This window comes from Aeromonas sp. 602396 (genome assembly GCF_049173735.1).
Lineage (GTDB): Bacteria > Pseudomonadota > Gammaproteobacteria > Enterobacterales > Aeromonadaceae > Aeromonas > Aeromonas veronii_A.
Window position 1 is genome coordinate 403,701 of the sequence record NZ_JAAKSD010000001.1, and the last position, 55,935, is coordinate 459,635.

Sequence of the window (55,935 nt, forward strand, 5' to 3'; positions counted from 1 at the left end):
GCCAAAGCCGGTGATCCGGCTGAAGGAGTGGTTGACCTTGAGGATGATGCCGTTGTGATCCATCACGATCAGTCCATCGTGGGTATTGAAGGCCACTTCCGCCAGCCGCAGGGCGTCGTCGGCGGCGAGGCGTTGCAGCTCGATGGCGGCCCGCTCGTGCTGGCTGCTCAACAGATCCAGCAGGAGCTCGGGCTTTTTCAGCGGAGCGTCGAGCAGCAGGGTGATCTGCCCCATGACGGTACCGTGCTGGTCATGAAGCGGGATACCGATATAAATGTCGGCCTTGAGGGCCAGCAGCCGGGTTGCCTTGGGGTAACGCAGTGCCAGGTTTTCGACATAGATGGCCTGACCGTGCTGGAACAGCTCCAAAGCGGGACCTTGCTCTAGCTGGATGGGTTTGAGGGTGGAGAAGAGCTCCCCGTTAAATACGCAGCGGGGAATGATCCAGAGCTCCTGACCGCGGGGCTGGAACTCGCCGAGCCAGCCGGCGCGGGCACCACTAAGGCTCATGGCCCAGCGGATCAGCGTCTTGCAGTAACTCATACCGGTCAGTTGGCTTAGCTCGGCAGGCAAACTTGCTTCCCCCTCCTGCTCTTCGCACTGTGGTTGCCAGTGACCGAGCAGTTGGGCGCTGTTGCGCACCAGTTGCAACATCTCCTCGCTAAGGGGGGTGGGATCGAGATACTCCAGACTCAGCACCCCGAACAGCTTGTCCTGCTCCAGCAGGGCACCATCGAGGCGTGAGCGCACACCGGCACTGGTCAGATAGAGGTGATTGCTCAGCATTGGCTGATGGGCAGCCTCCGAGAAACTCAACGCTTTGCGGGTGCGCAGGGCGCGGATATAGCGGCTGTCGCCGCGGATCGGATAAATGCTCTCTATGCCCAGGGTAAATACGGGGGTGAGCTGCTCGCTGCCGAGATCACCGTTGGCCTGATAGTGCCAGAGAATGAGCCGATCGGCCCCGAGACACTCTTTGAGGGTCTCAAGCAGGAGCGCATACTGTTGCTGGCTTGCCATCTGGCTGAGGCGCGGCAGTTGCAATGCAAGATCGGCGATGGGCTCCTGACGAAGATTCTGCAGACAGATGAGCCAGAAGTCATCCTGCTCATGGGCGAGGGCGATATGCCACAACTGGCTGGCAAAGCGCACGGTGATCTTGCCGCCATGGCCGTTGGCCAGCAGTTGTTCGATGGGCAGGCGCAGGGCATCGGGCAGCTGGGCAGGCCAGGGGGCGCGCGGCTCATCGAGCCAGTAGAGCGGGGTTTGCATCACGTCGGTCAGGGCGACCAGCCGTTGACTGCGCAGATCCAAACGGAAAAAGAGCGGCGTCTGGAGGGCAGGAGGAAGATGACTGAGTGCGGTAGACGACATGAACAAACAACATCCTGTTAAGCAACCGTCGGGGTTGCAAGAATACTGCAAAATGGTGTGAAACAAAATTTCATTGAACTCTAAATTAGAAAAGTCTAATTTATTGCTCATTATCATGTATGAGGAGTCTTGCAGATGAAACGGATCCTGATTATCGGTGGTGTCGCGGGGGGCGCATCGGCGGCGGCTCGTGCTCGTCGTTTGAGTGAAGAGGCAGAGATCGTGATGTTCGAGCGGGGCGAGTTTGTCAGCTTCGCCAACTGCGGTCTGCCCTATCACATCGGGGGCGATATCCCCGACCGGGATGCCTTGCTGCTGCAGACTCCCCAGAGTTTCAAGCGCCGTTTCAACGTCGATGTGCGGGTCTTCCACGATGTGATTGAGATCGACAAGGCGGGCAAGACCTTGCTGGTGCGCAACCTGCAAACCGGTGAAGAGCAGCGCGAGCATTACGATGTGCTGCTGCTGAGCCCGGGGGCGGCGCCGATCCGTCCTCCTTTCCCCGGTATCGACAGCCCCCATGTTTATACCCTGCGCAACATCCCGGACATGGATCGCATTCTGGCGGCTCTGCATCACGATCAGCCGCGCCACGTCACTGTGGTGGGCGGCGGCTTTATCGGGCTGGAGATGATGGAGGCGCTGCATCAGCGCAAGCTGGATGTCACCCTGCTGGAGCTGGCCGATCAGGTGATGGCACCGGTGGACAAGGAGATGGCCAACATGCTCCATGCCCGCATCCGGGAAGAGGGGATTGACCTGCGCCTGCGCACCGGCCTCACCGCCATCGAGAGTCTGGATCTGCCTGCCGAGAAGACCTCCGCCGTGCCGACCGCCAAAAGCGGTGGCCTGCGCCTGACCCTCAATGATGGTTCCCATCTTGATACCGGTCTCTTGATCCTCGCCATCGGCGTCAAGCCGGAAACCCTGCTCGCCGCCAAGGCGGGGCTGGAGCTGGGCCCACGGGGCGGCATCAAGGTGGATGCCGGGATGCGTACCTCGGATCCCTTCATCTATGCGGTGGGGGATGCGGTGGAAGAGATTGACTTCGTCACCGGCGAATCTGTGCTGATCCCGCTGGCGGGCCCGGCCAACCGGCAGGGGCGCATCGCCGCCGACAATATGCTGGGCCGAAGCGAAACCTACAAGAAGACGCAAGGGACCGCCATCTGCAAGCTGTTCGATCTGGCGGTGGCCAGCACCGGCCTCAACGAGAAGCGACTGGTGCAACTGGGATTGCCGTTCGAGAAGGTCTATGTCCATCCGGGCAGCCACGCCGGTTACTACCCGGGTGCCCATCCGGTCAGCCTCAAGCTGCTGTTTGCCCCGGATGGCAAGATTTACGGTGCCCAGGCCATCGGCAAGGATGGCATCGACAAGCGCATCGACGTGCTGGCAGTGGCCCAGCGCGCCGGTCTCACCGTGTTTGATCTGCAGGATCTGGAGCTTACCTATGCGCCGCCGTTCGGCTCGGCCAAGGATGTGATCAACATGGCCGGCTTTGTGGCAAGCAATCACCTGAAGGGGGACACCCTGCTCTGCCACGTGGCCGAGGTGCAGGCTCGTAACCCCCATCAGCTGGTAGTGGATGTGCGCAATGGCCCGGAGCTCGACAAGCTGGGCCGCATTCCGGGGGCGCTGCATATCCCCCTCGACGAGTTGCGTGGTCGCCTCCATGAGTTGCCCAAAGAGAAAGAGCTGCTGATCAGCTGTCAGGTCGGGCTGCGCGGCCATGTCGCCTGCCGCTTGCTGAGCCAGCACGGCTTCAAGGTGAAAAACCTCTCCGGCGGCTTCAAAACCTGGCAGATGGCCACCGCCGAGTAACCGTTTTATTTCTGTGCCTGTTTGCCCCTCTCCCTTGTGCGTGCAAGATGAGGGGCTTTTTGTTTCTGCTTTTCGCCCTTCTTGCATTTCCCTCGTTGCTGCAATATTTCGACACACTTTATTTCCTGTGCCGGACGAAATTAACGTTTTGTTCAGGGGATGGGTGCTATAACCCCTGCCTCGTTCATGATGAACCGTGTAGTAGGGAGTGTGACATGCTGGATATGCTGATGGCCATTTGGCATCAGGATTTTGACGCCCTGGTTCAGATGCAGGCGGTCCCCCTGTTGATCAGTTGCCTGATGCTGGTACTGCTGCTGGAGTCCGCATTCGTCTTCCTGCCCCTGCCGGGGGACAGCCTGGTACTGCTGGCCGGTGGGTTGGTGGGCATGGGGGTATTTGGCCCCGAAGTGACTCTTGTCTATCTGCCGTTGGCTGCTGGCATAGGTTCTGTGCTCGCCTACTGGCAGGGACGGGCACTGCAGCGCACCCGCTTTATGGATCATATCGAACGGATGTTGCCTCCCGACAGCCTGCCCAAGGCGACCCGGTTGCTGAAAAAGTACGGTTTTCTGGCGATGTTCTCCTCCCGTTTTATACCGTTCGTGCGGGTGCTGACCCCCATGCTGATGGGGATTGGCCGCCTGAGCGTGCTGCGCATGTGCGTGGCCAGCTTTGCCAGTGCCTTTATGTGGGCGCTCTGCCTCAGTTTGGTGGGCAAGCTGGCGATGAATACCCCCTTCTTTCTCCACCACAGCGAACTGTTGACCCGGGCCCTGCTGATTACCTCGCTGGTGCTGTTTCTGGCGGCCGTCATGGCCATCCTGTTTCGCTGGTTCAAAGGCGGAGCGAAAAACGAGACCAGCCACGACTAAATGACAACCCTTGCTGCACTGGATCTGTGGGCATGGGGGTTATCGTGCTGCAGGGGTGCGGAATTGTGCCCATTCGGGTAATGAGCTTTGTGTCGGGTGAGCAGGATGCCTTATCCTGTTTCCAGCCACGCTGCGTTTGCAGCGCTCCAACTAGGGATGGAACCTATGCGCCTCTTCGACTCTCCCTCTGCTTCTCACCGATCTACCGCTGAAACCTGCGCTCTGCGCCGCCGCTGGTCGGCCCTGCTGCTATCCGGGTTGGCCGGTTTGCTGCTGGCCGGTTGTGGCCCCGACAAGCCTGTCGCCAATGGGCCGACTATAAAGCCTGCCGCGCAGCAGGAAACGGGCGCCCCAAGCGCCGTGGTGCAGGCCAATGCCCGCCAATATCGGGATGCCCCGGCGCTGGCGCTGGTCTTCTCCGGCCCATTGGCGCCCAAGGCAAACTGGCAGAGCTGGCTCGGGGTCAGTGAAGGGGGCAAGCAGGTGCAGGGGGAGTGGATCCTCGCCGACGATGGTCGCACCCTCTATTTCCCGAACGTTCAGCCCGATAAAAGCTATGAGGTGAGCCTCAAGGCGGGGCTGGGCCCATCCCCCCAGAGCTGGACTCTCAAGACCCGTCCGCTGGAGGCGGGAGCCTCTTTTACCGCCAGTGGCATGGTATTGCCGCTGCGCGACGAGCTGCGCCTGCCCATCAGTGCGGTCAATGTGGATGAGGTCAATATCGACTTCTTCCGGGTCGATGCCGAATACCTGCCCCGTTTCCTGGCCGAGTATCGCCCCGGTGCCGGCATGGGCAACTGGGAGCTCGAGCAGATCACCCAGCGGGCCAAGCGGGTGTTCAGCGGCCGCTATGCGCTGGAGCTTGATGCCAACCGGCGCGAGACCCGCCTCATCAATGTGAAGGAGCCGCAGCTGGCGGAGGCCGGCGTCTACTTTGCGGTGATGTCGCCCCTTGGCAACTACGACTGGCGCAAGGAGACCACCTACTTCGCGGTGAGCGACATGGGGCTCAGTGCCCGCCGTTACCGCGATCAGCTGGAGGTGTTCGTCAGCTCCTTGGCCAGCGCCGATCCGCTCAAGGATGTGCAACTCTCCCTGCTCGACGAGAAGGGCAACCGGCTACAGGTGCAAACCACTGATCCCCAGGGTCATCGCCGCTTCGATCAGGTGCAGGGGGCTCGCCTGCTGCTGGCCGAGCAGGGCAGCCATCTGGCGGTGCTGCGCCTCGACGGGGCGGCGCTCGATCTCTCCACCTTCGATCTCGGCACCCAGCCCTGGCAGGCCCAGCAGTTGTATCTGTTCAGTGGGCGCGATCTCTATCGCCCCGGCGAGCGGCTCGACAGCGAGATCCTGCTCAAGGGGCAGGATGGCCAGCTGTTGCCCGGCATGGCGGTGGAGCTGGAGGTGAAGCAGCCGGACGGTCAATTGCTCGAACAGAAACGGCTGCTACCCGATAGCCTTGGCGCCGCCCACTTCGGCCTGCGTCTGCCGGATGATGCGCCGCTCGGGCGCTGGACCATCAACCTCAAGACCGCTGCCGGTAGTCGCTTCGAGTGGCCCTTTTTGGTGGAGGAATTTCTGCCTGAACGGTTGAAACTGCAGCTTGGCAAGGGGCCGGATGGCGAAGTGACGAGTCTGGACGCTGCCCTCACTCTTCCACTGCAAGGGGACTATCTCTACGGCGCGCCGGCCAGTGCCACCAAGGCGAAGGCGGAGGTGAAGATCAGCCGCGCCACCATGCCTTTTACCCAGTGGCAGGAGTTCACTCTGGGTGACGTGCTGCTCGCCGAGCAGGCCAGGGATCTTGAGCCGCTGAATCTCACCCTCGATGCGCAGGGGCAGGGGACTTTTTCGCTTGCTGATGAACTCGATGGGGTGCGCGCCCTCGGGCCGCTGGAGGTGGCCTATCGGGTGTCGCTCGCTGAGCCCGGTGGTCGCGCCGTCAATCGCAGCCGCACCCAGTATGGCTGGCCAGCGGGCAGCCAGTGGCCGGCGCTCAAGGCCGATTTTGTGGCTGATCGGGTAGAGGGGGGCAAGCCGCTCCCCTTCCAGATCCTCAACCTCGATGAGCAAGGTCAGCCGGTGGCGGGGGCGGTGAAGGTGCGCCTTATCAACGAGTACCGCGACTACTACTGGCACTACGCCGATGGCGAGGGGTGGAAGTACGAGTTCAACAGCCAGCCCTATCTGGAGCAGGAGCAAACCCTGCAGCTGGATGGCAAGGGGCCGACCCCGCTCACGCTGCAACTGGCGGCGGGCTGGTACCGGTTGGAGGTTGAGAACAGTCAGGGCCATCAATCCAGCCTGCGGGTGGAGATAGGCAGTTACGCCTGGGGCGGTGGTGGCGAGCAGGCACGGCCCGACAAGATTGCCATCACCCTCGACAAGCGCGCCTATCAGGCGGGTGACAAGGCCCAAGTGACGCTGGTGGCGCCGCGCCCCGGCAAGGGGTTGCTGCTGGTGGAGGATGGCGACGGCCTGCGCTGGTGGCAGCGCATCGAGCTCAAGGGCGCAGGTGGCGATGCCAAGGATGCCCGCGGCGAGTTCGAGATCCCGGTCAGTCCCGAGTGGCTGCGTCATGACCTGCATATCTCGGCCCAGATCGCCGCGCCAGACAGCGCGTCCAAACCGTCCGGCAAGCAACAGGGGCAGAGCCTGCGCTCGGTCGGACTGGTGCCGCTCACCCTGGATCGGGAAACGCGTCGTCTGCCGCTTACCCTGAGCGCACCGGATAAAGCGGTGCCGCTTACCCGGCTGGAAGTGACCGCCACCTCCACCCCTAACAGTCAGGGGCGCGTGGTGCTGGCGGCGGTGGATCGGGGCGTGCTCAATATCAGCGACTACCAGCCGCTCGACCCGTTCGAGACCTTCTTTGGTCGCAAGCGCTTCGCTCAAGATTTGTTCGACAACTACGGCCAGGTGATCCCGCCGCAAGATGGCAAGCTGGCCCGCCTCAACTACGGGGGGGACCGGGCGCCGCTGAAAAAGGGCGGCGCGCTTGAGAGCCGGGTCGAGATCGCCGCGCTGTGGAGCGGCGAGGTCAGTTTTGATGAGAGCGGCAAGGCGGTGATCCCGCTCGATCTGCCCAACTTCAACGGCGAGCTGGCACTGATGGCGCTGGCCTGGAACGAACAGCAAGTCGGTGAGGCCGAGCGTGCCGTCAAGGTAGTGGCGCCGCTGGTGGCAGAGATCGGCTGGCCGCGCTTTGGCGCCAGAGGGGATGAGACCCGGGCGCTGGTGCAGCTGCGCAACATGAGCGGCGAGGAGCAGACCCTCTCCCTTGTCTGGACCCTCAACGGTGGGCTCAAAGCAAACGGCGAGCTGCCCGGCAACCTTTCCCTTAAAAATGGCGAGGAGCAGTGGTTGACCTTGCCGCTCACCGTGACCGGGGCGAGCGGTGTGGCGAGCCTGCAGTTGGCGGCCAGCGGCAAGGATTTTGCCATCAGCCGCGACTGGACTTTGCCGCTGCGCTCCCCCTGGCCGGCCGAGACTCGCCAGCGTTACCAGATGCTGGCCCCCGGCCAGCAGATGAGCTTTGCGCCAGCTGAGCTGGCCGGGCTGGATCGCGCCAATCTGCAGGTGCTGCTCAGCCTCTCCGGTACTCCGCCCTGGGATCCGGCAGCCCAGTGGCAGGCGCTGGCTGACTACCCCTACGCCTGTCTGGAGCAGACCCTGTCCCGTGCCTGGCCTTACTTGCTGACCACGGCGGATGAGCGGGCCGCCTGGAGCAAACCCGCAGAGGGCAAGAAAGCGGCGAGTGAGGCGGACGTGCAACGTGCCCTGTTGCAGCGGCTGCAGCGGTTGCAACTGCCCAGCGGCGGTTTTGGTCTGTGGGATGGTCGCTCCGACGAGGAGCAGTGGCTCACCGCCTATGCCGCCGACTACCTGCTGGCGCGCAAGGAGGCGGGCGACGCCGTACCGGAGGCAATGCTCAATCAGGCGCTGAACCGGCTGCAAAGCTATCTCACCGACAGTCAGTATGGTGAGCGCTGGAGCAGTGCCCCCGAGCACAGCCGGTTGGCCTATCAGGCCTACAGCGCCTATGTGCTGGCCCGGGTGGGCAAGGCACCGCTCGCTACCCTGCGACTTATCTGGGAGCAGCAGGCTGGTCACGTCCGCTCCGGTTTGCCGCTTTTGCACCTCTCGCTGGCGCTCTCGGCCATGGGGGATGAGCAGAATGCCGCCAAGGCCCTCAGCCGGGCATTGGCGACCGAGCGCGGGGACGACTATCTGGGGGATTACGGCTCGCCGCTGCGCGATGAAGCCCTTGAGCTCTCCTTGCTGCGCCAGCACAAGCTGGTTGCGGAGCGCTGGCCGGCCCTCAGTGCCAAGGTGGCCGATACCCTGGCTCATCGTCAGTGGCTCAGCACTCAGGAGCGGCTCGCCCTGTTGCGACTCGCCCGCTTCGATCCGGCCGTCGACTGGCAGGCCAGGGTAACTTCCTCTCTTGGCAGTGGATCCCTGAGCGGTTCGGCTCCGCTGCAGCAGAGTGCCCCCGAGGCACTGGCCGCGAGCACCGTCACCAACGAGGGCAAGGGATCCCTCTATGTGCAGCGCACTCTGGTCGGTTACCCCGAACAGGCACCGGCACGGATCAGCAAGGGGATGAGCGTGACCCGCAGCTGGTTCAACAGCGACGGTCAGCATTTTGACCCGGCCAAAGTGAAGGTGGGCGATCTGGTGGTGGTGCGACTCAACGTCAGCAGCGAATCTGCCGTGCCCGATGCCCTGCTGGTGGAGATGGTGCCCGCCGGCTTTGAGCTGGAGAACCCGGCCCTTGGCAACAGCATCAAGCTCGAAGAGCTCTCCATTGAGGGGAAACCGGCGTGGCAGAGCGAGTGGAACGACTATCTCAAGCATCAGGAGTTTCGCGATGACCGCTACACGGCGGCGCTGGATCTGAGCGAGGGGAGCAACCAGCAGCTGGTCTACCTGATGCGTGCGGTGACGCCGGGCCGCTATCAGGTGCCGCCGACCCAGGTGGAGGATATGTACCGCCCCGAGCTGCGTGCCGTGGGTGAGGATATCCATGAGGTGATCATCTCTGAGTAACATTCCCTCCCTTGAGCGGGTTCGCCCGCTCACTTTCTGGCAGCGTGGCGGGCTGAAATTAGTTCGCAGCGGCCGCGCTGGCTGGCGCTGGCTTGGTCGCCTGCCACGCTGGCTGCGCTTTTCGGTGCTGGGCGTTGTAGCACTGCTGCTGTCATTGCTGGCGCTGGATCGACTCTTCCCGCCGCCACCGCTTGACCCTGCCTACGCACGGGTGGTGCTCGACATGAAGGGGCGACCGCTGCGTGCCTTTGCCGATACCAGCGGCGTGTGGCGCTACCCCGTGACTCTGGAGCAGGTCTCCCCCCGCTATATTGAGGCGCTGCTGGGCTACGAGGATCGCTACTTCTGGCGTCATCCCGGGGTCAATCCGGTGGCCATGGTGCGCGGGGTCTGGCAGTGGCTGCGCTACGGGCGCGCCGTGTCGGGCGGCTCGACCCTTACCATGCAGGTGGCGCGTCTTATCGAGCCCTACCACAGGAGCGTGCCCGGCAAGCTGCGCCAGATGGCCCGCGCGCTACAGCTGGAGTGGCACTACGACAAGCGCACCCTGCTCACCGTCTACCTCAACCGGGCGCCGTTTGGCGGCAACCTGGAGGGGGTGCAGGCGGCAAGTTTTGCCTATCTCGGCAAGAGTGCGGCCAAGCTGACCTATGCCGAGGCGGCGCTGTTGGCGGTGCTGCCGCAGGCTCCCAGCCGCAATCGGCCGGACCGGCATCCCGAGCGGGCCCGCGCCGCCCGTGACAAGGTAATGCAGCGGCTGGTGGCTCAGGGTGTCTGGCCCGAGCCGGTGTGGTTGGAGGGACGTATCGAGCCGGTGCTGGCCCGCGGTCACTTCACGCCGATGGAGGCGCCGCTCTTTGCCCGTCTCGCCGCCGACCATCAGGCCGGGGCGCTGGTGCACACCACCATTGATGGCGATCTGCAGCGCTGGTTGGAGGGGCGGGTGGCGAGCTACATTCGCCGCTTCCCCGAGCAGACCTCAGCGGCGTTGCTCTTGGTAGATAACAAAACCATGGCGGTGCGCGCTTATGTGGGCAGCGCCGAGTATGGCAATTTGCGCCGCCACGGTTATCTGGACATGGTGCAGGCAATCCGCTCTCCCGGCTCCACCCTCAAGCCCTTCATCTACGGTCTGGCCATGGATGAAGGGTTGGTGCATTCGGCCTCCCTGCTCTCCGATGCGCCGAGACTGGGGTCTGATTATCGCCCCGCCAACTTTTCCGGCGCCTTTCAGGGGCCGGTGACCCTGGCCCAGGCGCTGCAGCAATCCCTCAACGTGCCGGCGGTGCAGGTGCTGGAGGCGCTCGGGCCCGACAAGCTGGTCAGCCGCCTCGACAACGCCGGGGTGCGGCTGGCGCTCTCCGACAAACCCAATCCGGCCATTGCGCTGGGGGCGGCGGGCATTCGGCTCGAGCAGCTGGTGGCGCTCTACAGTGCGCTGACCCGGCAGGGGCAGGTGGCGATGCCGGTCTGGCTGGCGGGGCAGCAGGCGGTGTCACGCCCCTTGCTGAGCCCGGGAGCGGCCTGGATCATCTGGCAGATATTGAGCGCGCAGGGACGGGCGGACCAACCCTTTGCCAGCGAGGCGACCGGCCGGGTTAACCGACTGGCTTGGAAGACCGGTACCAGCTACGGCTATCGCGACAGCTGGGCGATGGGGGTCTCCGGTCGCTGGACCATCGGCGTCTGGCTGGGGCGCCCCGACGGTACCCCTATGCCCGGTTTTTACGGCCAGAGCGCGGCGGTGCCGCTGCTGCTTTCGGTCTACTCGCGACTGGCTGACAACAGCCCTCTGCCGGCACAGCCCAACACGGTGAGCGAGGCCGAGATTTGCTGGCCGCTGGGGCGCAAGGCGAACGCGACCCTGCCTGAAGCCTGTTTGCAGCGCCAGAGCGCCTGGTTGCTGGAAGGGCGCGATCCTCCCACCTTGCCGGATCCCATGGACTGGCCCTCGCCGCTGCGGCAAGTTGCACTCACTGCCGAAGGCAAGCCGACGCTGACCCGTTGCCCCGATGCGGCACAATCCGGTTTTCGGGCACTCTGGCCGTTGTCGTTGGAGCCTTGGCGGTCCCCCGGCGAGCGGCGGCAGGCGCTGCTGGCCAGCAGTTGTGCAGGGGAGGGACAGAGCGCCGAGCTGCAGGCCCCCATTCGCATCGTGGCGCTGGGGGAGGGCAACCTTATCCGCAGCCAGCGCTATCGGTTGCAGCCCAAGGTGCTGGGCGGTGTCGGCAAGTCGGCCTGGTTTCTCAACGGCCAGCGACTGCGCTGGGACGGGGATCAGGTGCTGAGTGTGGCGGGTCGTTATCAGCTGGTGGTGGTGGATGAAGCGGGCAACAGCGATCGTATCGAGTTTCGCGTGGTGCATCCTGACGGTGATGCCGGCACCATCACCCGTTGATCGTTTTGCCGACAGCCATTGAGGTGAATGTAATTAACTATTTGAAATGCATCAATATTTGATTGGATGAATTAATTTATGAATAATTACGAGTTCATTCAAATCCAATCGGGAGTTCTCTTTTGCTGCGTGTTCTGTGTCCCTTGCTGGTGCTGATGAGTTCGGGTTGTGCCACAACCAATCATGGTGATCACCATGTTTCTCCTGAACGTACCGGGTTCTATTCACCTTTCGAACCAGCTTCCGAGAGTTTTGCGCGTTGCTATCAGAAACAGTTTGCCTGTACCCCTTCCAATATCCGCCGTGACAGGGCGATGGAGGCGCGCAGGAAGGCGCAAGAGCGGGCCAATCATCGTGGTGATGATTGGTAGGCCGCAGATAACGAGAGGGGTTGGCAAATGCCAACCCCTTTTTCATTCCGCCCATTCAGCCCGGTTGGCGCAGATGGCCGAGCCGGGTGAAGAAGTGCTGGCTCTTGCGCTGGTGAAAGTGGCTCTTCTTGATGGGATGGAAGATGAGGTTGCTTTCGGGGTGGCTCGCCTTTAACTGGTGGAGCATGGCTACGGCGGGCAGGCTGGTGCTGACCAGGGTGGTGAGTGGCATGCTGAGGGTCTCGGGCCCGAGCAGTTGATTGAGCCCTTGCTGAGCCTGCTCAAAGCGGGTCAGGGCCGCCGGGTCGGCATAGCCGCTACCCAGCATGGCGAGCAGGTTGTCGATGGCCAGATGAAATTCGGCCAGCTGTTGGCGAAAGCCGCTGCGCCCGCGCAGGGCAATCAGCTCTGCAAACGGAATGTCGGCCAGGTGAGTGGGCACTTGCAACGGGATCTCGAGGTGGAAGCAATCCTGACCACCGCGATTGTGGTAGCGGGATTCGAGCAGATGGAGCAGGCGGTCGAGATAGTCGTGATCGGTAATAAGCGCCCCGTCATTGGCGAGTGCCCACTCACGGGCGAGACGCATGGAGAGCAGGTTGGCAAAGCGCCGCGCCATTCTGATCCCCCCTTCATCCCGGGTCGCAAAGCCGTGAGTAAGGCAAAAGCCGTGCAGCCGCTCCAGCCCCGCCTGATCCGGGCAGAAGCAGTCGTGGTTGGCCTCCTGACGCCAGCGACCAATCAGCTCCTTGTTGCCAAACACCTTGTGGCGGACGAAATCGGGGGCCACCAGGCCGCTTATCTGGTTCTCCAGTTGCGGGGTAATGGCGGCAAAGAAGGCGGCATCGGGCCGCTCGGCCAGCAGATCGGTCTGCTGTTGAAGGGTATCGAGCAGGGCGGTGAGACCGCTCTTTTCGCTGACGGTGAAGACGAAGGCGAGCCGCTCCAGATAGAGCAGGGCAAATTTGAGCCAGAGCTCGTCGCGTACCTCCATGCCGGGGTAGTAGATATAGGTCTTCATCGTATCGGTCTGTCGCCAGAAGTGGTGCCGGGGTGCAGGGTCGGGAATATACGCAAGATTGGCGCTGCACGGCAAACACTGCGTGGGGGAATGTGAGCAAACGCTCATCCAGTAGGCGCTGGCCACAAAGTTCTGATATAATCCGCGCCCTTAAATCAAGGTCACCCGAGTCATTACCATGAAGTTCATTATCTTTTGACTCCATGTGTAACGCATTGAATTTATAGCTAATCAACAACTTACAGCACAAAGATGGAAACATTGGCGGTAACTTTTGTGGTAAGACTAGCATAAGTGAGGTGTGCATGAGAAGGCGTGAGACTTGGGCCTTACAGCAAAAGGCAAATGGCTGGTACTTGGTGTGGAATGTCCCCAAGGCTATCCGTGGATTGCCGATGTTTGGCGGTCGGAGGCTCTACACAAAGACGTTACAAACAGGCGACCTTAAAGAAGCCCAGAGGAAGCGTGACCTCATCATTGCCAACTTTGAGCGGTTGGTGGCACAGGCTGAAGAAGCCCCCAAGCGTCTGCGGTTTAACGCTTACATCGAAGAGATTCAACAGGCCATCAGGGAAGCAGAGCAGCGCATTGAAGCGGTCGTGCTGCCTAGTGGACAAGAGGTAGTCGTTGAACCTGAAGGGCTCCACCATGCCTATGACGTTGAGGCTGCAATAGCTCGGGGGGATGAAGAGCTGGCTGATGCCATAAAGCTTGCCCTCCACGGGGAGCTAGAGGTGGGCGATAAGTACGCCATCACTCTACAGGAAGCCTCCAAGGCATTCATCGAGAGTGAGAAGGCCAAGGTCGCGAAGGGTCTTAAAGCCGCAGCTCCGGCAACGTTGAGTCGCGCCAAACACGCAGCAGAAAGCCTTGCATCCTTCCTTGGTCGTCCAGCGGTTCTGCTGAAGGATGTGGAGCGGAGGGACGTGACTTTGTGGCTAGATTCCCTGGCTGGGAGCAAGAGCGATAGCACACGGGTTGGTTACTTGTCGGCTTTGTCCCTTGTGTGGGAAAACTGCTATCTCACTCGGAGTGTGGAAGGGGATAACCCATTCAAGAGCGCAGGAATCAAGAGTACAGGTGACTCCCAGTCATACGCCCCTTTCACGCCTGAAGAGATGGCCCAAATCGTCGAGAAGGCACCGCATGATCTTCGCATGTTGACGAAGTTCGGACTTATCACTGGTTGCCGTCTAAGCGAGATTATTGGTCTTCAGGCAGATTCCTTTGAGATAAGCCAAGGCGTTCCGCTGGTGCGTATCAAGGCTGGAAAGACAGCAAACTCCATTCGTGCCTTCCCTCTTCCGCTCGGTCTCTGGGAAGAACTCAGGCAATGTGTTGTTGGCAACGTCTGGCCTGTCCCTAAGTCAAAGAACCCACACGGGTGGTCCAGTAAGTTTGGCAAGTTGAAAGAGGCGGCCACAGGCGTCAGAGATCGCACCAAGGGCTTCCACAGCTTGCGTGGCATGGCTATCACCGCGTACCAACGTGCAGGCATCCCAGAGGATGTTACAGCGCCAATAGTGGGGCACGGGACCAAAGGGCTAACCATGTCTTATGGGCTCTATTCATCTGGCCATGACTATTCACGCCAGCTCGAAGCCGTTGAGACCATGCTTGCGTCCGACTACATGTCCCAGCTCCTTAAGTTGTTCAACAAGTAATCAATTCAAACAAAAAGCCCCCTCAGTGAACATCAGGTAGTCCTGAAGTCCGCTAAGGGGGCTTTGTCGTTTAGAAGATTTGGCTGGTGCGATCACCTGTGTTCTAATTTCAAGCGAGCACATTTACTGGAAGAAAAGAGATGCCTCTTGTCGCTATTAGAACCACCACTGGGGAAGAAATAGAGTCCTTTTCATTCGCAGAGCATGAGTGGAAGGAGATGAAAAGGGCCCCTCTCGGTACTTACTCTATTTATGGGTTTAATTGGCCTGCAATCCCGAAAACAAGTATCAAGGGATTACAATTCTTTGCCGCTGCACCTGGCTGTCCGATTAAAACATCACAAGGCGAATCACACGAACACCTCTCAGCTAAAATCGCGATTACTAAAGCGATAAGAAACCTAGGTCTACATGCTCAACCAGAGTTCAGCGGCAGGACCCCTGAGGGAGATGAGTGGCGTGCTGATGTCTACAGCGAGAGCACATCAAAACCTACAGCATTTGAGATCCAGATTTCCCCTCAGACTTTAGATGTGTACAAATCAAGATCGCATAAATACGAAACCGCGAATGTTGATAGTCTGTGGTTTGTTTCGGAGCAAAAATTCTCTACCTTAGTAAAGGCGATTTTCCTTGATCGTTATAGAAGAGAGGGAGTCAAGCTTTATGGTCGGCCCTTCTTACCAGAAATAAAAGCTGTTCCTCTATTAATTGTCAGTGAGCAACAAAGGATTAAGTTCTCGGTTCGAGTTTTTCCTTTTGACAAACCTTACGAAAACATTCCTCTTGAACAATTTCTTGAGGGCTTTTTTCAAGGAAGATTAATTTTGACTGAGAATGGATGGAAGTGGAGAGCTGTTTGAAGTTGAGGGCTTTATAACTCTTTCCGTATTTACTATTCGTAGCGGTAGTTGCAACTTCAAGATAACGGCGAGTGATCTCGCCGTCACTCTTTACTACTCCCTCAAGCCACTACTATCGGTTCACCTCACGGTCTTATCAAGCAGCAAGTAATCAAGGTTCTTTGTCGTCTCTACGCCAAGCAGAGCGGCAACCTTGTGGTAATCCAGCCCCATCTTCAGGCCGACTGTTGCTGTCTCCATCGCGGCAATCAGAGCGGACATACAGGATGGATTCTCAGCGGCAACAATGTAGCTCTTGGCCGACCCATTCTTACCAGTCAGGACAGAGGGGACATACCCAGTGGCAGCCTTACACGCCAGCCGGTAGAAGTTCGCGTAGGTGTGCTGGCTTGCATTAGGCCAACAGGTATGGATTGCAGCATTCATTGTGTCCCGTGTCTTGTCGTGCTTCTCCAGCAGCTCAGGGGACACCGCGATAGACTCAGCGATAGCGGCAGCTTTCAGTGTGTCGCCTTCGGTCAGCGCAATGAAAGCCTTGCGGACAGCACGACGGAACTCGTTGGAGCAATAGGAGGCGTACTCAATGACAGCCTCTTTGCAGCCCCAAGTGCCAGCATTCCGGCCACGGGTTGTAGTGACGTGAATTTCACGGGACTCCATCATGGAGACAACATCAGGATTCCGTTTCCAGTTATCGAGCTGGCCACCAGTGTTGCCTTCAGCCAGCCATGCCTTCTCAATGTCGGTCAGTGAGTACAGGCCCTCGGCGTTCTTGCGTATTGGATAGGTGTTACCGTTGAAAGTAATGTTCATAAATGGGTTCCTTATGTTGTGCCTCTCATGCCGTCCTCTCTCCAGCAGGCCCCCACTGCTTACCCATAGGCAAGCTGGAGCAGCAGAAGAAGCACGACATAAAGACGCAGTGATTGATTGAAAGTGACCAGAGGAAGGTCTGTTGCTTAGGTCAGGGAGAATCGACTAAAGGAGTTGACGGGACAGTCAATCGAGACCGTGTTAGGCTCTTTATTCCTTTAAACGCAGAGGGCAATCAGCATGGTTTGGGATGAACTTGAACTCACTCAAGAAGAGTATGAAGAGCTTGAGCAAGCAGGGATCGTGTGGGAGCTAGATGAAGGTAGTAGCGGCGAAACGCCTAACAGTTACTACGCATACGTCCCTGAAGGCGTAAGTCCTGAGATTCTTAAAGCGCAAGGCTGGAAAGTCGGTGACTCACTGAGGGTTTCACTCTGGGCTTTCGACGGTGAAGACGATTCAGCATTTGCTCCCGAAGACTAATAACCGATTACTTCTACGTGAAATCTTGGGGACAATCGCCCCGTGACTCTTCAGGATTTCACGTAGGCTCACCAGTAGTTGACTTGTTCACTTGGTTTTTCACTGCCCGTAGCGATTCATTCCGGCTACTGCCAGTTGATCCGCTCGTTCGTTCATCGGGTGGCCGCTGTGTCCCTTCACTTTCTTGAAGGTCACTTGGCGGGTACTCAGTAGGTCATCCAACTGTTCCCAGCGGTCCTTGTTCTGGACTGGCTTGTTGTCTGCCTTCTTCCATCCCTTCGCTTTCCATCCGGCTAACCACTGGGTCGCCCCATTGATCACATAGGCGGAGTCCGTCAGGACCTCGACCACAGAGCCAGGTTTAAGGAGTGACAGCCCTTGAATGACTGCTTCCAGTTCTCCGGTCTGGTTGGACTCCCCAGCGCCCACGCAGTAGCCGCAGCGTTCAACTTTGCGGCCATCGCTACGGACAGCAAGGAAGCCCCAGCCAGCCACACGGACTGACGCTTTGGTGTGGTTGGTGTTGCAAGCGCCATCAGTGGCGAGTGTGTAGGTGTATTGTTGGGTCATTTGGTGTTGTCTCCGGTGGTCTTGATGTAGTGCCTTGCGAGAAGACGCAGGGTCGGTTCGTGGAGCTTCAGACGCTTTGCGGTAGTCCGGCAGGCAGTCCTGAAGGTGTCCCCTTGGAGTCTCCGATAGGCCACGCAGAAGAGGGCATGGCGGATCTTGGCTTTGTGTATGTGGCTCCAGTCCTCAATGGTGATCATCAGGCGGCCTCCTGTTTGGTTGTCGGGAACAGCTCACGGGCAAGCGCAAGCATCGACTCTCGGTCTGTCCCGTGGGATTGCATGACGTATCGGTTGATTGCGTTCTGCACCTGACCAGCGGACGGACGGCGGCCAAGGGTCAGAGTGGCGAAGGCTTGAAGGCGCTTCACGAAGTCGCTGGGATGGACAAGAAAGGTTTCATTAGCGGTCATGTGGATAGGTTCCTTGGGTAGAGCAGGGGAGACGCTGGGCCTCCCCCGTGGGTTGCATTAAGCGGTCAGCAAGGCGGCCAGCTTGGCCTTGACCTTCGGAAGGGTCCGCTGGGCATGTTCGCGGCGGTCCTTGTTGTGTTCTTCAGTCGCACGGCTCCAGCCCTCCAGATCCTTCAGGGCTTCCAGCAGTTCGTCTTGGGTCGGCTCGTGGTACTTAAAGGAGTGATCGCGGCCATGCTCGGAGCCGTTGCGTTCGCAGATAACCAGCCATTCAGTCGCCGCAGCTTTGCCCCACTCCTTCGCATTGTTGAAGTCGAAGCGGGTGGCGTAGACCCAAGCGGCCATCTGTTGGTGATCCTCTTCGTAGGCTTCACGGTTGGCCTTGGCCTTTGCTTCAGCAGCCTTGGCCCGTTGGTGACGCTGGGAGGCTTCCATCTGGAGCACTCGGACTTGACCAGAGGACAGGCCAGCCAGTTCAGCCAGCTTGTTGATAAGGGCACGTTGGCCGTTGATTACGTCCAGCAGTTCTTCGGACAGATCAGCAACGGTGATTTTGTTCATGTCGGTTTCCTTATGTGTGTGTTGAGACGGGCACAGTGGCCCCTCCAGAAGGCCGCAGAGGCTTTCCGGATGGTTGTGGTATGGGGTAACTAGGGGTTAGAGAAAGTGGGTTATTTGACGGATTGCAGGGCGCGACGCAGGCGATCCCATTTGGTCATCGCAGAGTCGTATTCCCCAGCGATACCGTCAGCGATAGCCTCCCGCAGCAGCTTCAAGCCAGACTGGGAGTTAAGCGAGCGGACGCTGTTAATGTCGTTCTGAAGTTCGTTCATCAGGTAGTCGCTGGGCATTCCTACCTGTGCGGCCATGTCGATCATTACCGCTGTTGCATGGGACTGGATTTCCTCCCGACTCATACCGGAAGAAGAGACCACAGAGTCCATTCGGCTTTCGCCTAGACCCAGCAGCTCGTCAGCGTAGAACTCAGCGACTCCACCGCCTCCCAGCGCGTCATTCACAGCGTTCAAGCCTGAAAGAATGGCGTCCGGCAGGGACTCGGTGCCGCTGTCCTGGGAAAGCGAGTGAGCGTCCTCGTCGTCGAAGAAGTAGTCCTTGAAGTCCTCCGCTTGTGCCTTGGTCATTTCGATCCCATCGAGTTCATAGAGGGCTTCCCCTTGGTCGTTCACGCCGCTGGAGTAGGAGGGCAGGTCACAGGTCTCCACGCTGAAGCCGTAGTCGGCGGTCTGGTAGTCCATCATTGCACCTCCCCAGTCAGTGCACCTTGAGAGCGCAGCTTGTCGAACTCGCGGTTAATCAGTGCGTTGAGCATCTGGGTGCGAGTCAGGGCAAAGCCTGCTTGCTTGGAGAAATGGAGGGTCAGAGCGTCAGCCTTGGGGATAACGTCTTCCCACAGGATTGCAGTGGTACGGGCTTGGGGTTTCTTTCGTTGCAAGCTCGGGTGTTGAGTTTGAGTAGACATAAAATCTCCTTGTAGTTGGGAAGTAATAGGTCAGAGCAAAGTTATTCAAAGAAGAACCCCCAAGGGCAGCCCCCGTGTTAACCACAGGAACTACGCATGGGGGTCTAAGGAAGCACCGCATGACCATCAGCTATGCCAAATCACCAGAGGAAGAGAGGACCCTGACCGGAAACCTCTCTTCATCCTTTGGTCAGGGAAATCCCTGTTACGCTTCCAGCAGAGCGACCGCACAGGCCGGACGCAGGATGTTGTGACCGACGAACATCTTAGCCAGCGCGGTGTTACCGACACGCAGAGGCTCAGGGACCCACTGGGTCACAATGTCTCGCACCTTCACGGTAGCCGCGCAGTCCTTCGTGTAGACCAAGCCAAGCAGCTTGGAGAAGTTCCCACGGTACGCAGCGGTACGACCAGAGCCGCCTTCTTCCACGCTCAGGGGTTCCGGTGAGCCGATCAGTCCCTCGCTTTCGTCTTGGTCCGGCAGGTTGTTGGACTCGTAGATCTTCATACCGGCGACACGAAGGCCAGTGTCAGCGTTACCGTTGGACTTGTCCTCGCCAGTCTGGCCCAAGAAACGCTTATCCAGCCATGCCATGTTGCCGATACCAGCAGCCGCATTGGTCAGGGCCTCGTAGTCGTCCGGCTTCAGGACACACACAGGGATGCCTGGGACGCTTGCCTTGCGGAACTCGGTGCGGGCACGGAAGATGGCGTCCACGATTTGCTGACCACGGGTCATCGGACGGCCTGCCGCATCGGTTGCTCGCAGGGTAATGTTCTCGGTGAAGGTCTCGTCATCCAGTACGCCGTTCTCACCGAATTGAGCAATAGCCAGCTCTTTGTTGGTAATGAAGGCAGCCTTGGCGATGGTCCGGAAGACGTTCTTGTCGATCATGTTCGACAGCTCATAGGCCAGCTCACGGGCATAGTGGGAGCGAACCTCAAAGGTGCTCAGGTCTTCGTCTTGTTCTGCCACGAACACAGCAGCCACAGCGACGTCATCGACGGTGACAGTGCGCATGACGTTCTTGATACCGCCCGCTTGGATCAGCTCGCCGGGCTTGTGGTACTTCGCATTGTGGCTCATGCCAAGTACAGGGAAATCGAATGCTTTGCCACCCTTCAGGGTCATCACTCGGGTGGTGCCCAAGGAGACGCATTGATTGCGGAACATCGTCAGGACTTCACCAGCGAACAGCTTCATGAATAGGGCTCGGGTATCGCCTTGACCGTTGTTCTGACCTACATGGGTTACGTTTTGAAAAGTCGGGAAAGTGCCGTAAGCAGACATAGTTGTTTTTCCTTGTTGATAGGTGGATGGCCCTTCGGCCAAAGAGAAAGAGGGAAAGGGAGTCAGGACGTAGAAAAAGGGAGCCCGCAGGTTTCCCCACGGGCTGGTCCTTGAGTTACGTGCGCACTTCTGCGCGTTCTCATACGTTCTTAGGTCAGGGAAATCCGGAGGGAGGCGAGAAGGGGATCGAGAGGGTGCCCATTTTTCCGGATTCCGGATTTTTGGACAGGGGGACGCTGGGGTCCTAATTTTCCGGATTCCGGATTTTTGGGAAGGCGGGAGACAGGGGGTCCCCAAACGCCGTAGGGGCTTTTAAGGACCTCAGCCACGTCCATCAGTCATCCAAGTGACGGCGGATCACGTTGGAAACAGTCTTTTGGTTCAGCCCCAGCTCTTTCGCAATGGATCGTCCGCTCAGTCCATCCCCGTGCAGCCGCAGGATCTCAGAGTCACGCTTGGCCTTGGCCTCACGGTTGATCGCCTCGGTCGCGTACCCGTACTCGGCAGGGGTCAGGTCCAGCGCCTCCATGATCGCCATACGCTTCAGCTCCCAGCGGTTCTTCAGGTACTTCTCCGGATCAGTGGTGACAAGGTGGGTGATCATGCGCAGACGTTCCTTGACGACTTCAGGATGTGCGCGGTTCATTGCGTGTTTCTCAGCGAGAATCGAGGTGATAGAGATTGCAGTCATAGCGGCTCCTTGTGAGTTGATAGGTGTATCGCTATGGGCAGGGAGAAAGGGGAGGTACGGAATTTTGGGGCGAGCCCATTTTTCCGCAGGCAGACGCAGGGGTGAGCGGATTCCCCAATTTGGGATTTTCGCTCAGGCAGACGCAGGGGTGAGCGATTTTGGCCTCGGGCCATTTTCGCTCAGGGTCACATGGGGCTACCGGATTTGCCCTCGGGGCATTTTCGGTAAGTGGACGCAGGGCCATCCTCGGGACAACAGAGGGACTGACCTCGGGGGTGTTAAGTTTTCCTGATTCAGGATTTTCTAACAGCACGGCTTCAGGTCATCCTCGGGGGTGTTTAGTTTTCCTGATTCAGGATTTTCTAACAGTACGGCTTCAGGAGCGGGCGTCCTCGCGGGTGTCGGAGCGGTCTTCAGTGGATGCCATCGGCACGGTGGAGGTGGAGACCTCGGGGGTGCCCGATTTTGGGGAATCCCCATTTTCGGGCGCCTCTTTTGAGACCACTTCATCTACAGTGCTGGACCCCATCTTGAACAGCTTGGCAATAGCACGGTTGCTCATGCCTTCCTTGTGCTTCTCCAGAATCGCAGCGATAGACGCACTAGCGATGCGAAGCGTCTGCTTCTGGCGTCCGTCTGTCGCGTTTCTCCTTCAGTTGCACAGAGAGGGCTGGGGGATACCTCGGGGTGGGGCATTTGACGGATTCCGCTGTTTGCCCCAGTGCGTCTTCAGGTCGTCCTCTGGTCTGTCGCGGGGGATACTGTAATTTTGCCTCAAGGGCATTTTTACAGTACGGCTTCAGGTCGTCCTCGGGCACCGCCAAATGCCGTTGGGACATTTCGCGGTCGTCCTCGGGTCCCCTTCCGGTTTCTGGGGGGGCCCATTTTCCGGAACCTGAAGGATGGACCTCGGGACCTTTTCCGTTTTTGACGGATTCCGCTATTTCCGGAAACGCAAGGACGGACCTCGGGCTACTGACGGATTTGGGTCAGTCCCATTTTCGTCATTCACCAAGGCAGACCTCGGGGGTGGTGCTAAATGTCGTTACAGCATTTCGCACAACCTCAAGACAGACCTCGGGGTAACATTTTGCGGATTCCGCATTTTGTGACCCCTCCAGACCCCCTTCCGGATTTCCCTGTGCATAGGGGCCACAGGATAAGTACCTACAGATTACCTATAGATAACTCCCTCTCCTTCCCTTGCTTGGATGGACAATGTTGATAGGCGATAAAGGAGAGAGTGGAGGGATACGCTGGGAGGTGTCCAGATTTGCCCTCGGGCCATTTTGGAGTAGTCCCAAGGTCAGTCACTGGGTTATGCGTTTTGGGCTTCGACCATTTTGCATAAGGTCATCCCTTGGAGCCTCATAAGGAACTCACTATGTTCAACCAACGGATACTCTCACTTGATCATCCTTACTAGCTATCTGTCCTTGTGTCGTCACTCGGTTGTCCTGGGGATGGTCAGGGGGAAGTCTTGGGGAAGTCTGGAGGAAGCGACAACAGGACAGCCCGTAGGCCATCCTGAAGGAGTCGATTGGTAGACCTTGGGTAGTCTGGAGGTATTGAGTAGCTAGGGAGAAGCAAGGGAGACCTGAAGAAGCGACAACAGGACAGCCATTGAGGCGTCCTTGGGTAGACCTTGGGTAGTCTCTAGGTAGACCTTGGGTAGTCTTAAAGATACCTATAGTAAGTAGAGTATAGAGAGATAGTATCTAGGGTATCTAATAGATGTCTTATAGTAGTCTTTTAGTATTGGTCTTATGTATCCCCCCTAGGGTCAGGGAAAAGTGACTAGCCCAATTAGCTCCTATTCTGGAAGTCTCTGGAAGGTGTCTTGGGGATGGTCTTGGGGATGGTCGTCGGGAATGCTGGCCTCGGGATGGACCTCGGGGAGTCGTCGGGGAGTCGTCGGGTAGTCCTCGGGATTGACCTCGGGACAGACCTCGGGACAGACCTCGGGACAACAAACAGGGGCACTCAGACGAACAAGCCCAGAGTCAGCCCCACAGTCCCCCTCTGCTCCCCTCCAGATAGCCCCTCAGACGATCTCTGTGCTCACCTCACGCCTTCCCCTATGCAACCCCACAGGCTCACCCCTGCACGATCTCAGAGATCCACAGAGAAAGCCTGAAGACAGCAGGGACAAGGATGGAAGGGAGAAGGGAGGCAAGGAGAAGGGACCAGAGGGAGACGGCAAGAGACACACGGGCCATCGTCGAGTCCTCCCAAACGACAAACCCCCAAGGTGTCGCAGTGAACAGCCTCGGGGGTCGATTGAAAGATTCGATCAAAGTGGGTCACTCGATCAGTTCTTTCTATTGGTCAGGGTAAATTAGCTTTCCATAATGTACGTTGGGACAGTCTTGATGATAGGTCTTTTCGATGGCTCAAGGCTCTACCGATAGACACACTCGATCAACTCACAGCTCGCCTGCATCCTTCATCGCTTTCGCTATCCGGTAGGCGGTAGACCTCCCGATACCCAGCTCCTTAGCGACACCAGCAGGGGACAGGTCGCCTACCTTCAGACGCTCCTTGACCTTCTCTTCGTCCAGTTCCTTCGGTCGGCCCAAGTGCTTCCCTTGCTCCTTGGCCTTGGCTATGCCGTCCATCTGCCGCTCCTTCCTCAGCTCCAGCTCGAACTCAGCGAAGGCTCCCAGCATGGACAGCATCAGGCGGCCCTGTGCGCTCCCTGTGTCAAACGTCTGGTCCAGCACACGGAGGGTCACACCTTTCTCTTCCAGCTTCTCCACGATAGCCAGAAGGTCAGCGAGAGAACGGCCCAGACGGTCCAGCTTGGTGATCACCACTGTGTCCCCCTCTCGGACATACCCCAGCATGGCTTGGAGTTGCTGACGGTCTTTGGCTGACTTGCCGGACATCTTCTCCTGATAGACCTTCTCAGCTCCAGCCTCGGCCAGTTTGTCCAGTTGAACATCCAGCGATTGACCGACAGACGACACTCGCGCATAACCGATAACCTGTCCCATCACTCTCTCCTACTCAATCCACCAATGCCCAAGCTGTCATAGGGACTTTCCCCGCGTCGTAAAGCCTTCCTGCTGCTATCTCAGCTTTCCGATGGTCAATCGCAGCAATGACCTTCAGTTCCTCTTGGAGGCCCGCAGAGGAAGCCCTATCGAGCATCCTTGGGGCAACTCTTTCCAGTGACTTCCTGTTCTTGAATCGGCGTAGTCTGATAACCAAGTCAATCATTCGGAAACCTCCTTCATCTTCTCCCAAGCGAATCGCCAGCAATCAACAAAGCCAGCGATTGTATAACTTGATCCCTCCATGTGCAGCCTGTAGATTCCCCTTCCGAGTGGTTCCATCTTCATCATTACTCTCCCCAGAGTTGATAGGTGATTCGCTCAGGCTTCCCCTAGTTGGCGCTAAGGGAAGCCGTCCTCTTAGCAGTTGCGGAAGTAGTAGGTGCCAGACCTCACGAACTCCCCGTTAAGCTCCATGTCTCTCGCTACGGCCTGCCAGTCGATGTACCCACGGGCAGACGCTGGGATTGCCTCAAGTAGTCCTCCTTCCTCCCATTGCTCCATCGCCATGTCCTCGTCACTGTCCCAAGACCCCATGTAGCGGTCCTGAATCTCTTTTGGTGCAATCTCACAGGCCAGTCCTGCCGCCAGCACCTCGGGCTCACAGTCCACCTCCAGCAGTTCCTCCAGAGCCTTCCAGTCAAAGCTCCCGTACTTGTGCAGGCAGTGAGAGGCCAGCCCTTCAGCATCCTGACAGTCCCAGTCTTGGGTCATCAGCTCGGCCACGTCTGCCGGTTCCATCCCAAGGGACTCTAGGTAGTCGCTAAGACCCCCAGCGTTAACGACCTCTTCAGCGTCAATCCAGCAGCCGTAGTCGATGCGGAACCAGTAGATGTAGACGTTGTGTTCTCCCATCCCAGCGGTATCCAGCACAGCCACACAGCGGTTGATGAAGGCTTGGTCCTCCAGTCGCTTCAGTTCTTCTTCACGTTGACGAATGGTTTCACGCAGAGAGGCAACTTGAGCGCGTGTCTTGCAGTAGCAGAGGTCGCCAGTCATCAGCTTGATGGAGGTCCGCAGGTCAGCAGCACGGGATTCAATGTTCATCGCAGTGTCTCCTTATGTCTAAGTGGTTACGGGACTGTACTTTGGAGACGTTTTTTGGACGGGTCAATACCCTGCTATAAATTTTTCTTGGAAGGTATACCTCAATGAGACTAAGAGACAGACAGAGAGACACCGCAGGAGGCGATAGGAAGACGCAGGGGATCGCCTATGTGTTAGCAATGGGATGGCTGGGGTATGGAGAAGGAGAGGAACAGGCAGGCGCGCAGGCTGTGAGCGAAAGAGGACGGGAGTGCTGTCTAATGGCTTGTTCTTGTGGGGGGACGGGGGGAAATCGCGGGCGTTAAATCACTGAAGAGGGCGTTCAGATTTTTTCCAGAATTTACCAGGGGTCTCCAAGTGGATAAGATGCTGTATTCTTGGGCGTATTTCGGAGTATCGCATGGCTAAGAAAGAAGCGATGGATCTGGTGGAGTTATTGCTTGTAGTCGGGGGATTCGGCATTTTTGCTGTGATCTGTAACGCCTTTTCTTCAGCCAAAGTAACAACACAAACTATCGATGCCGATGAAGCGTGGAAGAAACTGGATGGAGTATCTTCCTTCCAACTCACCTTTTATAGGCAATCGGGAAATACCCATCGAGTTGTCCACTTGAACGGGACTAGAAGCGATGTTGAGGCTGAGATCCTGAAGACATTCAATCGGGCAGGGATTGGCAATCAATACGCGATCTGGACCCGAGGGGATGCCATTGATTACAAGCGGGCTATACACAGCCATCGCGGTTCTAATGAAGGCAAGAAGGTTGGTGGTTGTTTGGTAAGTGCACAGTGAGATTGATTGATTTATCGATGTGAGAGGGCACAGATGAAACATAATCCGGATACAATAAAAGACATACTGACACGCTTAGAAGCACTGCCACACACTGCCAGAGGTTTATCACTTCGAGATTTTGAGCCAGAAGACAAAGAGGCAGCCTATTCCATCTCTTACCACGTGGACCTATTGATCAAGGATGGATTGGTTGAAGGGTCTATGTCCCGAGAGCTGTCCCCTGAGCCTGCACACTTTTTTCTTCGTCAGCTGACCTCTGAAGGGCATAAGCGCCTAAATGAAATCCGCGCGAATACTATGTGGAAGAGGTGCATAGCTCTCACCTCCAAAATAATCGGCAAAGGCGTGGGAGCGGTTTTAACTGCCGTAATCGGGATTGTTGTAACAACTGCTTTCGGAGTTTATTTGACTAAGCAAATTTCGCAGTGGCTTCAGTAATTAAGACGCCTTCTCCCAACATCACATCGTGAATAGGGGCCAACACTGGCCCATTCTTTCAGCCAGTCACCATGTCAGGCCGTTTGCTCACTTTCCGGTACTCACCCAGGTGGATCCCCCTGATGCTAAGGTTGTCATTGAGATGGAACGGTTGGCCGATCCGCAGGCTGGAGAATTGAGGGGGGAAGGGAATTGTTAGCGTGAAAAACACGAAAGAGGATGAGCAGCTTTTTACCAAAATACACCGAAGGCCAGCAAGATGAAGGGGCCGAAACCCCTCCAATGTACTAGCAGTGTCCTGCCTCGTCGTATAAATGGTAGATACAGACTTGTTCAGGGCTATTCCTGCAAACCTGCTCACACAATGTTGATAGCAAGCTGTTGGCCTCTCTCAGACTCATGTTCTCTCCACAGGCATTTATAAAATCAGAGGTGCTGATTGCATAGTGCCCCGTGTACCAATAAGGATGGCAGCTTCTCATTGGTTCTTGTTGAGGAGGGATGTACTTCTGGGTCGTCCGGATAATGTGCTGTGCGGTGTTTTGGTCCATTAGTGCCTCTTGAAGTGGCAGAAAACTGGACTGGGCTCTCAATGAGAGACGTAACTGTTCCCATTAAAGATAGACAAAGCGCCTCGCTATACAAGATGCAAAGGCACAAAAAATGCAGGTTACAGGTCACTAGGTACTACAGATTAGAAGGGGACTCCTTCTTCTGATTCAGGAAGACGTGCAGGTGGAGGTTCAGGCCACTGCGAGATTTGCTCAAAAATGATACTCCCACAATTGCCATTTCTGGAATACGTTCTGGATTCTTTGACAATGACACCACTCACATCGTCAATCCAGACGAACATGAATCGACCAGAGGCATCATGATCGTTTGTTCCGTAGTCCTTACTCTCGGCAGCTAATTTCCTCCATCGGGTAGACTTGACGAACCTCTTTGCCATTTCCTCACCCTCTCGGATGTCGCCATCTCTCTCTTTCCCCCCCTCTCTACGGTTCGTATTCTTAAATAGCAGCGTCTTCTTCATTGCAATCGCTCTAATTTGAAACATCTTTAAGACCAGTATGATAACCATACCACGGCGCCAAAACCTTCAGAGAGTAAACTGCCGCTATAGCAGAAACAGGCCTCAATTTTGCGCATCAACTCCTCCTGATTTGCTGTGATTAGCTCTTTGGGGTCAATACTCTCAATAGTTACTGTGTCACCTTTGACTATGACCCGTAGCTGAAAGCCCTCTATCTCATTTTCAATGCGGCGAAGAGCTGCATTAAAGGCTATTTCGAAGGTTTCTTGGTCTACATTGTTTTTTTTGATTACTTTGAGTTGGTACATTTTAGCTACTCCACGTGGACCCGTGCGCCTAAAAATAACTATGTGTTGATGTCGGTTCAATTGGGACAAATCTGTATTGTAATCAGGCTCTTATTCAGGGCGGTTGTTCACCCTGCTAGGTCAAATCGTGGGCCTGTCTTCCAGCCCAACACACGGCCAGACCGCTTGTTCACCTTCCGGTACTCACCGCCCAGCAGGATCTCCCACGCGCTCCCATTCTCTCCCAGCACAGGGAATTCCTGGCCCTCGGTTATCCCTAGTCCTGCATCCACGCACACAAGCTTTTTCTGTCCGTTCATCGTTGCGCCCTCAGCATGTCCTTGAGCTTCTGTAGGGCGTTCCTGTTGTTCTCTTGGCTGGCCTTCTTGCTGGCTTCCCATTCTTCCAGTGTCTTGGTGACGCGCTTGTGGTCGAACATGGCGAACTTACCCACAGACGAAGAAACGGGAGCGTGATCATTGTTACTTTGTTTCTGTTTAGAAGAAGTCAAAGACTTAGCCGGACGCTTGGTGCTGGGGGTACGGAAAAGGGCTAGGAGTGCTGACCCGATGCGGAACACAGAGGCCAGATTCCAGTTGGTTATCTGGTCGTGCTTCCGGAACTCTGTCTTGAAGAAGCCGATGGCCTCCAGACGACGCAGAGAGTTGCGGACTGTGCGGGTGGTGCAACCGATACCCTTAGCGATGGTCCGAAGGTAGAGACTCGCAGCCCAGCCTTGGGCCTTGTTAAGGTGCCGTGCGATGAAGAGGGCGACTTCCTTGGTGTAGTGGGTCCCGAAGGTGGACACTGGCTGCTTGGCAAGGGTGGTAACAAGCTGGTCGCTGTGAGATAATGTGTAGCTGTTCACGGGAACTCCCATTCTAACATTCGTTCCCACATTTATTTGTAAGTCATTGATTTACCTTAAAATTTAAAGAGCCCCCATGAAGTTCATTATCAAGCTGTTCCCGGAAATCACCATCAAGAGCAAGTCGGTTCGCCAGCGCTTTATCAAGATCCTGCAGGGCAATATCCGCAATGTCCTGCGCCGCTTCGACGACGATGCCCGCGTACGGATGGATTGGGACAAGCTGATTGTGAGCTCCCGCAATGACCAGTTCCGCGAGCAGGCTATCGAAGCTTTGGCCTGTATTCCGGGCATTCAGGCCTTCCTCGAGGTACAAGCCAGCAAGTTTACCGATCTGCACGACATCTTCGAGCAGGTGAAAGCCGTATGGGGCGACCAGCTCAAGGGCAAAACCTTCTGCGTGCGCGCCAAGCGCCACGGCAAGCATGAGTTCTCCTCCCTCGAGGTTGAGCGTTACGTGGGCGGTGGATTGAATCAGCACTGCGAAAGCAATGGTGTGCGCCTCAAGAACCCGGATGTGAAGATCAACCTCGAGATCGACGGTGAGGAGCTCTTTATCGTCAGCGCCATCCATCAGGGCCTGAGCGGCATGCCCATCGCGACCCAGGAAGATGTGCTGAGTCTGCTCTCCGGCGGTTTTGACTCCGGTGTGGCTTCGTTCCAGTTCATCAAGCGCGGCTGCCGGGTGCACTACTGCTTCTTCAATCTGGGCGGTGCGGCCCACGAGATCGGCGTCAAGCAGGTGGCCTATCACCTGTGGAACCGTTTCGGCTCCTCCCACCGGGTACGTTTCACCGCTGTGGACTTCGAGCCGGTGGTTGCCGAGATCCTCGAGAAGATCGACAACGGTCAGATGGGCGTGGTGCTCAAGCGGATGATGATGCGTGCTGCCGCCAAGGTGGCCGATGAATTCCAGATCCCGGCGCTGGTGACCGGTGAGTGTGTGGGTCAGGTCTCCAGCCAGACTCTCACCAACCTGAACGTGATTGACCGGGTCACCGACAAGGTGATCCTGCGCCCGCTCATTACTTGGGACAAGCCGGATATCATCAGTGAAGCCCGCCGCATCGGCACTTTGGAGTTTGCCGAGACCATGCCGGAGTACTGTGGGGTCATCTCCAAAAAGCCGACCGTGAAGGCCGAGCTCTCCCGCATTGAAGAGGAAGAGGCCAATTTTGACTTCTCCATTCTGGACAAGGTGGTCTCCGAGGCCCGTTACCTCGATATCCGCCGTATCGGTGAAGAGACTGCCGCTGAAGTGCAAGAGGTGGAAACCACCCAGGTGCTGGGCGCTGACGAGGTGATCCTGGATATCCGCTCTGCCGATGAACACGACGAGAAGCCGCTGGTGGTGGAAGATCGTGAAGTACTGCATATCCCCTTCTTCAAGCTGGCCACCGTCTTTGGCGATCTGCCCAAGGAGAAGACCTACCTGCTCTACTGCGATCGCGGCGTGATGAGCAAGCTGCAGGCGCTTTACCTGAAAGAGAAAGGCTTTGCCAACGTCAAAGTTTACCGTCCGTAATTTGACGCTCAATCTCCCATAAAAAATCCGGCCAATGTGCCGGATTTTTGTTTTATAGCTCGGAGCTTGGATTTATGGACAGGGAACGGGAGTGAAGGAGTGCTCCCCCAGGCAACGCCAACCCATTTCCGCTCCCCTCATTTGCCAAAGGTTATCGCTGCGATAGAGAGTCAGGATATAGAGCATGTCGTTCTTGCTGCCATCGAGGGCAACCGAGAGTACCAGATCATTATCCAGTTGCTGTGCATGGATGCGACTGGGGATGTCGCTATGACCGACAAAACGAAGTGCTACCTCACGGTAGTCATTGACCCATTTCTGATGTAGCTCGTTCGCCTGACGTATCTGCTGGTTGAACTGCTGCACTGGCGCCGATGCCAGTCGTCCAAAAACGGCTTGTGCTTCGGCATGTGCTGCTGTCACGTTCGCAAGGAGGAGAGTGGTAAGCATACCGATTTTGTGCATGAGAATATCCGGCTAACAACGACTGCTTCTATGACAACAGAAAAGCCCATTTGGTTCAACGCACAACCCACAGAGCCATATTCCACTGCGGGTGTGCTTTCAGTTGCGTTGCAGCGAGAAGGTTGGTAGCGACAGGTGCCAGTAGATAGCAGCTACCCGCAAACCGAACACGGCTGTCATACAGATGAGCATGGCGGTTACTCTGTCCATGTTCGCCTCCAGTGCCAGGGTGTAGAGGATTCCGCCCAAAATGCAGGCTGTTGCATAGATCTCTTTTTGCAACACCATAGGCACTTCCCTGGCCAGTACATCACGGATCATGCCGCCTGCTACCCCTGTCATGGTCCCCATCAGCACGGCGATCAGTCCCGGGGTACCGAAGTTGAGGGCTTTTTGCGCCCCAATCACCGTAAAGAGGGCCAACCCGAAGGCATCCGCGACGGGCAGTACATACCAGGGCATTCTGCGGGGCAGTTTGACCATCCACATCCCGATCAGCGCCGTTGCAATGACCACCCAGATATAGAGAGGATCGCGAACCCAGAACACCGGGGTTGCTCCCAGGATCATGTCGCGGATGGTGCCACCGCCGATGGCGGTGACTGCCGCCAACACCATGACGCCAAATCCGTCCATTCTGAGCCGGCCCGCCACCAGAACCCCTGAAAACGCGAATACCGCAGTACCAAACATGTCGCTGATGTAAACAATCTGCTCAACCAGTGTCTGCATGGAAAACAACTCACGCCAAATTGTTGATGGGGCCGCGATTTTAGGGGCTGGAGAGCCCAATCGCCAACTGTGCTCGACAAAATTGAGAGTCGACACCGCTTTTTTCTCGCATCATGGACAGGGAGGGGCTCGAGTGTGCCTGTTTACCTCCTTGTTGGAGGAGGGGCGCGATGAGTTTCTGCCACGTTTTAGTGGGCGTTTTTTTCCTTAAGTTTATCCCCGACCTGTCGATATATAGGGTAAGCGGCGTTAACGTGATGAAGCGTTGAAAAAAATGCTAAAGACATCGAAAAACGGGCCGTTAAATAAGACGCATCGGGCACAGAAAATAATAAAGCCAGAGCAAATAGAAGAGTAAATTTAATAGCTTAGGAGAATAGTCATGGGCCTTTATATCAACACTAACGTTTCATCACTCAACGCTCAGCGTAACCTGATGAACACGACCAAATCACTGGATACATCCTACACTCGACTGGCATCCGGTCTGCGTATCAACAGCGCCAAAGACGATGCCGCCGGCCTGCAAATTGCCAACCGTTTGACCTCCCAGATCAACGGTCTGGATCAAGGTAATCGTAATGCCAATGACGGTATCTCTGTTGCCCAAACTGCCGAAGGGGCAATGGATGAAATTACTTCCATGCTGCAACGGATGCGTACGCTGGCTCAACAGTCAGCCAACGGCTCCAACAACACAGATGACCGTACCGCGCTGCAGCAAGAGTACACTCAGCTGATGACTGAGATCGACCGGGTAGCCAAAGATACCACCTTCGGTGGCCAGAACCTGCTCAATGGCGGCTATGTGGGCACCTTCCAGGTGGGGGCAGACGCAGGGCAGACCATCACCTTCCGGATGACGACCGCCTTTACTATCTCGGGCATGGCCTCTGCCACCAGTGGTAGTGCGACAGTGGCAACCACGACCTCGGGCGAGCCGTATAACATCACGAAGACAGCAGGAACGCCGGTCACATCTACCAGTATGTCGACCATTACAGCTGCAAGCTCGGCCCAGTCGGCTATGGCCAACCTGGATTACATGATAAAGGTGGTGGACAGCAAGCGTGCTGAACTGGGGGCGGTACAAAACCGGTTTGACTCGACCATTCGCAACCAGGCGAACGTCTCCGAAAACGTTAGTGCTGCACGCTCACGTATCCGTGATGCAGACTTCGCCACCGAGACTGCAAACCTGACCAAGCAGAATATCTTGCAACAGGCCGCATCAACCATACTGGCCCAGGCGAACCAGCGCCCCCAGTCAGCTCTTTCGCTGCTGCAAGGCTAACAAAAGAAAACAGGGCGGTTGTTCAGGCCGCCCTGGTCAAGAGATGGAACAAAGGGGTGTTCGGTTCGCACTCTGTTCTATCGGGAGAGATATAATTCTCTACTAGTAATGCCAAGTGTTGTCCAGCTGTTCAGTTCTGTCACGCTTGGTCATATTCTCCTGAGCATATGCTCATCTTTAGGCCGGTTTACCGGCCTCTTTTTATTGTGTCGTCAAATCGACGTCACTCTACCCAATCTAAGCACAAACCGTGCCACAAAAATAATCCTGTTACACCATCTTGCAACCCCTCTATTACGTCTTGCACTATGTTTGCCATCTGGCTTTCCTTGCCATGTACCGGAGAAAAATTGCCGCGTTAGGCAACAATTTTCCTAAAGCTTGCCTCTGCACTGCCGTTAAACAAGGTGAAGCAATCGAGGGGTGTTCGGAATCCAACGTTTGCACTACTGCGGGTGACCTGTCCGTTCAAACAGACACCCGCCAGAAGACTCAGGCTCGTTCAACCTGTTCTTCTAACGGTGGGACGCCGCTTTGACGGCGCAACCCGCAGTCGCATGTTCTTCGGGAGAATATTTTATGGCCATGTATATCAACACGAATACTTCATCACTGAACGCCCAGCGTAACCTGATGAATACCAACAAGTCTCTGGATACCTCTTACACCAGACTGGCATCGGGACTTCGTATCAACACTGCCAAAGATGATGCTGCCGGTTTGCAGATCTCCAACCGTTTGACTTCCCAGATCAACGGTTTGGATCAAGGTAACCGCAACGCCAACGATGGTATCTCGGTTGCTCAAACGGCTGAAGGGGCCATGGATGAAGTGACCAGTATGCTGCAGCGTATGCGCACGCTGGCACAGCAATCTGCTAACGGTTCCAACAACACCGATGACCGTACTGCATTGCAGCAAGAGTTTGACCAACTGACTACAGAGATCAACCGTATCTCCAACGACACCACTTTCGGTGGCCAGAAGCTGCTGGATGGCAACTACAAGGGGTCGTTCCAGGTGGGGGCGGATGCTGGTCAGACTATCACCTTCAAGATGACTTCCGCCTTTACCATCAGTGGGATTGCGGCATCAACCAAGGGAAGCGCGACCGTTGCTACCAGTGCCTCTGGCGAGCCCTATACCGTGACCAAGGGAACATCTGCAGTAACCTCTACCAGCGTCAGCAGCATCAGCTCTGCCAGTGCCGCCCAGCTGGCCATGGCCAACCTTGATTTCATGATCAAGGCGGTCGACAGCAAGCGGGCAGAGCTGGGTGCGGTGCAGAACCGGTTTGACTCCACCATTCGCAACCAGTCCAACGTCTCTGAAAACCTGAGCGCAGCACGTTCTCGTATCCGTGACGCAGACTTTGCAACCGAGACCGCTAATCTGACCAAGCAGAACATTCTGCAACAGGCTGCTTCCAGCATCCTGGCTCAAGCCAACCAAAGACCGCAATCAGCCCTGTCCCTGCTGGGTTAACAGGCTGTGATGAGATAAAAAAGGAGCGACGATATGGCCAATGAAATTGGAATTCCGTCATCGGTCACTCCTTCTTCTCTTCAGTCAAGTAGCAAGAGCGGCCAGTCGGCCGCTCAAGTGCTATCTGGCACAGCAGAAGAGCAGCGGGGGACGGCAACAAAGGACATGGAAAAGCAACAGGGGCTGCCTGAGCAGGAGAGGGCTGGCAAGCCGAAGATTTCAGACAAGGAAATTGAGAAAGGGGTACAAAACTTGCAAGAGTTCAGTCAGTTGCAAGGATGGACCGTCAATTTCAGTGTTGAAAAGGAACTGGAGCAGGTTGTTATCAAGGTAATGGATGCCGATACCAAATCAATGATCCGTCAGATACCAAGCGAAGAGTTGCTGGCTATCAGCAAACGAATCCAGGCTCTGCGCGAAGGTGATGTGATTGGCGGTGGCTCTCGAGTCGGGTTATTGCTTGATAAAGAGATTTAATAGTTACGTTTGCGAGGAGAGTGAGTATGGCCACAATTACGTCTGCTGGTGCGGGCTCTGGACTGGACTTGGAGTCTGTCATTGCTGCAAGTGTTGATGCCAAGAAGGCGCAGCTGTTGCAGCCAATTACCACCAAAAAGACCAACGCCCAGATCACTCTCTCAGGGGTAGGCCAGCTGAAGTCAGCGATCGCGACTTTTGTCACCACTCTGCAGGCTATGTCAAAGGATGACGCGTTTAACAAACGTGCGATAAACATCACCCAGGATAAAGATAATCCGGTTCTCAAGGTGGAGAGCAAGAGTGGCGCTTCCAACGGGCAATATGACATCAGTGTCGAAAAATTGGCGAAGACCAGCAAATTTGAAGGTAGTTTCGCCTCTTCGACCACGCCCATGATCACTCAAGATGGCACCCTGACATTCAAGGCAGGTGACAAGACCTTTGATGTGGATGTTAAAGCAGGGGATTCACTCCAGTCCATTCGCAAGCGGATCAACAATGATAGTGACAACTTTGGTCTTAGCGTCAATATCATGAATACCTCCGATGGCAAGGCGGCCCTTGTGATTGACTCCGGTGTCAGTGGAACAGGTAAAGATCTGCAGATAACCGGCAGTACACCTGAACTGACTGACAATTTCATCTCCAAGCTGACCCAGAAGCAACAAGCCCGTGATGCCGAGATAAGCGTGGATGGCAATAAATTGACCAGTGCGACCAACACCTTTGATGGCACCATTGTGGGTCTCAAGATTACGGTGTTGAAAGAGTCGGAGAGCACCACTACCACGAACCCGAGTGATGGTACCGTGACGACCACTTACAAGCCAAACAGAGTGGATGTGACGACAGACAAGGCTGGCATCAAGACCATGGTGCAGAGCTTCATCGATGGCTATAACGCTCTGGTGAAGAAGAGCACCGATCTGGGCAAACGCAGCTCTATCGTGGCCGGTGTCAGCCAGAATGATGGTGGAGCCCTGGCGGGGGATGCGACGACCAAGGCTGTGACCAACCTGATGAGTGGCACCGTCACCGAGCCTTCTAACAACTCTTCGACCTTCTCTACCATCTTTCAGTTGGGGGTCAAGATGGACAACAAGGGAGTGCTCTCACTTGATTCGACGAAATTCGATGAAGCGGTCGAGAAGAACTTCGACCAGGTAGTGGCTGTATTTGGTGGCAAGGACGGTGTTGCTGGCAAGTTGGCCAGCCAGCTTGAGACCTACTCCAAGACAGGGGGACTGCTTGCCAAGCGGGAAGAGACACTCAATTCTGATCTGCGTGATGTCAACCGCAAACAAGCAGATGTCGCGGCGCAGCTCACCAAGTATGAAGAGACGTTGAGGGCACGCTACGGCAGTCTGGATACCTTGCTGGCCAAGATGAACAAATCTGCCTCCTATCTCAACCTGCTCAATACCAACAACAAAACCAGTTAATTTGTAGTCAGGAGCTGAGTCTCGTATGTATCGAAAAACGATCAAGGCCTATACAACCCAGAGTTTGCAGTCTGAGCTGGCAGTGGCGGATCCCTATCGCGTGATCCAGTTATTGATGCAAGGGTGTCTCGAACGTCTCGCTCAGGCTCGCGGTGCAGTCGAGCGTCGCGATTTCGAGGGTAAGTCCCAATCTATCTCCAAGACGCTGGCCATTATCAATGGTCTGCAAGATTCACTTGATCTCTCTTATGGCAAGGTCCCCGAAGACCTGTTCGCACTTTATGACTATATGAAAGTGCGCATGATGGATGCCAGCCGTGACATGGATGTAGGCGCCATTGATGAAGTGATGAACCTGATGCTGACGGTCAAGAGCGGTTGGGATGCCATCCCTGTCGATGAGCGAGACAAGGCGCTGGCACAGCAAAAGGTAGGCAGACCGGCATGAATGAGGTCAATAGTACTTCTGTGTCTGCCTTGATGAGACAGGGCGATCAGTTGCAGTCTCTACTGGTGCAAGGTGAGCTGGTTGCAGCAGAACAGCTGGCTGAACTTTATCTGCATGCTCTGGAAGAGGTATTCGGGTCACTGCCTTGGGGAGAGACTCTCAATGTGGAACAGCGGCAGGCACTGATGCAGTTCCAGCTTATTTATGATTGGGTGGGTCAGGAAAAGCAGCAGGCTGAAGCACAATTACGACAATTCTCCCAGGCCGGACGTGCATCCGGTCTTTACAAGCTGAATGCAGGTTAGTCTGACATGGATATCCATCACAAGATTCATGATGTAGAAAGTGAACTGGCACGCCTGGCTCTGCAAAAGCAGCAGGAGGCCGCCATGCTGGAAGTACTCCCCGTTCGTTATGAACTCAATATGGCTGCGTTTGCCAAATACATGCCCGCCATTCATGACTTTTTCAAGGAGTACCAGCCTGCCAGGCCTTTTCGTTTCTTCTGTAATGAAAACGGCGTTCCCAATATTCTGTGGCTCGACGAGGGTATCTCGCTTTATGGGGATGATCCATTTAGCGAGGTTCAGTCGCAGATTGCCGAGGTCATTGAACACAGTGTCTTGCAGTGCATCGATTTTGTGCCCCAGTGGTATATCGATGGCCAAATCCATATCAAATACAACAATGAAATCTCCAAATTAAAAGAGAAGTCAGCTCTGGAAGGGTTGCGTCTAAAGGCAGCATTACATACCGATATTCCTCTGGCACTGATGTATGGCATTGGTTTGGGCTACCAGCTCGGTTGCTTGTATGAACAGTGCAAGATCAAGAATCTGTTTGCTTTCGAGCCTGATCTTGACATGTTTTACGCCTCGCTCTTCTGTTTTGATTGGCATCAGCTGCTCGCCTACATGGAGGAGGAGTCGATCAGTCTGCACCTCTTTATCGGTGTTGACGAGCGATTGCTGGTCGCTGACATGATGGAGGCGCTGCATCGCAAGGGGGCATTCTGGTCGGCAAGCTATTTCTCGTTCTGTCATTACCATTCCCCCAAGCTGCACGCCTTGATAACACAGGTGGAAAGGGAGTTCTATCTGCTCAAAACGGGGTGGGGGTTCTTTGATGACAACATCTATGCACTTGCCCATAGCCACACCCATCTGCAAGACGGTACCCCCTTTCTGAAACGGTGGCGCGATAGCCGTGCCTTCGAGCAGATCCCTGTCTTTGTGGTTGGCAATGGCCCCTCGCTGGATCAGAGCATCGAGTTCATCCGGCAGCATCAGCAGCAGGCAATCATTATCGCCTGCGGTACTGCGGTCAGTGCACTCTACAAAGCTGGCGTAAAACCGGATATCTACGTTGCAGTGGAGCGCACCAAGAGCTCAGCCGATTTTCTGAGCATTCTCAATGCCGATGACTTTATCAAGGACACCGTGTTTCTGAGCGTTGATGTCATTCACCCTGAATGCAAGCGCTTCTTTCGTAAAACAGGGTTGGCGTTCAAGCCCAACGAGCCGATGTTCTCCATGCTGATTAGCGCGTTTGGTCAGGCATTTGAGTACGATACCATTGAATTTTCCAACCCGTTCGTCGGCAATACCGGCCTCAATTATGCGGCCTTGCTTGGTTTCAAGCAGGTGTATTTGTTTGGTATCGACAATGGCTATAAAACAGCCGGACAGCATCACTCCAGCCTGAGTCTCTATTACAACGACAAGCAAGAGGCGAAATACGAGGAAAATTTAAAGGATACTTTCCCGGCACCGGGTAACTTTGGCGACGAAGTGCGTATCAATCATCTGTTTGGGCTAGCCATTCACAATATGGCCAGTGTATTGCGTGATTATCCCGAGATGCAGTGCGTCAACAGTAGTGACGGCGCTTATATAGAAGGGGCAATCCCTCGTCGTGTTGAATCGTTGCAACCTGAATGGCCGGTACTCGACAAAATCCCGCTCATGGATGAAGTGATGGCCACTTGTTTCCAGTCCTTTGACATGAGCAGCGTTGATTTCGCTGCTGCATTGCAGGTGCCGCTGTTCGTTGAGCTGGTAGACAAGTTGCGCGATGACTGGCGCCAGGTAGCCTGTGAACACAATGCGGTATTGGCCATGATGCAACGCCATCACGACTATCTGCTCTATCTGCTGATGAGCCGCGAATCACATCTCTATCGTGTGTTGATTGGTTCAATTAACTATTTCTACGCCAATATCATCAGCCTAATGATGGCGCAGGTGACAGCAGAACCCGAGGTGCTGGCGGGCAAGATAAAAGAGGCGCAGGCAATTCTGGAGTTATTCTTCGAGGATAGCAAAGTGATGTATGCCGATGCGTTCGATGGCCATGATACCACCTATTTTACCGGCCTGGATGTGTTCAAGCGCTAGTCCTTGAATCGGATGGGGATGACTCTGTTCATCTCCATTCCCTAACAGTATGATATAGAAGTATTTAATCCTTTCAGGTGCATATATGGCCACCCTTTCCCTGGCATCCACCGCATTTCTCATGCCCGGTAATGTGGCATGGGCTCCTTTGGCCCGACATGCACAGTTGCAATTTTGCCCTCAAGGTCAATGGCAGCCGATGGCCGCTTGTGACGGACATCTGGTGCTCTGGTTTTGGGAGCAACTGCTGACCGACAGCGAATGCCAGCATTGGTACACCTTGGCTGAACCCGCATTGTCCGAGACCATCGACACCTGGTTGGAAGCATTGCTCTCGCCACTGCGGGGGCTCCCTCATCTTTATCTTGGTGCCTGTTCACTGCAAGGCGTTGGTGTGAGTAGCGCTCTTCATCCCTGGATGATGCAGCTGGATGTCTGCTTTACCCGAGCGCTTGCACGTCACCACATTAGGGATTTGGGGCTGGGTCGCTGGCTCTCTGAGCAGGGGCGAGCCCATTGTGTGGACGAGCGTAATCGTTACCTTCTTTCTTGTCCTCTCTCGATGCACGGCTTGACCAGCCTTGCCGACTGGATTGCCGCGCGTTGGATGCTTGATCAGGCGCCAATACGCAAGGTGCTGGTGCTCGATTGTGACAATACCCTGTGGGGGGGGGTAGTGGGTGAAGAGGGGTTGACTGGCCTTTACCTTGGTCAGGACGGTCTCGGCAAACTCTATCAGTCGTTTCAGGATGCGGCGCTCTACTGGTATCAGCGCGGCGTGTTGTTGGCATTGTGCTCTAAAAACGAGCCTGCAGATGTTTGGCTGGTGTTTGAGCAGCATGGCGCCATGAGACTCAAAAGGCGAAACATTGCAGCATCTGCCATTGGTTGGGGCTCTAAATCTCAAGGTTTGCGACATATTGCTGCCAGCCTCAATCTGGGGCTTGAGGCCTTGGTCTTCTGGGATGATTCCCCCCTGGAAAGGGCTGAAGTTCGCCATGCCCTGCCACAAGTCGATGTCATTGAACCACCAGTAGATATTTGGGCATGGCCTACAACCTTGCTCACTTATGGGGGGTTCTCGCGCATATTCAGTGGTGATGATGCTCTTCGTCAAGCCTCCTATCTGGCATTGGCAGACGCCGCCCGGTTACGTAGCGAGGTTGGCAGTGAACAACATTTTCTCGCCTCCTTGTCGTTGCGTGCGGCGATACAGCCGTTGGCGGTGGATAACCTTGCTCGTGCCGAGCAGATCATCCATAAAACCAACCAGTTTAATCTCTCCTGTCTGCGATATGAGGCGAGCGAGCTCAAACGGCTGGCGCAGTCTGGCTGGTGCTGGCTAGTGTCGTTGCAGGATCGCTTTGCCGATCATGGCTTGGTTGGCTTGGTGCTGATCATAAACATCACGCCCAAACTGGCATTGCTCGATACGCTGGCTCTGAGTTGCAGAGTGTTGTCCAGAGGACTCGAATATTGGTTACTGGATAGCGTCTCGGCTGCATTGCGCGAGGCGGGGATCGAGCGTCTGGTTATTGGCTCGAATCGTTGTGCACGTAATGAACCTGCGCTGACATGGTTGGCATCCCTGCCGTTGACCCCCTGTGATAATCCGGATCCCGCCCGTTTTTCCCATGAGCATTACCATAGTCTGGCGCTCGAACAGCTGAATTTGCCTTTTTTGGAGTTTTATCACCATGACTGATCTCTTCACTTTGTTGGAACAGCAGTTTCCTTCTGCAACCGTCACGCGAGGCGACTATCAGTTGGGACTTGGGGCCTTTCCGGAATGGGATTCGCTTGGTCATTTCAATTTTCTGCTGCTGGTTGAGCAGACGTTCTCGGTACGCTTCGAGCCTGAAGAGCTGGCGAAGATGAAGCAACTTCAGGACATTCGTGATGCGCTGTTGCGGCGTGGTCTTGTGCTGTGATTGAAGCTCTCTCTCATGTTCTTGGCTCCCTTGGGATCGCACGAGGGAGCGCTATCATGGTTCACACTGACGCCATGGCTGTGGCCCAGTTTCCTGGGCGGGGCAATGAAGCCGGCATGCATGCTTTTTGGTTGGGGATGCAGGAGTGGCTTGGAAACGAGGGCACTCTGCTGGTGCCAACATTCACGTATAGCCTGACTCGCCAGAGCTGTTTCGACAGGGCGACATCCCCCAGTGAAGTCGGGTTGATGACGGAGCAGTTTCGCACTCTGCCAGGGGTTGCGCGGACCCGCGATCCCATCTTCAGCGTTGCGGTATGGGGCGCGGGGCGTGACCAGGTGGTTGCAGCAGGGGGTCATGACTGCTTTGGTGAAGAGAGCCCCTTCGCCTGGTTGGCGGCTCACGATGGCTGGATTGCCGGTTTTGCCTGTCATCCCGATCGCATTACCTTCACCCACTATGTCGAGCAGCAACTAGGTGTCGATTATCGCTTTATGAAACGCTTTGAGGGTGATGTCCGCGAGCAGGGAATGGTGCGCCCCTGGCATTGTGACTACTTTGTGCGAAGACTCGATCTGGCCAGCGAGATAGATCTTTCCCGTCTGGTTGAAGCCCTTAAAAATCAGGACAAATGGCACCAGGGGTTATTTGGCCGTTTACCAGTCTGGGCCGTTCGCTGCGCCGACTTTGCCGCGGTGGCAAAAGAGCTGATCGCTGTCCATCCCCATGCGCTCATCAGGGAGGGGAGATGAAACTGCACCATATTGGACTGGTGGTGGCCGAACTGGATCTTGGCGTACGTTATTGTTGCGAGACCCTCGGGCTTTCCCGCTTTAGCGAGCCGGTGCTCGATCCGTTGCAGCGGGTGCATATCTGTTTTGCCTATGATGATGCGGGGATTTGCTATGAACTGATTGCACCTGCCAGTGATGATAGCCCCGTCAGTCAGGCGCTACGAACCCGTCATAACCTGCTCAATCATCTGGCCTATGAGGTGGCAGACCTGGCAATGGCTGCCGAAAAACTGCGGGCCCAGCGTCATCTTCCCCTCGGGCCCAGCCAGCCAGCCATCGCGTTTGGCGGCGCCCACGTCCAGTTTTTCCTGAGCCCCCTTGGCCACATTGTCGAATTGATCGAGGCACCCACCCCATGAGTTTTTCACCCAAGAGCGGCTATCTGCCCACCGACTGGGACGACCAGGCACAAGTCGGTGAACAGCTGCATCGGCTGCTCACCCTGCTGTTTCCGCTCAATCGCAGCCTGACCGGGGACGGGGTTCGGCAGTCGCTGGCCCTGTGGCGCGAGCACTGCCTGCCCGAGCTGCGGATCCATGAAGTGGCCAGCGGCACCGAGTGCTTCGACTGGACAGTGCCTGACGAGTGGAACGTGCGGGAAGCCTACATAGTGGGGCCGGATGGACGCAGAGTGGTGGACTTCCAGGATCACAACCTGCATCTGGTCGGTTACTCGGAGCCGGTGCGCTGCACCCTCTCGCTTGCCGAGCTGCAGCCCCATCTCCACTCTCTGCCCGAGCAGCCGGATGCCATTCCCTATGTGACCTCCTACTACAAGCGCCGCTGGGGCTTCTGTCTGCCCCATCGGCTGCGTGAAGCGCTGCCGGAGGGAGAATATCAGGTGGTGATCGATGCCACCCTGGCCCCGGGCTCGCTCACCTATGGTGACTGGGTGCTGCCGGGGGAGAGCGAGCAGGAGATCCTGCTGTCGAGCTACACCTGCCACCCCTCCATGGCCAACAACGAGCTCTCCGGCCCCTGTGTCGGTGTATTCCTGATGGCCTGGCTTGCGTCACTGCCCACACGTCGCTACAGCTACCGGCTGATGCTGGTGCCTGAAACCCTGGGGGCCATCGTCTATCTCTCCCGTCATCTGGACCAGCTCAAGCAGCGCACCTTGGCCGGCTTCAACCTGACCTGTCTTGGCGATGACCGCAGCTACTCCTTCCTGCCCTCACGCCAGGGCAACACGTTGGCGGATCGCATCGGTCGCCATGTGCTGGGTCATCTGGCGCCGGGCTACAAGGCTTACAGCTTCCTGGAGCGGGGATCCAACGAGCGGCAGCTGTGCGCGCCCGGCATCGATCTGCCGGTCACTTCTGTGATGCGCAGTCGATACGGCTGTTATGCCGAGTACCACACCTCGCTCGATGACCTCTCGCTGGTGACGTCGGCCGGTCTGGCCGGCGGCTTCATGGCGCTGCGCCGTGCCATCGAGTGTCTGGAGCTGGACGAGCGCTGCGAGGTCACTGTGCTGGGCGAACCCCAGCTCGGCAAGCGGGGGCTCTACCCGGATTTGTCGACCCGCTATTCGGGCTGGCAGGTACGGGAGATGATGAATCTGCTGGCCTACAGCGACGGCAAGCTGACCCTGTTCGAGATTGCCGAGACCATAGGGGCGCCGTTCTGGCGGGTGGAGCCGCTGGCGCGGATGCTGCTGGATGCCGGGCTGCTGCGTCGCCTCAGCCCGCAACCGGACTACTCGATCACCAGATAGGCTGGTCCCGGGTTGTGCGGGGTGCGACGGATGGCGTAGCGATCCAGCCCCAGCATCTCCTTGAGAGCCAGGGTCTCCCCCGGAAAGGCGGGCCAGTTGAGCTCATCGAATGCCAGCACCGATCCCTTGGTCAGGTGCGGCTTGATGAGCTCGAGACAGCGGCGGGTCGGCTCGTAGAGATCAAAGTCAAAATAGGCCAGCGCTATCATTGTTTCCGGCTGACGAGCCAGATAGGCCGGCAGCGTCTCGGTCACATCCCCCTTCACCAGCTCATGCTTGACGATATGGTCCAGCGGGCTTTCCGCCTCATGGGCGGCGAGCAGTTGGGCCAGATGCTGCTCATAGCCCGGCGTCACCCCGTAGGCACCGGGCTGGATTGCGGCATCACTGCCATCTTGCGGAGCGTGGGAAGGGAAGCCGCTGAAGGTATCGAATCCCACCAACTTGCGGTTGTAGTTGTAGGGCTCATACATGCCGCGAAACGAGGAGAAAAGCGCCAGGTTCTGACCCCAGCGGGTACCGAAATCCATGATGACGCCGTGGACCGGCACGATCTTCTGATACAGCTCGTGCATGAACAGGATGCGGGAGAGCGACTGGCGCTTGAGGTAGAGGCCCAGGTTGTTCTGCAGCTCGGCCGCGGGCAGCGGGCTGGCGTGCAGCAACTCGCTGAAGGTCTGGCGGCGTGACAGCTCCTGCTCGGAGGCGTTGGAAATGGCCTTGATCATCAGTGGTCTCCTGTGGTGGTGTCGCCGGCCGGGGTCGACAGGCAGTGCACCACTTCATATTCGAGGTAGTCGGCCAGCCCCAGCCAGTCCTGGCGCTCCTGGCACTGCAGCAGTGCGGCTACCAGTCCGGGTGGCAGGTTGCCCTGCTCGGTGAGCACCTCTTGCAGCAGTTCCGGCAATGCCTGACTCGCTGCAACCGACTGCCCCAGCCGAAACTGGTGCGCCAGGGCGGTGAGGCGGGTGATCTGGCCGTTTTTCATTGCACGTACTCCGGGTGATAGCGGCAGCCGGCGATTTCCGCCCCTTCCCGGCTGCAGTTCCAGAACTGTACCTCGGGGTGGCGCGCTATGTAGCGCTCGAGCTCGGTGCGGTAGGCGGAAAAGTTCGGATTGGTCTTGACCCGCCGGCCATGGCCGTCGAGGGCCCAGCTGAGTGCCTGCGCGGCGCTGGGGCCGAGCGCACCATCGGCCCAGCCCGAGTGGGTGAGTTCGCCGGGAAAGGCGAAGTCAGTGCCCAGCAGGATGACCTGGCGGCAACCCATCTGTACGGCGAGATCCACCGCGGGATGAATGACGCTGCCGCCCGAGTGCAGCACGCCCTTGGGGTGCGTCTGCCGCAGCTGCTGATACATGGGGCTGCGGGAGTAGGCGGTCTTGCGCGGCCCCTGCCAGGCCAGCAGGGCTGCCGTGGGAACCGTGGGGTAATAGACCAGGGTGGTCTGGGCCGACTGGGCGGCGGGCAGCCGGTTGCCGTGGATGGCGTCATCTATGGTGACGACGATGTCGGGCCGGATGCCGTGGCTGAGCAAAAACGCCAGTGCGGTATCGACGCTAATCAGAAGATAGTCCTGACGCCGTGTCTGCAACTGGGCCTGCAGGGTGGCCAGGTTGTGCTGCAGAGTCGGACCGCTCGCCACGATCAGCGCCTGCTTGCCCTGAGCCAGACCGAACAGGGAGGCCACATCGCCGTCGCCAGCCAGCAGATCGCGGTTTTCCGCCAGCCGCCGGGTGATGTCGGGGTGTTCGGCGTCGAACCTGGCCCGGGCGAACGGCAAGTCTATTTCACTCACCAGCCGGTCGCGGATGCGGGCGGCGGCATCTTCCACCAGCAGCAGCTCGGGCGGCAGGGCGAAGAAGGGCAGGCGCACCTCCCCCTCGTCGCCGGCCATCATCAGCTCGACCCTGGGGTCCGTCAGCCAGTCCTGCTGATCCAGCAGCCGCAGCACCAGGGCAAACAGGGCGCCATTCATGATCTTCACTTCCAGCCGCTTGAGGCCACTGCGCCCCAGCAGGGCGCGCGGCAGATCGCCGAGTCCGGTACCGTAGAGGTGCAGCACAGGCTGCTCTGGCAGGCTGGCGGCCTGCAGCTCGGCCTCTTTCACCCGATCGTGTCGGCTGGTGAGCTGGATGCCTTGGAGGCTGAGGGTGGAGCCGAGCCCCTCGGTCAGCTCGGCCGGCAGGCTTTCCACGTCTTGTGCCAGCAGGCGGGGCCAGAGGGCGGGCCAGCGCTGGCTGATGAGCCTGCCGTGCTGGTTGAAGAGATCATCACTCATCGTTGTCTATCCACTCCCAGCTTAGTGGTTGGTTAGCGCTCAGGCTGCGGTTGACCCGCTTGCCGATGAGCCGATCGTAATCGGCGGGGGGCAGGCCGAGGGCGGGGCGCACCGATTTGATGTGTTCTGCGGTGAGCAAATCTCCGGCTGCAATATCCCTGACCAGATAGAGGGAGCGGCGAAACGCACGGTTACCCTGTTCACTGGCGGTGAGCTGGTAATCGGCCACCCCGAGCGCTGCATGGGCGGTATTGATCGAGGTTACCAGCTCGGTGAGCTCGGCCGGCTCCATGGAGAAGGCGCAATCCGGCCCGCCGTCGGCGCGGGCCAAGGTGAAGTGTTTCTCGATGAGGGTCGCCCCAAGCGCAGTGGCGGCGATGGCCGTGGCCGATCCCAGAGTGTGATCAGAGAGCCCCACCTCGACCCCGAAGCGTTGGCGCAACATAGGGATGGTACGCAGGTTGTATTCGGCCGCCGGCGCCGGATAGCCGCTGACACAGTGCAGCAGGGCCAGCTGGCCGTTGCCGTGTTTGAGTGCCATCTCGACCGCTGCGGCGATCTCGGCCTCGTTCGCCATGCCGGTGGACATGATGAGCGGCTTGCCGGTCTGGGCGGCGTAGCGGATGAGGGGCAAGTCCACCAGCTCGAAGGAGGCGATCTTGTAGGCCGGGCAGTCGAGGGATTCCAGCAGATCCACCGCGCTGAAGTCGAACGGACTGCTAAAGACCGTCAGCCCCAGCTCGCGCCCCTTTGCAAACAGCGCCTGGTGCCATTCCCAGGGGGTGTGCGCCCACTCATAAAGATCGTAGAGGCTGTGGCCATCCCACAAACCGCCGTGGATCTGAAATTCCGGTCGATCACTTTTGAGGGTGATGGTATCCGGGCGGTAGGTTTGCAGTTTGACGGCGCTGGCACCCGCTGCTTTGGCGGCGGTCATAATGGCCAGGGCGCGGTCCAGATTGCCATTGTGGTTGGCCGACAGTTCGGCAATCACATAGGGGGCCTGCTCCTGGTTGATGGGGCGATGATCGATCTGCATCTGTGTTCAGATTCCTGTGCCAAGTTGCCAGCCTTGCGGCGCCGGCTGCCAAGGGGCAGGGGGCGCTATCTGCGGTGGCTCGGCAAGATAGAGGGGAAATTGGGAGAAAATTGTGTGCAAGCGATGTGCCAGCTCTTGCCAATCCGCAGGTTGAAGTGGCCGGGTGGCCTGCCATGCCAGCCGCTGGCCTTTCAGCGTCAGGGTGAGCAGCAGTTTGCCATCATGGCGTAGTTGCCACTGTTGGCCATCTGGTAACAGCTGATAATCCGATTGTTGCAGCAACCGGGCGGTGAGCCGATCCAGCCCCAGCCCGTCCACCTGCTGCTGGCCACGGCGGCGGTAGTCGTCTGAGTGTTGTTCAAGCCGTTGCAGAGCTTGCAGCAGTCGCTCAGGCTCGGCCAGCTCGCTCAGGGTCAGCCGCTCGGCAAGCTTAAAGCGGGCGATCACCTGGTCGTTGAACTGCTGGTTGTCGACGATGGGGACTGCCAGGGTCGGCAGGCCGAGGCAGGCCCGCTCCCAGGTCATGCCGCCCGCAGCGCCAATGGCGAAGTCGTGTCGGCTCATCAGGTCGGCCATCTGGTCGCTCTGACGCAGCAAGGTGAGCGGCAGATCGGGCAGTTCGGCAACCCTTTGTTGCAGCTCGGGCCAGAAAGGATTGGCCCCACCGGCTACCAGAGTCCAGCTGACGGTTTTAGCCCATGGCAATCGAGCCAGCGTATTGAGGGTGATGAGGCAGGCTCCGGCCGGATCGGCACCGCCAAAGCAGATGAGGCCACGTTGCCACCGGCTGACCTTTTGGCGTGCAAGCTGGCGATAGGCGGGGCGCAGCAGGGCATAGTCGGTGCCCAGCAGCAGCCGACAGTCGGCAGGGACGAGTGACTGGTAATCGGCTGTGCTGCGTAGTGGCCCCTGATCCAGCAGCAACTGACCATGATGAGGGCGATCGGCCAGATCGTCGATCACCAGCAACTGACCACAGTGGATTGCCAGTGTCTGCTCGATCTGTCGATTAATCTGGTAGTGATCACACACCAGCCACTCCGGGACCAAGGTGGGCAAGGGGCCTGCGTCGTCCAGAGCGCAAAGAGGGTGATGCTGGTGGGATTGCAGCAGTGGCAACAGGTGGGCCGGTAGCTGATGGCAGAGAAAGTGGCACTCGGCGCCAGCCGTTATCAGCCGATCGGCGATGGCCAGACAGCGCATCAGATGACCCAGGCCGATTTCGGCGCCGGCGTCGAGCCGGAAGGCAACCTTAAACGCCATCTTGGGCCAGCACTTGATAGAGCAATTCGGCTAGGTGCCAATCTTCCGGTGTATCGATATCGACCACCCTGTGTCTTGGCAGAATATGGCCGATCCCCTCTCCACCGACGGGGCTGATCCCGCCCAACCAGGCAGCCCGCGTCCCCCAATAGAACTGGCCTGCATCCTGATAGGCAGGCTCCAGATCCTGAGAGCGTTTCGCCATCTGCTCCGGCCAGAAGGGGGTGACCCGGCCCTGCTCATCCATGCGCACGGCGCGCTGGATAGGGAAGCCAAACTCGGCCACGGTATAGACAAATGGTGCCTTGCTTGCGATCAGCCGCTGATAGGCGGCCTTCAGGTCATCGGCCTGGATAAGCGGCACCGTGGCATAGATGCAGCAGTAGTGCTCTGCCTGGATGCCGAGCTGGTCGAGCCGCTGGATGGTGTCGATCACCACAGGGGTGGTACCTGTGTGATCATCGGCGAGGTTGGCTGGCCGCAGAAATGGCACATCCGCGCCCAGTTGACGGGCGACCTTGGCAATCTCCTCATCATCGGTGGAGACCACCACCAGGCTGAAACAGCCAGATTTTTGCGCCGCCAGGATGGCATAGGCGAGCATGGGCTGGCCGCAGAAGGGACGGATATTCTTGCGTGGAATGCGTTTGCTGCCACCCCGGGCCGGGATAATGGCGATGGCCATGATGGGCTCTCTCTGCTGGATTAATGACTGGCCAAAGCCAGGATAATCGATGACAACTCTTTGATTATTTTTGATATTATACTGGTTTTTCTGCTTGTATTATCGATTTTTGCTACGGAATGGCAGCAGTGTGGTCGATAAGAGAGACAGGCAATGAAAAGTGGATGACGTTGAAGATGAGTTATGGCGTTGAGTTACGCCCGATAGAGCCGTGGGATCTTCCTGCCTTGCGACGTTGGCGCAATCAGGATGAGGTGCGAATGCAGATGGTATCCCAGACGCGTATTTCGCCACGGCAACAGCGCCAATGGTTCGCTGCTACCCGTGAGCGGCGGGATCAGCAGCACTGGGTGCTCTGGTGCAAGGGCGTGCGAGCGGGTTACGTCAATCTGAAAGGTGAGTGCCAGGGTAAGCTGCAGGGTCAGGCGATTGCCGATGCGGGACTCTATCTGGGCAACTCGACCGTGCGGCATCCCATGTTGGCCGTTGCTGCTGCCTTATCTCAGCTTGATCAGGGTTTTGATGAGTTGCATATCGGTTGTATCCGCACCTTGGTTCGGGAGAACAATCGCTCGGCCCTGCGTTTGAATGAACAACTGGGTTACCGCCAGATAGGACAAGAGAACGGATTTTTTGCATTGGAACTGCTACCGGCGAATTACTATGCCGCCCGTGAGCGGCTACGGAGATTTTTCAGATGACAATCGCATTGGAACAGGTTTTTGCCGAGGCTTTGGGTATTGATATCGGCAGCGTCAGCGATGGGTTGGCCTACAACAGCATCCCGCAGTGGGATTCCGTCGCCCACATGGGGCTGATTGCCCAGTTGGAGGATAACTACGGTGTATTGCTCGATACCGATGACATTATCGACATGAGTTCGGTCGGCAAGGCGCGGGAGATCCTGGCCAAATACGGGATCGCTTTCTGATGCAGGGGCTGTTGCAGGGCAAACGCGTGTTGATCACCGGTGCCGGGCGTGGCATCGGTCTTGCCATTGCTCGCCTGTTTGCCTCTCAGGGGGCTGAACTGTGGCTGGGAGGCCGTGATGCGGTGGCGATGAGTCAGCTGGCGAGCGCGATTGGTAACGAGTTTGGTGTGCCCTGCCAGCCTCTCTGTTTTGATGTGGCTGATCCGTCGTCGGTCAAGCAGGCCTTTCAACAGCTTTTTACCCAGAGCCGATCGCTGGACGTGCTGGTCAACAATGCCGGCATGCTGGAAGAGGCGTTATTGGGGATGGCGAGCCAGGCCCATCTGCAAAAGACATTCAGCAACAATACGTTTAGCGTGATCTACTGCAGCCAGTATGCCGCGCGCCTGATGCAACGCAGCGGTGGTGGCTGCATCATCAATCTCGCCTCCCTGATGGGGCAAGTGGGAGCGGCTGGGCTCAGCTGCTATGCCGGCAGCAAGGCGGCGGTGATCGGTATTACCCAGTCACTGGCCAAGGAGCTGGCTGCCAGCCAGATCCGTGTCAATGCCATTGCTCCCGGTTTTATTGATACCGATATGGCGCATGCCATCCCGCAAGAGAAGTTTGCCGAGCGGGTGGCCAGCATCGCCATGGGACGGATTGGCACGCCAGATGAAGTGGCCAAAGTGGCCCTGTTTCTCGCGTCCGACTTGTCGAGCTATGTGACCGGGCAGGTGATTGGGGTCGATGGGGGGATGGTGATTTGAACCGGCCTGATTTGCTGACCCATCTGGTTGACGACAATGACGAGCCCGCCTGGCGAGACCCGCAAGAGGGGTGGCTCAGTTATGGTGAGCTGGCTCGGCGTGTGGCGCAGTTGGCCACCACCTATCCTGCTGGCCGCCATTTGGTCTACCTGCCATTTGTGACGTCTACCCTGCATCTGCTGCACTACTTGCTGGCCCTGCGTGATGGCCACGCCATCATGCTGGCCGATCCTGCACAGGATGCCCGGTTGCACAGTGAACAGTGCCAGCGCTTTGGTGTTAGTCTGCGGGTATTAGAGGATGGGGCAGTTGCGCATCTTGGCGATGCGCCTTCACTTCACCCTGAGCTGGCCATGCTGCTGCCGACATCGGGCAGCACCGGTTCCAGCAAATGGGTGCGATTGTCGCGAACCAATCTTGATGCCAATGCCGCGGCCATCGCCGAATACCTGGCGCTGAACGGGCGTGAGCGTGCCATCACCTCGTTGCCACTTTTTTACTCCTTCGGTATGTCGGTGCTCAACAGCCATCTTTTGGCTGGCGCCTCTCTGGTTTCATGCACTGCCAGCCCCCTTGAGCGCCAATTCTGGGATGAGGTCAATCGCTATCAGGTCACCAGCGTGGCGGGGGTACCCTTTACCTTTCAGATGCTAAACCGCTTGCGTTTTGACTGGGCGCGTTATCCCAGCCTGATGACACTGACCCAGGCCGGAGGACGACTTGAGCCGGCACTGGCAAGACAGTTTGCCGAGCAGGCAACTGCACTGGGACGTCGTTTTTTCGTGATGTATGGCCAGACCGAAGCGGCGCCGCGCATCGCCTGGTTGGCGCACGATGAAGTGATGATTGCCCCCGATGCCATCGGCCGTGCTGTACCGGGCGGGCATCTCTCTCTGCGTCATGAGCCCGGCTTTCCTGACGGGGAGGGGGAGCTGGTCTACGAAGGGCCAAACGTGATGCTTGGCTATGCCGAGCGCCCTGAAGATCTGGCGCGTGGGCGTGATATGGATGCGCTCTTTACCGGAGATCTGGCTCGTTGTGATGAGGCGGGCCGCTTCTATCTGACCGGACGACTCAACCGTTTCCTGAAGCTGTTTGGCAAACGGGTGAGCTTGGCTGAAGTGGAAACCTGGTTGCAGGGGAGGGGCTATTCCTGCGCTGCGACCGGCCGTGATGATTGCCTGCTGGTGGCCATCGAGGCAGACGCGTGCCCCAGTGACGCACTGCAGCTGGAGCTGGCCCGCTGGCTGATGGTGCCGCCATCAAGCGTTCGCATTTATCGGCATCATTTGCCACGACGCAGCAATATGAAGATCGATTATCCGGCCCTGTTAACACAATTGGAGCAGCTATGAACAGGCTGTTTGATGCGCCGGTTTTCGGGCTGTCTCAACATGAAAAAAGTTGGTTGCTCCTTGCTCGCCTGAATGAATTGACGCAGCGCCATGCGCAGGGGTGTCCAGCTTTTGCCAATATTCTGTCGGCGTTTGGCTGGGGTCAGGCCTCGACCTATCAAGAGCTTCCTTATCTGGCCGCCCGCCTGTTCAAATTGGCCCAATGGCAGAGCGTGCCGCAAGAAGAGGTATTCAAGGTGCTCACCTCCTCTGGCACTACCGGAACGCCGTCACGGATCGTGCTGGACAGGGAGACCGCCGCCTTGCAGAGCAAGGTGCTGGTGAAGATCCTGCAAGAGTTCGTCGGCAAGCAGCGGCTGCCCATGCTGCTGGTGGAGCAACCCGCCCTGATTCAAAACCGCAGCGGTTTTTCCGCTCGGGGAGCCGGTGCGCTGGGGCTCTCCTTCCTTGGCCGTGACCATACCTATGCCCTCGATGAGCAGATGCGGCCCAACTGGCCTGTCATCGAGGCGTTTTGTGACAAATATGCGGGCCAGCCGGTCCTGCTGTTCGGCTTCACCTTCATGGTCTGGCAATGTTTGCTGGAGCCGCTGCGTGAGCGAGGTCTGCAGCTGCCGTTGACGCACGGCACGCTTTTTCACAGCGGTGGCTGGAAAAAACTGCAACACCTCGCGGTGGATAATCCGGCTTTCAAGCAACGTTGCCATGAACAGTTGGGGTTGAGTCGGGTGCACAACTTCTATGGCATGGTGGAGCAGGTGGGGTCGGTATTTGTCGAGTGTGAGCATGGCCATCTTCATGCTCCCCTCTTTGCCGATCTGCTGGTGCGGGATCCGCTGACTCATCGACCGCTCGGGGTCGGCCAACCCGGCTTGCTGCAGGTGATCTCTGCCATTCCCCAAAGTTATCCTGGCCACAGCCTGCTGACCGAGGATCTCGGCGTGCTGCTGGGGGAGGATGATTGCCCCTGCGGCCGTCGTGGCCGTTATTTTCAGGTATCAGGACGTCAGCAAGGCGCCGAGGTGAGGGGATGCAGCGACACTTTCCAGTGAGCCGATCAGATGTAGAAGATGCCATCTGGCAAGCGGGGCCAGAAGTCGCCTTCGTGGCTCCCGTCAGCGGTTGGCAAGGTTTTGTCACTCGCCCGTTGCCAAGCTTTGCGCCCGTCATCTGCGACTTTGTGGCTGCGCTCTCTGCACGTCTGCTGAAGGAGGGGCGAGAGAACCCGGATCTGGCCGCCTTTGGCTTTTGGTTGCGGCCGCGCCAGATTGAGGTACAGCGCAAACACATGGCAGGGCGTGCACCCTTGGGGATGGTTTTTCATCTGGTACCCTCCAACGTGCCGACCGTCGCGTTCTACTCCTGGATCATGGCGCTGCTGATGGGCAATGGGTCCGTGGTACGTCTCTCATCGCGCATCGACCCGGTGCAAGAGGCCATGCTGGCCATCCTGAACGAGCTCTTCTCTCTGCCCGAGTGGCAAGAAATTGCCTCCCGTACCCGTTTTATCCGCTATGACCACGACGAGGGCATCACCGCCTGGCTGTCGGCCCGGTGTCGGCTTCGCATTATCTGGGGAGGTGATGAAACCATCAGCCGGGTACGGGCTATTCCGCTCTCACCCCGCGCTCAGGAAATCGTGTTTCCGGATCGCCGCTCCATGGCGGTGTTGGATAGCCAATGGCTCGCCAACCTGGATGCTGCTGCGTGGCGGCAAGTGGTCGCGGCTTTGCAACAAGACTTTACCCGTTTCAATCAACAAGCCTGCGCCTCACCCACTACGATTTGCTGGTTGGGCACTCCCGCCAGCACGTTGCGCCGTCGTCTGCTCGAAGGGATCTTCGCCCCATTTGCAGATAATCCCTCCCTGATGATGGAACGCCTTATCAATAGTCAACAAAATGTCGCCCATGATGGCCAGATGCAGCTGGACACCTTTTCTGGCGTCACCTTATTGACTCCCACCGCCTCTTTGCGGCTTGCACACATCGGAGGAGGTACAGTCGCCGAATTTGTTGCCGATAACCTTGATGAGTTGCTGCTACAGCCTTGGGATATGCAGACCTGTGTCTGGGCTGGCCCGGATAAAACGCAGCTTGAGCATGCGCTCCTGGTATCGCCAGGTTGTCGTATCGATAGGGTGGCAAGTCCGGGACAGGCGCTGGCATTCGAATGGCTCTGGGACGGCATCGACATGCTAGCCGCCTGCAGCCGTCGGCTTGCCCGCATTGAATAGTGGATGCCAGGTCACATAAATCAAGTCATATCAATCAATTAGCTTGGTCAGGCACAGCTCTTGCAGTAATTATTGTGATGAAGGGCAGGAAAGGTTGACAGAGACCGTGCGGTAGCCTTGTCCATTTTCTTTGTTTTGCTTCTTTTTTACTCAAACCCTGGGTTTCCTTATGAAAATCAGCGTACTGGTGCCGGTATACAACCTCGGGCGCTTCATTGAACCTTGCCTACTTAGCCTGCTGGAACAAAAAACGAATTTCGAATTCGAGGTGATCGCCATTGATGACGGCTCGAGCGATGACTCCTGGGCCATTATGCAGCGGTTGGCGTTACAGTGGCCTCGGCTACGGGCACTACAGAACGCGCAAAATATGGGGTTGGCTAAAACCCAGAAACGCTTGTTGAGAGAGGCGAACGGCGAATATATCGCCTATGTCGACGGGGATGATCTGGCCCTGCCGGGCAAGCTGCAGCGTCAGGCCGATTATCTGGACGCGCATTCCGGTTGCACCCTTTGCTACCACGAAGCGGAGATGTTTGATGATGAGACCGATGCTCGGATCAAGCTCTTCACCCGCGATTATTACAATGCTCGCTATCTCGAACTAGTGATGACGCGGGAGGCATTAATCCGCTTCGGGGTGTTCGTCAATGCCAGTTCCATTATGTTTCGCCGTTATGAAGGGATGGAGAACGCTATCGATGAGGGGTGCAAGATCATCCTCGATTATCCCTGGCATATCTTGAACCTCTCCCACAATCCGGGGACGCTGGATTTTATCCCCGAATTATTGGGCCGCTATCGCTTCCATACCCAGAGCTTTGGCGGGCAAACCCGCAAATCGGCTGAACGTCGTGAACAGTCGCTGCGCGATTTGCTGCGTGCCTGTGACAATGCGGCGGCATTCGGTGCTGATCCCGTGATCATTGCTCAGGGGCGTGCCCATCACTACTACTCTGCCGCGCTCTACTTTTTGCGGCAGGATGATGTCGTGCGCTTCACTCAGCTTATCGAGCAGTCGGTCGATGCTGTGGCAAGGCTAGCCCCGGGTTGGTTCTTCGACGAACGACATCAGTTGGCATGGGCAGAGCGGGCCCATCCCGCGCGTGTCATGCAGCAACTGTTTGGAGATAGAGCGTGAGCTATCAGGCGATCGTCATCGGCGCTGGGCTTTCGGGTGCCGTCATGGCTGAACGAATGGCCAGCCAGCTTGGCTGGAAGGTGCTGGTGCTGGAACAGCGCGATCATCTCGGGGGTAACTGCTTCGACGCGTATGACGAGCACGGCGTGCTGATCCATCGTTATGGGCCACACCTGTTCCATACCGACAAGCAGGAAGTCTGGGATTACCTGTCGCAGTTCACCGAGTGGTTGTCTTATGAGCATCGCGTGCTGTCACGGATAGATGGTCAGTTGGTGCCCATCCCGTTCAACCTGACCAGCATTGAACGCTGCTTTCCGGCGGAGAAGGCAGCGGCCATGATTGAGGCCCTTCAGGCCAGATTTGGTGAGGGGGCCAGAGTGCCCATCATGGCACTGCGGCAGGAAGCTGAGCCTCTGCTGGCTGAGCTGGCCCAGTTCATCTATGAGCGAGCCTTCGTCAACTACACCAGCAAGCAGTGGGGTGTATCGCCAGAGCAGGTCTCGCCCGAGGTCACTGCGCGCGTGCCGGTTGTCGTCAATCGTGATGACCGTTACTTTATTGATCCCTGGCAGGCGGTGCCCGCGCAGGGTTATACCGCCATGTTCGAGCGCATCTTGGCGAACCCCTTGATTGAGGTGAGGCTATCCATTCCCATGGGGTCCCGCGTCTGTCTGGATTGGCAACAGAAACGGATACTGCTGGATGGCGTGCCCTTTGCCGGGCCCTTGGTCTATACGGGGATGCTGGATCAGCTGATGCCGGCGGGGCACGACGGCTTGCCGTACCGTTCACTGCGCTTTGAGCACTGTCATCTGCCGCAAGCTCAATTTCAGCCGG

General features: G+C 57.3%; 56 protein-coding genes (2 of these 56 running past the window's edge). 30 read left to right on the forward strand and 26 right to left on the reverse strand.

All coding sequences use genetic code 11. The features are described 5' to 3' along the window. Positions 1-1,374 carry the beginning of an EAL domain-containing protein gene (locus G5229_RS01780; RefSeq protein ID WP_421208198.1) on the reverse strand. It extends 1,563 nt beyond the left edge of the window, so the window shows 1,374 of its 2,937 coding nt (coding positions 1-1,374); its start codon is at positions 1,372-1,374; its stop codon lies beyond the left edge, outside the window. 135 nt (positions 1,375-1,509) lie between these two features. Here G5229_RS01780 and G5229_RS01785 point away from each other — a divergent pair, with 135 nt between their 5' ends. The 4 genes from G5229_RS01785 (at position 1,510) to pbpC (ending at position 11,523) form a co-directional block, all read left to right on the forward strand. After that, a complete protein-coding gene (locus tag G5229_RS01785; RefSeq protein ID WP_005344666.1) occupies positions 1,510-3,198 on the forward strand; it encodes an FAD-dependent oxidoreductase in 1,689 nt (562 codons plus the stop codon). A 215-nt stretch (positions 3,199-3,413) separates the two neighbouring features. Then, positions 3,414-4,073 (forward strand): DedA family protein, encoded by a 660-nt coding sequence (locus G5229_RS01790; protein WP_005353037.1) that lies wholly within the window; start codon positions 3,414-3,416, stop codon positions 4,071-4,073. Positions 4,074-4,238: 165 nt separating this feature from the next. Beyond that, a complete protein-coding gene (locus tag G5229_RS01795) occupies positions 4,239-9,125 on the forward strand; it encodes an alpha-2-macroglobulin family protein (protein ID WP_421208201.1) in 4,887 nt (1,628 codons plus the stop codon). A 52-nt stretch (positions 9,126-9,177) separates the two neighbouring features. Continuing rightward, positions 9,178-11,523 carry a penicillin-binding protein 1C gene (gene pbpC / locus G5229_RS01800; protein WP_421208512.1) on the forward strand — a complete coding sequence of 782 codons (2,346 nt, stop codon included), beginning with the start codon at positions 9,178-9,180 and terminating at the stop codon, positions 11,521-11,523. A gap of 426 nt (positions 11,524-11,949) precedes the next feature. Here pbpC and G5229_RS01805 read toward each other — a convergent pair whose 3' ends face one another. Then, a complete protein-coding gene (locus G5229_RS01805; RefSeq protein ID WP_204381845.1) occupies positions 11,950-12,915 on the reverse strand; it encodes a hypothetical protein in 966 nt (321 codons plus the stop codon). Between the two features lie 305 nt (positions 12,916-13,220). Here G5229_RS01805 and G5229_RS01810 point away from each other — a divergent pair, with 305 nt between their 5' ends. After that, entirely contained in the window at positions 13,221-14,579 is a 1,359-nt protein-coding gene (locus G5229_RS01810) for a tyrosine-type recombinase/integrase (protein WP_139435654.1), read from the forward strand. A 140-nt stretch (positions 14,580-14,719) separates the two neighbouring features. Next, positions 14,720-15,442 (forward strand): hypothetical protein, encoded by a 723-nt coding sequence (locus tag G5229_RS01815; protein ID WP_421208203.1) that lies wholly within the window; start codon positions 14,720-14,722, stop codon positions 15,440-15,442. 120 nt (positions 15,443-15,562) lie between these two features. Here G5229_RS01815 and G5229_RS01820 read toward each other — a convergent pair whose 3' ends face one another. After that, on the reverse strand, positions 15,563-16,255 hold the full coding sequence (locus tag G5229_RS01820; RefSeq protein ID WP_421208205.1) for a KilA-N domain-containing protein: 693 nt from the start codon (positions 16,253-16,255) through the stop codon (positions 15,563-15,565). Between the two features lie 240 nt (positions 16,256-16,495). Here G5229_RS01820 and G5229_RS01825 point away from each other — a divergent pair, with 240 nt between their 5' ends. Further along, on the forward strand, positions 16,496-16,738 hold the full coding sequence (locus G5229_RS01825; protein ID WP_139435647.1) for a hypothetical protein: 243 nt from the start codon (positions 16,496-16,498) through the stop codon (positions 16,736-16,738). Positions 16,739-16,837: 99 nt separating this feature from the next. Here G5229_RS01825 and G5229_RS01830 read toward each other — a convergent pair whose 3' ends face one another. The 12 genes from G5229_RS01830 to G5229_RS01885 form a co-directional block, all read right to left on the reverse strand. Beyond that, the gene (locus G5229_RS01830) at positions 16,838-17,308 is read right to left on the reverse strand and encodes a ribonuclease H family protein (RefSeq protein ID WP_139435645.1); all 471 of its coding nucleotides are present in this window, start codon (positions 17,306-17,308) and stop codon (positions 16,838-16,840) included. Further along, the gene (locus G5229_RS01835; RefSeq protein ID WP_139435643.1) at positions 17,305-17,505 is read right to left on the reverse strand and encodes a hypothetical protein; all 201 of its coding nucleotides are present in this window, start codon (positions 17,503-17,505) and stop codon (positions 17,305-17,307) included. The genes G5229_RS01830 and G5229_RS01835 overlap by 4 nt, the downstream gene beginning before the upstream one ends. Continuing rightward, a complete protein-coding gene (locus G5229_RS01840) occupies positions 17,505-17,717 on the reverse strand; it encodes a hypothetical protein (protein WP_421208208.1) in 213 nt (70 codons plus the stop codon). The genes G5229_RS01835 and G5229_RS01840 overlap by 1 nt, the downstream gene beginning before the upstream one ends. 57 nt (positions 17,718-17,774) lie before the next feature. Then, on the reverse strand, positions 17,775-18,278 hold the full coding sequence (locus G5229_RS01845; RefSeq protein ID WP_421208209.1) for a hypothetical protein: 504 nt from the start codon (positions 18,276-18,278) through the stop codon (positions 17,775-17,777). 110 nt (positions 18,279-18,388) lie between these two features. Continuing rightward, a complete protein-coding gene (locus G5229_RS01850) occupies positions 18,389-18,976 on the reverse strand; it encodes a hypothetical protein (RefSeq protein ID WP_421208211.1) in 588 nt (195 codons plus the stop codon). Beyond that, the gene (locus G5229_RS01855; RefSeq protein WP_421208213.1) at positions 18,973-19,197 is read right to left on the reverse strand and encodes a hypothetical protein; all 225 of its coding nucleotides are present in this window, start codon (positions 19,195-19,197) and stop codon (positions 18,973-18,975) included. Before G5229_RS01855 ends, G5229_RS01850 begins: the two co-directional genes overlap by 4 nt. Before the next feature lie 205 nt (positions 19,198-19,402). Then, positions 19,403-20,488, reverse strand: a complete 1,086-nt coding sequence (locus G5229_RS01860; RefSeq protein WP_421208215.1) for a capsid protein — start codon at positions 20,486-20,488, stop codon at positions 19,403-19,405. 334 nt (positions 20,489-20,822) lie between these two features. Beyond that, positions 20,823-21,179, reverse strand: coding sequence for a hypothetical protein (locus G5229_RS01865; protein WP_421208217.1), 357 nt, complete (start codon positions 21,177-21,179; stop codon positions 20,823-20,825). Positions 21,180-21,555: 376 nt separating this feature from the next. Beyond that, on the reverse strand, positions 21,556-21,741 hold the full coding sequence (locus G5229_RS01870; protein WP_421208218.1) for a hypothetical protein: 186 nt from the start codon (positions 21,739-21,741) through the stop codon (positions 21,556-21,558). 1,864 nt (positions 21,742-23,605) lie between these two features. Further along, positions 23,606-24,175, reverse strand: coding sequence for a recombinase family protein (locus tag G5229_RS01875; protein WP_128343664.1), 570 nt, complete (start codon positions 24,173-24,175; stop codon positions 23,606-23,608). 13 nt (positions 24,176-24,188) lie between these two features. Next, positions 24,189-24,401 carry an Hha/YmoA family nucleoid-associated regulatory protein gene (locus G5229_RS01880; RefSeq protein ID WP_392415360.1) on the reverse strand — a complete coding sequence of 71 codons (213 nt, stop codon included), beginning with the start codon at positions 24,399-24,401 and terminating at the stop codon, positions 24,189-24,191. Between the two features lie 194 nt (positions 24,402-24,595). Further along, complete coding sequence (locus tag G5229_RS01885) at positions 24,596-25,282, reverse strand: antirestriction protein ArdA (RefSeq protein ID WP_421208221.1); 687 nt, start codon at positions 25,280-25,282, stop codon at positions 24,596-24,598. 400 nt (positions 25,283-25,682) lie between these two features. On the opposite strand from G5229_RS01885, the gene G5229_RS01890 reads away from it, so the two are divergent. Further along, entirely contained in the window at positions 25,683-26,075 is a 393-nt protein-coding gene (locus G5229_RS01890; RefSeq protein WP_219281540.1) for a hypothetical protein, read from the forward strand. 33 nt (positions 26,076-26,108) lie between these two features. Then, on the forward strand, positions 26,109-26,516 hold the full coding sequence (locus G5229_RS01895; protein ID WP_219281539.1) for a DUF2513 domain-containing protein: 408 nt from the start codon (positions 26,109-26,111) through the stop codon (positions 26,514-26,516). Positions 26,517-27,210: 694 nt separating this feature from the next. Here the strand turns inward: G5229_RS01895 and G5229_RS01900 are convergent. The 3 genes from G5229_RS01900 to G5229_RS01910 form a co-directional block, all read right to left on the reverse strand. Next, the gene (locus G5229_RS01900) at positions 27,211-27,552 is read right to left on the reverse strand and encodes a hypothetical protein (RefSeq protein WP_421208223.1); all 342 of its coding nucleotides are present in this window, start codon (positions 27,550-27,552) and stop codon (positions 27,211-27,213) included. A gap of 26 nt (positions 27,553-27,578) precedes the next feature. Then, positions 27,579-27,860 (reverse strand): hypothetical protein, encoded by a 282-nt coding sequence (locus tag G5229_RS01905; protein ID WP_219281537.1) that lies wholly within the window; start codon positions 27,858-27,860, stop codon positions 27,579-27,581. 295 nt (positions 27,861-28,155) lie between these two features. Continuing rightward, complete coding sequence (locus G5229_RS01910) at positions 28,156-28,719, reverse strand: hypothetical protein (protein ID WP_421208225.1); 564 nt, start codon at positions 28,717-28,719, stop codon at positions 28,156-28,158. A gap of 64 nt (positions 28,720-28,783) precedes the next feature. Between G5229_RS01910 and thiI the strand changes: the two genes are divergently transcribed. Further along, the gene (gene thiI, locus G5229_RS01915; protein ID WP_421208227.1) at positions 28,784-30,232 is read left to right on the forward strand and encodes a tRNA uracil 4-sulfurtransferase ThiI; all 1,449 of its coding nucleotides are present in this window, start codon (positions 28,784-28,786) and stop codon (positions 30,230-30,232) included. A 72-nt stretch (positions 30,233-30,304) separates the two neighbouring features. Here the strand turns inward: thiI and G5229_RS01920 are convergent, their stop codons facing one another. Then, the gene (locus G5229_RS01920) at positions 30,305-30,697 is read right to left on the reverse strand and encodes a hypothetical protein (protein ID WP_042053183.1); all 393 of its coding nucleotides are present in this window, start codon (positions 30,695-30,697) and stop codon (positions 30,305-30,307) included. A gap of 99 nt (positions 30,698-30,796) precedes the next feature. Next, positions 30,797-31,429 (reverse strand): trimeric intracellular cation channel family protein, encoded by a 633-nt coding sequence (locus tag G5229_RS01925; protein ID WP_129503709.1) that lies wholly within the window; start codon positions 31,427-31,429, stop codon positions 30,797-30,799. Between the two features lie 382 nt (positions 31,430-31,811). Here G5229_RS01925 and flaA point away from each other — a divergent pair, with 382 nt between their 5' ends. The 12 genes from flaA (at position 31,812) to G5229_RS01985 (ending at position 43,416) form a co-directional block, all read left to right on the forward strand. Continuing rightward, entirely contained in the window at positions 31,812-32,723 is a 912-nt protein-coding gene (gene flaA / locus G5229_RS01930) for a flagellin A (RefSeq protein ID WP_129503710.1), read from the forward strand. A 579-nt stretch (positions 32,724-33,302) separates the two neighbouring features. Continuing rightward, a complete protein-coding gene (flaB, locus tag G5229_RS01935; RefSeq protein ID WP_129503711.1) occupies positions 33,303-34,208 on the forward strand; it encodes a flagellin B in 906 nt (301 codons plus the stop codon). 33 nt (positions 34,209-34,241) lie between these two features. Then, on the forward strand, positions 34,242-34,685 hold the full coding sequence (locus G5229_RS01940) for a flagellar protein FlaG (protein ID WP_421208229.1): 444 nt from the start codon (positions 34,242-34,244) through the stop codon (positions 34,683-34,685). 26 nt (positions 34,686-34,711) lie between these two features. After that, the gene (fliD, locus tag G5229_RS01945; RefSeq protein WP_216954022.1) at positions 34,712-36,130 is read left to right on the forward strand and encodes a flagellar filament capping protein FliD; all 1,419 of its coding nucleotides are present in this window, start codon (positions 34,712-34,714) and stop codon (positions 36,128-36,130) included. 25 nt (positions 36,131-36,155) lie between these two features. Beyond that, the gene (gene fliS, locus G5229_RS01950; protein ID WP_005346697.1) at positions 36,156-36,578 is read left to right on the forward strand and encodes a flagellar export chaperone FliS; all 423 of its coding nucleotides are present in this window, start codon (positions 36,156-36,158) and stop codon (positions 36,576-36,578) included. Then, positions 36,575-36,883: a hypothetical protein gene (locus G5229_RS01955; protein ID WP_421208231.1), complete on the forward strand. Its 309-nt coding sequence runs from the start codon at positions 36,575-36,577 to the stop codon at positions 36,881-36,883. Before fliS ends, G5229_RS01955 begins: the two co-directional genes overlap by 4 nt. 6 nt (positions 36,884-36,889) lie before the next feature. After that, a complete protein-coding gene (locus tag G5229_RS01960; protein WP_421173043.1) occupies positions 36,890-38,974 on the forward strand; it encodes a 6-hydroxymethylpterin diphosphokinase MptE-like protein in 2,085 nt (694 codons plus the stop codon). Between the two features lie 85 nt (positions 38,975-39,059). Further along, positions 39,060-40,679 (forward strand): HAD-IIIC family phosphatase, encoded by a 1,620-nt coding sequence (locus G5229_RS01965; protein ID WP_421208232.1) that lies wholly within the window; start codon positions 39,060-39,062, stop codon positions 40,677-40,679. Next, complete coding sequence (locus G5229_RS01970; protein ID WP_227340795.1) at positions 40,672-40,905, forward strand: acyl carrier protein; 234 nt, start codon at positions 40,672-40,674, stop codon at positions 40,903-40,905. The genes G5229_RS01965 and G5229_RS01970 overlap by 8 nt, the downstream gene beginning before the upstream one ends. Next, a complete protein-coding gene (locus G5229_RS01975) occupies positions 40,902-41,657 on the forward strand; it encodes an AAC(3) family N-acetyltransferase (RefSeq protein WP_408082949.1) in 756 nt (251 codons plus the stop codon). Before G5229_RS01970 ends, G5229_RS01975 begins: the two co-directional genes overlap by 4 nt. Next, the gene (locus G5229_RS01980) at positions 41,654-42,058 is read left to right on the forward strand and encodes a VOC family protein (protein WP_005346679.1); all 405 of its coding nucleotides are present in this window, start codon (positions 41,654-41,656) and stop codon (positions 42,056-42,058) included. The genes G5229_RS01975 and G5229_RS01980 overlap by 4 nt, the downstream gene beginning before the upstream one ends. Next, entirely contained in the window at positions 42,055-43,416 is a 1,362-nt protein-coding gene (locus tag G5229_RS01985) for a DUF4910 domain-containing protein (protein WP_421204694.1), read from the forward strand. The genes G5229_RS01980 and G5229_RS01985 overlap by 4 nt, the downstream gene beginning before the upstream one ends. Here G5229_RS01985 and G5229_RS01990 read toward each other — a convergent pair. From G5229_RS01990 to pseF, 6 genes are read right to left on the reverse strand one after another with little or no spacing between them, the layout of a single operon-like run. Next, positions 43,398-44,144 (reverse strand): class I SAM-dependent methyltransferase, encoded by a 747-nt coding sequence (locus G5229_RS01990; protein WP_421204695.1) that lies wholly within the window; start codon positions 44,142-44,144, stop codon positions 43,398-43,400. The two genes, G5229_RS01985 and G5229_RS01990, sit on opposite strands and share 19 nt — an antisense overlap. Next, entirely contained in the window at positions 44,144-44,404 is a 261-nt protein-coding gene (locus tag G5229_RS01995) for a hypothetical protein (protein ID WP_010635733.1), read from the reverse strand. The genes G5229_RS01990 and G5229_RS01995 overlap by 1 nt, the downstream gene beginning before the upstream one ends. Then, positions 44,401-45,696 carry a motility associated factor glycosyltransferase family protein gene (locus G5229_RS02000; protein WP_421208233.1) on the reverse strand — a complete coding sequence of 432 codons (1,296 nt, stop codon included), beginning with the start codon at positions 45,694-45,696 and terminating at the stop codon, positions 44,401-44,403. The genes G5229_RS01995 and G5229_RS02000 overlap by 4 nt, the downstream gene beginning before the upstream one ends. Continuing rightward, a complete protein-coding gene (gene pseI, locus G5229_RS02005; protein WP_421208234.1) occupies positions 45,689-46,735 on the reverse strand; it encodes a pseudaminic acid synthase in 1,047 nt (348 codons plus the stop codon). Before pseI ends, G5229_RS02000 begins: the two co-directional genes overlap by 8 nt. A 6-nt stretch (positions 46,736-46,741) precedes the next feature. Next, positions 46,742-47,998: a UDP-2,4-diacetamido-2,4,6-trideoxy-beta-L-altropyranose hydrolase gene (gene pseG / locus G5229_RS02010; protein ID WP_421208235.1), complete on the reverse strand. Its 1,257-nt coding sequence runs from the start codon at positions 47,996-47,998 to the stop codon at positions 46,742-46,744. Continuing rightward, a complete protein-coding gene (gene pseF, locus G5229_RS02015) occupies positions 47,988-48,683 on the reverse strand; it encodes a pseudaminic acid cytidylyltransferase (RefSeq protein WP_421208237.1) in 696 nt (231 codons plus the stop codon). Before pseF ends, pseG begins: the two co-directional genes overlap by 11 nt. 164 nt (positions 48,684-48,847) lie before the next feature. Here pseF and G5229_RS02020 point away from each other — a divergent pair, with 164 nt between their 5' ends. The 8 genes from G5229_RS02020 to glf all read left to right on the forward strand — a co-directional run. Continuing rightward, complete coding sequence (locus tag G5229_RS02020) at positions 48,848-49,384, forward strand: GNAT family N-acetyltransferase (RefSeq protein WP_421208239.1); 537 nt, start codon at positions 48,848-48,850, stop codon at positions 49,382-49,384. Beyond that, positions 49,381-49,614 (forward strand): acyl carrier protein, encoded by a 234-nt coding sequence (locus tag G5229_RS02025; RefSeq protein WP_139459750.1) that lies wholly within the window; start codon positions 49,381-49,383, stop codon positions 49,612-49,614. Before G5229_RS02020 ends, G5229_RS02025 begins: the two co-directional genes overlap by 4 nt. Next, positions 49,614-50,363: an SDR family NAD(P)-dependent oxidoreductase gene (locus tag G5229_RS02030; RefSeq protein WP_421208241.1), complete on the forward strand. Its 750-nt coding sequence runs from the start codon at positions 49,614-49,616 to the stop codon at positions 50,361-50,363. The genes G5229_RS02025 and G5229_RS02030 overlap by 1 nt, the downstream gene beginning before the upstream one ends. Continuing rightward, positions 50,360-51,718, forward strand: a complete 1,359-nt coding sequence (locus G5229_RS02035; protein WP_421208243.1) for an AMP-binding protein — start codon at positions 50,360-50,362, stop codon at positions 51,716-51,718. The genes G5229_RS02030 and G5229_RS02035 overlap by 4 nt, the downstream gene beginning before the upstream one ends. Further along, complete coding sequence (locus G5229_RS02040; RefSeq protein WP_421208245.1) at positions 51,715-52,770, forward strand: acyl-protein synthetase; 1,056 nt, start codon at positions 51,715-51,717, stop codon at positions 52,768-52,770. Before G5229_RS02035 ends, G5229_RS02040 begins: the two co-directional genes overlap by 4 nt. Further along, the gene (locus G5229_RS02045) at positions 52,749-53,954 is read left to right on the forward strand and encodes an acyl-CoA reductase (RefSeq protein ID WP_421208247.1); all 1,206 of its coding nucleotides are present in this window, start codon (positions 52,749-52,751) and stop codon (positions 53,952-53,954) included. Before G5229_RS02040 ends, G5229_RS02045 begins: the two co-directional genes overlap by 22 nt. Before the next feature lie 169 nt (positions 53,955-54,123). After that, the gene (locus G5229_RS02050) at positions 54,124-55,095 is read left to right on the forward strand and encodes a glycosyltransferase family 2 protein (protein ID WP_227340783.1); all 972 of its coding nucleotides are present in this window, start codon (positions 54,124-54,126) and stop codon (positions 55,093-55,095) included. Continuing rightward, on the forward strand, positions 55,092-55,935 hold the 5' portion of the coding sequence (gene glf / locus G5229_RS02055; protein ID WP_421208249.1) for a UDP-galactopyranose mutase. Its footprint extends 338 nt past the window's final position; 844 of the gene's 1,182 nt are visible here — the first part of the coding sequence; its start codon is at positions 55,092-55,094; the stop codon falls past the right edge of the window. Before G5229_RS02050 ends, glf begins: the two co-directional genes overlap by 4 nt.

Excerpts from the sequence above, each read along its gene's own strand:
- G5229_RS01785 (WP_005344666.1), top strand. The coding sequence starts at position 1,510 with ATGAAACGGATCCTGATTATCGGTGGTGTCGCGGGGGGCGCATCGGCG.
- G5229_RS01790 (WP_005353037.1), top strand. The coding sequence starts at position 3,414 with ATGCTGGATATGCTGATGGCCATTTGGCATCAGGATTTTGACGCCCTG.
- G5229_RS01795 (WP_421208201.1), top strand. The coding sequence starts at position 4,239 with ATGCGCCTCTTCGACTCTCCCTCTGCTTCTCACCGATCTACCGCTGAA.
- G5229_RS01805 (WP_204381845.1), bottom strand. The coding sequence starts at position 12,915 with ATGAAGACCTATATCTACTACCCCGGCATGGAGGTACGCGACGAGCTC.
- G5229_RS01810 (WP_139435654.1), top strand. The coding sequence starts at position 13,221 with ATGAGAAGGCGTGAGACTTGGGCCTTACAGCAAAAGGCAAATGGCTGG.
- G5229_RS01815 (WP_421208203.1), top strand. The coding sequence starts at position 14,720 with ATGCCTCTTGTCGCTATTAGAACCACCACTGGGGAAGAAATAGAGTCC.
- G5229_RS01820 (WP_421208205.1), bottom strand. The coding sequence starts at position 16,255 with ATGAACATTACTTTCAACGGTAACACCTATCCAATACGCAAGAACGCC.
- G5229_RS01825 (WP_139435647.1), top strand. The coding sequence starts at position 16,496 with ATGGTTTGGGATGAACTTGAACTCACTCAAGAAGAGTATGAAGAGCTT.
- G5229_RS01830 (WP_139435645.1), bottom strand. The coding sequence starts at position 17,308 with ATGACCCAACAATACACCTACACACTCGCCACTGATGGCGCTTGCAAC.
- G5229_RS01835 (WP_139435643.1), bottom strand. The coding sequence starts at position 17,505 with ATGATCACCATTGAGGACTGGAGCCACATACACAAAGCCAAGATCCGC.
- G5229_RS01840 (WP_421208208.1), bottom strand. The coding sequence starts at position 17,717 with ATGACCGCTAATGAAACCTTTCTTGTCCATCCCAGCGACTTCGTGAAG.
- G5229_RS01845 (WP_421208209.1), bottom strand. The coding sequence starts at position 18,278 with ATGAACAAAATCACCGTTGCTGATCTGTCCGAAGAACTGCTGGACGTA.
- G5229_RS01850 (WP_421208211.1), bottom strand. The coding sequence starts at position 18,976 with ATGATGGACTACCAGACCGCCGACTACGGCTTCAGCGTGGAGACCTGT.
- G5229_RS01855 (WP_421208213.1), bottom strand. The coding sequence starts at position 19,197 with ATGTCTACTCAAACTCAACACCCGAGCTTGCAACGAAAGAAACCCCAA.
- G5229_RS01860 (WP_421208215.1), bottom strand. The coding sequence starts at position 20,488 with ATGTCTGCTTACGGCACTTTCCCGACTTTTCAAAACGTAACCCATGTA.
- G5229_RS01865 (WP_421208217.1), bottom strand. The coding sequence starts at position 21,179 with ATGACTGCAATCTCTATCACCTCGATTCTCGCTGAGAAACACGCAATG.
- G5229_RS01870 (WP_421208218.1), bottom strand. The coding sequence starts at position 21,741 with ATGAGCAACCGTGCTATTGCCAAGCTGTTCAAGATGGGGTCCAGCACT.
- G5229_RS01875 (WP_128343664.1), bottom strand. The coding sequence starts at position 24,175 with ATGGGACAGGTTATCGGTTATGCGCGAGTGTCGTCTGTCGGTCAATCG.
- G5229_RS01880 (WP_392415360.1), bottom strand. The coding sequence starts at position 24,401 with ATGATTGACTTGGTTATCAGACTACGCCGATTCAAGAACAGGAAGTCA.
- G5229_RS01885 (WP_421208221.1), bottom strand. The coding sequence starts at position 25,282 with ATGAACATTGAATCCCGTGCTGCTGACCTGCGGACCTCCATCAAGCTG.
- G5229_RS01890 (WP_219281540.1), top strand. The coding sequence starts at position 25,683 with ATGGCTAAGAAAGAAGCGATGGATCTGGTGGAGTTATTGCTTGTAGTC.
- G5229_RS01895 (WP_219281539.1), top strand. The coding sequence starts at position 26,109 with ATGAAACATAATCCGGATACAATAAAAGACATACTGACACGCTTAGAA.
- G5229_RS01900 (WP_421208223.1), bottom strand. The coding sequence starts at position 27,552 with ATGAAGAAGACGCTGCTATTTAAGAATACGAACCGTAGAGAGGGGGGG.
- G5229_RS01905 (WP_219281537.1), bottom strand. The coding sequence starts at position 27,860 with ATGTACCAACTCAAAGTAATCAAAAAAAACAATGTAGACCAAGAAACC.
- G5229_RS01910 (WP_421208225.1), bottom strand. The coding sequence starts at position 28,719 with ATGGGAGTTCCCGTGAACAGCTACACATTATCTCACAGCGACCAGCTT.
- thiI (WP_421208227.1), top strand. The coding sequence starts at position 28,784 with ATGAAGTTCATTATCAAGCTGTTCCCGGAAATCACCATCAAGAGCAAG.
- G5229_RS01920 (WP_042053183.1), bottom strand. The coding sequence starts at position 30,697 with ATGCACAAAATCGGTATGCTTACCACTCTCCTCCTTGCGAACGTGACA.
- G5229_RS01925 (WP_129503709.1), bottom strand. The coding sequence starts at position 31,429 with ATGCAGACACTGGTTGAGCAGATTGTTTACATCAGCGACATGTTTGGT.
- flaA (WP_129503710.1), top strand. The coding sequence starts at position 31,812 with ATGGGCCTTTATATCAACACTAACGTTTCATCACTCAACGCTCAGCGT.
- flaB (WP_129503711.1), top strand. The coding sequence starts at position 33,303 with ATGGCCATGTATATCAACACGAATACTTCATCACTGAACGCCCAGCGT.
- G5229_RS01940 (WP_421208229.1), top strand. The coding sequence starts at position 34,242 with ATGGCCAATGAAATTGGAATTCCGTCATCGGTCACTCCTTCTTCTCTT.
- fliD (WP_216954022.1), top strand. The coding sequence starts at position 34,712 with ATGGCCACAATTACGTCTGCTGGTGCGGGCTCTGGACTGGACTTGGAG.
- fliS (WP_005346697.1), top strand. The coding sequence starts at position 36,156 with ATGTATCGAAAAACGATCAAGGCCTATACAACCCAGAGTTTGCAGTCT.
- G5229_RS01955 (WP_421208231.1), top strand. The coding sequence starts at position 36,575 with ATGAATGAGGTCAATAGTACTTCTGTGTCTGCCTTGATGAGACAGGGC.
- G5229_RS01960 (WP_421173043.1), top strand. The coding sequence starts at position 36,890 with ATGGATATCCATCACAAGATTCATGATGTAGAAAGTGAACTGGCACGC.
- G5229_RS01965 (WP_421208232.1), top strand. The coding sequence starts at position 39,060 with ATGGCCACCCTTTCCCTGGCATCCACCGCATTTCTCATGCCCGGTAAT.
- G5229_RS01970 (WP_227340795.1), top strand. The coding sequence starts at position 40,672 with ATGACTGATCTCTTCACTTTGTTGGAACAGCAGTTTCCTTCTGCAACC.
- G5229_RS01980 (WP_005346679.1), top strand. The coding sequence starts at position 41,654 with ATGAAACTGCACCATATTGGACTGGTGGTGGCCGAACTGGATCTTGGC.
- G5229_RS01985 (WP_421204694.1), top strand. The coding sequence starts at position 42,055 with ATGAGTTTTTCACCCAAGAGCGGCTATCTGCCCACCGACTGGGACGAC.
- G5229_RS01990 (WP_421204695.1), bottom strand. The coding sequence starts at position 44,144 with ATGATCAAGGCCATTTCCAACGCCTCCGAGCAGGAGCTGTCACGCCGC.
- G5229_RS01995 (WP_010635733.1), bottom strand. The coding sequence starts at position 44,404 with ATGAAAAACGGCCAGATCACCCGCCTCACCGCCCTGGCGCACCAGTTT.
- G5229_RS02000 (WP_421208233.1), bottom strand. The coding sequence starts at position 45,696 with ATGAGTGATGATCTCTTCAACCAGCACGGCAGGCTCATCAGCCAGCGC.
- pseI (WP_421208234.1), bottom strand. The coding sequence starts at position 46,735 with ATGCAGATCGATCATCGCCCCATCAACCAGGAGCAGGCCCCCTATGTG.
- pseG (WP_421208235.1), bottom strand. The coding sequence starts at position 47,998 with ATGGCGTTTAAGGTTGCCTTCCGGCTCGACGCCGGCGCCGAAATCGGC.
- pseF (WP_421208237.1), bottom strand. The coding sequence starts at position 48,683 with ATGGCCATCGCCATTATCCCGGCCCGGGGTGGCAGCAAACGCATTCCA.
- G5229_RS02020 (WP_421208239.1), top strand. The coding sequence starts at position 48,848 with ATGACGTTGAAGATGAGTTATGGCGTTGAGTTACGCCCGATAGAGCCG.
- G5229_RS02025 (WP_139459750.1), top strand. The coding sequence starts at position 49,381 with ATGACAATCGCATTGGAACAGGTTTTTGCCGAGGCTTTGGGTATTGAT.
- G5229_RS02030 (WP_421208241.1), top strand. The coding sequence starts at position 49,614 with ATGCAGGGGCTGTTGCAGGGCAAACGCGTGTTGATCACCGGTGCCGGG.
- G5229_RS02040 (WP_421208245.1), top strand. The coding sequence starts at position 51,715 with ATGAACAGGCTGTTTGATGCGCCGGTTTTCGGGCTGTCTCAACATGAA.
- G5229_RS02045 (WP_421208247.1), top strand. The coding sequence starts at position 52,749 with ATGCAGCGACACTTTCCAGTGAGCCGATCAGATGTAGAAGATGCCATC.
- G5229_RS02050 (WP_227340783.1), top strand. The coding sequence starts at position 54,124 with ATGAAAATCAGCGTACTGGTGCCGGTATACAACCTCGGGCGCTTCATT.